This window comes from Streptomyces sp. NPDC051217 (genome assembly GCF_044455465.1).
In the GTDB taxonomy this organism is placed as follows: Bacteria; Actinomycetota; Actinomycetes; order Streptomycetales; family Streptomycetaceae; genus Streptomyces.
The window spans coordinates 1-57671 of sequence record NZ_JBITEV010000026.1 but is presented as its reverse complement, the minus strand read 5'-3'; the positions used below and the strand labels follow the sequence as shown (position 1 = coordinate 57671).

The following is a 57671-nucleotide window of genomic DNA, read 5'->3' as shown; positions in this document are numbered from 1 at the left end:
AAGTACTGCTGCCGGCGCTGCTTCCCAAGGAGCCCTACGAGGCGAGCGGACGCTGGGACGAGTACGGCGACCTCCTTTTCCGCCTCAAGGACCGCAAGGGCGGCGACTACCTGCTCGGCCCGACGCACGAGGAGATCTTCACCCTGGTCGTCAAGGACCAGTGCACGTCCTACAAGGACCTGCCGGTGATGCTCTACCAGATCCAGACGAAGTACCGGGACGAGGCGCGCCCCCGTTCCGGCGTGCTGCGCGGGCGCGAGTTCCAGATGAAGGACTCCTACTCCTTCGACACCACGGACGAGGGCCTCGCAGAGTCGTACGCGCTCCACCGCGCGGCGTACCAGAAGATCTTCGCGCGCCTCGGGCTCGACTACCGCATCGTCTCCGCGGTCTCCGGCGCGATGGGCGGCTCCGCGTCCGAGGAGTTCCTGGCCCCGGCCGCCGCGGGCGAGGACACCTTCGTCGACTGCCCCAACGGCGACTACGCCGCCAACACCGAGGCCGTCACCTTCACCACCGCCCCCGTCGACGGGTCGGTGCACGGGGCGCTGGAGGAGCTGGACACCCCCGAGACCCCGACCATCGAGACGCTGGCCACGTTTCTGGACGTGCCGGCCTCCGCGACGCTGAAGAACCTGCTGGTGAAGGTCGACGGCGAGATCACCGCCGTCGGCGTCCCCGGCAACCGCGAGGTGGACCTCGGCAAGCTCGGCGAGCACCTGGCGCCCGCCGTGGTGGAGCTGGTGACGGCGGAGGACTTCGAGGGCCGTCCCGAGCTCGTACGCGGCTACGTCGGCCCCCAGGGGCTGAAGATCCGCTACATCGCCGACCCCCGCGTGGCGCCCGGCACGGCCTGGATCACCGGCGCGAACAAGGCCGACACCCACGCGCGCAACGTCGTCTGCGGACGTGACTTCGAGGTCGACGACTACCTCGACGTCGTGGTCGTCGAGGAGGGCGACCCCTGCCCCGTGTGCGGCGCGGGGCTGAAACTGGGGCGCGCCATCGAGATCGGTCACATCTTCCAGCTGGGCCGCAAGTACGCCGACACTTTCCAGCTCGACGTGCTCGGGCAGCAGGGCAAGCCGGTGCGGGTGACCATGGGCTCGTACGGCATCGGCGTCTCCCGTGCCGTCGCCGCGCTGGCGGAGCAGACCGCCGACGAGCAGGGGCTGTGCTGGCCCCGTGAGATCGCCCCGGCGGACGTGCACGTCGTCGCGGCGGGCAAGGCGCTCCAGACGGAGCTCGCGGTCGACGTCGCCGACCAGCTGGCGGCGGCGGGGCTGCGGGTGCTGGTCGACGAGCGTGCCGGTGTCTCGCCGGGTGTGAAGTTCACGGACGCGGAGCTGATCGGCGTTCCGCAGATCCTGGTGGCGGGGCGCCGCGCGGGCGACGGCGTGGTGGAGCTGAAGGACCGCCGCAGCGGGGAGCGCGAGGAACTCACCGTCGCCGAGGCGGTCGCGCGTCTGACTGCCGCTGTCTGACATCGCCGCTGCCCTTCGCGGGCGAGCAGGACGACGGTGTACGGGGCGGGGGCCGGTCAAGGTGACGGGCTCGCCCGCCCCGTAGCCGCGCAGGCCGCCCCGTAACCGGCCCTCCTGAGGAGGAGCCGCCGACGCGGGGGCCGGGTGCGGTGGAGCTGTCGAGACGGGCCGCGCCCCGCTACAGCCAGTCGGCGAACTCCAGCAGCAGTTCCGCGTCTTGGCGGCGTCCGGCCTCCAGCGCGCGGACGCCCGACTCCACCGCGCGGAAGAGCGTCCAGCCACGCAGCCGCTCACGGTCGATGTCCAGTGAGTCGGCCAGCTTGTTCACACGGCGCCGCGTCGCGGACGCGCCCGACGCCGCCGCGACCAGGTCCTCCACCCGGTCGCGGACCAGCCGCGCCAGGTCGTACGCACGCTCGCCCACCACCGGCACGGGGCCGACCGCGAGCCATGGCGCCCGGTCGCCGGAGAGCACCTTGCCCTGGCGGAACGCACCGTGGAGCAGCATCAGCTCCGTCGGCCCGGCGGTGAGGAGTTCCTCACGCGCGTCGAGCGCCGCCGTGACGAGCGGGACGACCTGCGGGTCGCTCGCGGCCCGCATCGCCGCCGCTTGCGGCGACGTACGCTCGGCGACCGTTTCGAAGCCGTGGTCGGCGACGGGCTCGACCCACAACTTCCGCACCGTTCCCGCCGCTTCGAGCAGTGCCTTGGCCTCCGGCAGGGAGCGCAGCGAGGTCTCGGTGTGGAGCCGTTCCAGCAGCAGTTCACCGTCGGAGCCCGAGATCAGCTCCACGGAGCCCCAGCCCTTCCAGTGCGTCAGCGCGGCCCGCTCCGGCCCCGGGGCGGCGAACGGCGGGGCCACCTTGAGCGCCGCGGGCGCCCCGTCGGGGCGTCGTACGAGCACCACGAGGCTGCTCCCGCCACCGGGCGCCACCATGCGCTCGACCGTCAACTCCCGCCGCTCCACCGCCTCCTGGGTGATCCCCGGCAGCCGCCCGAGCCACTCGCCGGCGACGGACTCCCCGTATGTCTCGCTCAGGGCGCGCACCAGCCGCTGCGGCGGTTCGAAAGCCATACGTGCCTAGATCCCTTTCGGAGCGAGCGGCCTCACAGTCGCTCGGTGAGCCCAGGAAAGGCTACGCCGCTGCCCCGCCAGCGCACCGCCCGCACCGCCGCCTCGCGCAGTGCTCCCGCGGCGTCCTGGCGAAGCGGCCCCTCGGCGGCCCGCACGAGGTCGGAGTAGACGCCCGCGATCCGGTCCTCCAGATCGGCGGCGAGGCGTACGGCGGCGGCCGAGTCGGGCACCTCGAAGGGCATGGCGTACGCGGCGGCCGCCGCCGCGGGCTTCCCGCCGAGATCGCGCACCGTACGCACGAGACTGTCGCGCCGGGCACGGTGCGCGTCGTACGCGTGTGTCGCCTCCGTGCGGCGTTCGTCGCCGACGCGGCCGCCGACGACGCCGTACCCGTACACCGCGGCGTGCTCCGCGGCGAGGGCGGCCTGGGCGGCGTCCAGCGCACCGTCGCTGCTCACGAGGGGGACCCTTCCGTCAGCAGGTACGCGTGGGCGGCGCCGGCCGCCGCGAGGGATGCCAGCAGCCGGGCGAGTTCGGGCGGGGCGTGGACGAGCGCCTCGGCGTGCGCGTCGGCGGCACGGCGCTCGGCCGCGGCCAGCGCCTTGACAGCGGTGACGGGATCGGCGGACACGGACGGTGTGGGCCCGCCGTTTCCGGTGTCCCCGGCGGCCGCCCCCAGCGACGGGCCCGACGACGGGGCGGCCGTCGGGGACACCGGCGCGGACAGCGACGGAGACGCAGAAGCAGAGGGCTTCGCCGATGCGCCCTCCTCAGGAGGCGGAGGAGGCGGCGACAGAGCGGTCACGTGTTGCGCCACAGCGCCCCGTAGCGGCGCCAACAGCGCTGTCTGATCCGGATGCCGCTCAAGCACCGCGTCGTACCGCCGCAGGAGTTCGCGCCTCGTGTCGGCGGACTTCGCCTTCAGAGCCTTCGCGGCCCGGACCGCGGCCGCGCTCGTCGGGCCGTCAGATCCGTCGCGGTCGTCCCCCGAGCAGGCGGTCAGCAGACCCCCCGCCGCGGCCCCCGCCGCCAGGAGCGCACCTCGCCGTGTCGTCCCCGTGCGCCCCACGCGTGTCTCCCTCGGGCCTCGCAGTGATCACCGCAGGCGAGCGTACCTGCGGGTCAGCCGCAGGTGGACGGCAACACCCCCCGCGACCGGATACCCTTTGCCTGACACGCGACGATCCCACAACAGCACACACGCGGCCGAGGAGTCACCCGGATGAGCACCACCCACAGCGAGAGGCTGCGCGGACTGCTGGAACCGCTCGTCAGCGCGAAGGGCCTGGATCTCGAAGAGATCGAGGTGACCCGGGCGGGCAGGCGTCGTGTGCTGAGGATCGTGGTCGACTCCGACGACGGCGTGGATCTGGACGCGTGCGCCGAGCTGAGCCGCACCATCTCCACGACTCTCGACGAGACCGACGCGATGGGCGAGGACGAGTACCAGCTCGAAGTGACCTCCCCCGGAGCCGACCGCCCGCTGACCGAGCGCCGTCATTACGTACGCGCCGTCGGCCGTCTGGCGAAGATCCAGCTTCATGAGGGCGACGAATTCGTGGCCCGTGTCCTCGCGGTGGACGAGGAGGGGCTCGACCTCGAAGTACCGGGCGTGAAGGGGCGCAAGCCGACCGCCCGCCGGGTCGAGTTCGCGTCGATCGCCAAGGCGCGCGTGGAGCTCGAGTTCAACCGCAAGGACAAGAAGGAAGAGGAGGCGTAGCCATGGACATCGACGTGAAGCTCCTGAAGGGCTTGGCACAAGAGAAGGAGATCCCGTTCGACCTGCTGGTCGAGGCGATCGAATCCGCCCTCCTCATCGCCTACCACCGCACCGAGGGAAGCCGCCGTCTCGCCCGCGTCGTCCTCAGCCGCGACAACGGTCATGTAACGGTGTGGGCCAAGGAGGACCCGTCGGAGTTGGAGGAGGGCCAGGAGCCGAAGGAGTTCGACGACACTCCGTCCGACTTCGGCCGTATCGCCGCCACCACGGCGCGGCAGGTCATCCAGCAGCGGCTGCGGGACGCCGAGAACGACGTGACGTTCGGTGAGTACGCGCGCCGAGAGGGCGACGTCGTCGCCGGCCAGGTCCAGCAGGGCAAGGACCCCCGCAACGTCCTGGTGCGGCTGGACGACAAGCTGGAGGCCATCCTCCCGGTGCAGGAGCAGGTGCCGGGCGAGGAGTACACGCACGGTCTGCGGCTGCGTACGTTTGTGGTCCGCGTCGCCAAGGGCGTACGGGGCCCCTCGGTGACCCTGTCGCGTACCCACCCCAACCTCGTGAAGAAGCTCTTCGAGCTGGAGGTCCCGGAGATCGCGGACGGCTCCGTGGAGATCTGCGCGATCGCCCGTGAGGCGGGCCACCGCACGAAGATCGCCGTACGGTCCACCCGCTCCGGTCTCAACCCCAAGGGCGCCTGCATCGGCCCCATGGGGGCGCGGGTGCGCAACGTGATGGCGGAGCTGCACGGTGAGAAGATCGACATCGTGGACTGGTCGGACGATCCGGCCGAGATGGTCGCGAACGCCCTGTCGCCGGCCCGCGTCAGCAAGGTCGAGGTCGTCGACCTCGGCGCCCGCTCCGCGCGGGTGACGGTGCCGGACTACCAGCTGTCACTGGCGATCGGCAAGGAAGGGCAGAACGCCCGCCTCGCCGCCCGCCTCACTGGCTGGCGCATCGACATCCGGCCCGACACGGAGCAGACCGACGGGGCGGACGGGGCGGAGGACAACGGCGCCGCCGCAGGCGGCCGGCCGCCTCGCGGCGACCGGGACTGACCCGGCGGCGGGACGAGGCCACCCGGGGCCACGGGGCGGCGTACGGTGCCCCGTAGGGGCCGGGAGTGCGCGGCCTCGCGACGTACGGGCGGCGGAGCCCGGCGAGGTACGGCACGGGGCGCGAGGCGAGGGACACAGCGCACAGGGCACAGTGACGATCGCCACGAAGACGACCACCACGGTGTCCCGCCACCGCGCCGTCGCCGCACCGCAACCGCACCGTCACCGCGCGGCCGTTGCCCCGGCACCGGGCCCGTCACCGCCGGTGACCGCCCGCACCGTATCCGGCCATCGGCCGCCACCCGCCGCCCACCGGCGGTGACGGCCGACCGCAGTCGATCAACTCCGCCCGGCGCCCGCGACCTGCGGTGACGTACGCCGACGGACGGTGCGGAGATCAACCGAGTCTTTTTGGCCAGCAAGCGTTCGACCGTCGCCCCGAAGAGGGGAGGGTCGGCGCGGGGAGGTAGACTTGAGCATGTCTGGCCGGACGCACGCTCGCGCCTGCCCTGAGCGAACCTGCGTGGGATGCCGGGAGCGAGCGCCCAAGAAGGATCTGCTGCGCATCGTGGTGGTCGAGGGTGCTTGCCTCCCTGATCCACGCGGTACGCTGCCCGGCCGGGGCGCGTATGTACACCCCGTCTCGTTCTGTCTCGATCAGGCGGTCCGCCGCCGGGCGTTTCCCCGGGCCTTCAGGGTCAAGGGACCGCTCGACAGCGCGGAACTGCGCCGACATGTCGAGCAGGCGTAAATGCAAGAAGACGTACGGCACGGAACCCCGTGCGAATCAGGTACCTCGCGAGTTGGAAGTAGGTCGAGATTGCGATGAGCACTCGATGAGTACGCGATGAGTACGCCCATGAAGTAGCGACGGTCCGGCGGTAACCCGGACCTAAAAGGAGCGAAGTGGCTAAGGTCCGGGTATACGAACTCGCCAAGGAGTTCGGCGTCGAGAGCAAGGTCGTCATGGCCAAGCTCCAAGAACTCGGTGAATTCGTCCGTTCGGCGTCCTCGACGATCGAGGCGCCGGTTGTACGCAAATTGACTGATGCTTTGCAGGGCCCCGGCGGCAACGCCGCGAAGCCCGCCGCGAAGCCCGGGGCGCCTCGTAAGGCGAGCCCCGCCAAGCCCGCCGCGCCCTCCCCGGCGCAGGCGGCACGTCCGGCTGCTCCCAAGCCCGGCGCCCCGGCTCCCAAGCCGGCCGCCGCCGAGGCCCCGCAGAGCAGCGCCCCTACCCCTCCGGCTCCGGCCGCGACGCCCGCCTCCGGCCCGCGTCCCGGTCCGAAGCCCGCGGCGTCGAAGCCCGCACCGGCTCCGGTGCCCGCGGCCGAGTTCTCGGCCCCGGCCCCGGCGCCGCAGCAGGCGCCCCAGGCCCCGCAGCCTCCGGCGGTCCCGCGTTCCGGTTCGGCCACCCCGGGGCCCCGCCCCACCAGTGGTCCTGCCGCCCGTCCGGCTCCGTCCGGCGGTCAGCGCGACGGCGGCCGTGACGGTGGCCGCGGCGGCGAGCGCCCCGCGCGTCCCGCGGGTCAGGGCGCCCGTCCTGGTGCTCGTCCGGCGGGTCCCCGTCCGGGCAACAACCCCTTCACCTCGGGTGGTTCCACCGGAATGGCGCGCCCGCAGGCGCCCCGTCCGGGTGGCGCCCCGCGTCCCGGCGGTGCCGGTGCGCCCGGTGGTCCGCGTCCGCAGGGCGCCGGTCAGGGCGGTCCCCGCCCGCAGGCCGGTGCCGGTGGCCAGGGCGGTCGCCCCAGCCCCGGCGGTATGCCGCGTCCGCAGTCCCCGCGTCCCGGCGGCGGTCCCGCCGGTAACCGTCCGAACCCGGGCATGATGCCGCAGCGTCCCGCCGCGGGCCCGCGTCCCGGCGGTGGCCCCGGCGGTGGCCGTGGTCCCGGTGGTGCCAACAGGCCCGCCGGTGGCGGCGGTGGCGGCGGTCGTCCCGGTGGCGGCGGCGGTTTCGCCGGTCGTCCTGGTGGCGGCGGCGGTGGCGGCGGTGGCTTCGCCGGTCGTCCTGGTGGCGGCGGCGGTGCTCCGGGTCGTCCCGGTGGCGGCGGTTTCGGTGGCGGCGGTGGCCGTCCCGGTTTCGGCGGGCGTCCGGGTGGTCCCGGCGGCCGTGGTGGCACACAGGGCGCGTTCGGCCGCCCCGGCGGACCGGCCCGTCGTGGCCGTAAGTCGAAGCGGCAGAGGCGCCAGGAGTACGAGGCCATGCAGGCCCCGTCGGTAGGCGGCGTGATGCTGCCGCGTGGCCAGGGACAGGTTGTCCGGCTGTCGCGCGGTGCGTCTCTCACCGACTTCGCGGAGAAGATCAACGCCAACCCGGCGTCGCTCGTCGCCGTGATGATGAACCTCGGCGAGATGGTCACGGCCACGCAGTCCGTCTCCGACGACACCCTGCACGTGCTCGCCGGCGAGATGAACTACGTCGTCGAGATCGTCAGCCCGGAGGAGGAGGACCGCGAGCTTCTCGAGTCCTTCGACATCGAGTTCGGCGAGGACGAGGGTGGCGAGGAGTTCCTCGTCGCGCGTCCGCCGGTCGTGACCGTCATGGGTCACGTCGACCACGGTAAGACCCGGCTCCTCGACGCCATCCGTAAGACGAATGTCGTCGCGGGCGAGGCCGGCGGTATCACGCAGCACATCGGCGCGTACCAGGTCGCCACCGAGGTCAACAACGAAGAGCGCAGGATCACCTTCATCGACACCCCGGGTCACGAGGCGTTCACCGCCATGCGTGCCCGTGGTGCCAAGTCCACCGACATCGCGATCCTCGTGGTGGCGGCGAACGACGGTGTGATGCCCCAGACGATCGAGGCGCTGAACCACGCCAAGGCGGCCGACGTGCCGATCGTGGTCGCGGTCAACAAGATCGACGTCGAGGGCGCGGACCCGACCAAGGTGCGCGGTCAGCTGACCGAGTACGGCCTCGTGGCCGAGGAGTACGGCGGCGACACCATGTTCGTCGACATCTCCGCCAAGCAGGGTCTGCACATCGACAGCCTGCTGGAGGCCGTGGTCCTCACGGCGGACGCCTCGCTCGACCTCCGGGCCAACCCGGAACAGGACGCGCAGGGTATCGCCATCGAGGCGCACCTCGACCGCGGTCGCGGCGCCGTCGCCACCGTGCTCGTCCAGCGCGGCACGCTGCGCGTCGGCGACACGATGGTCGCCGGTGACGCGTACGGCCGTGTCCGGGCGATGCTCGACGACAACGGCAACAACGTCGAGGAAGCGGGTCCCGCGACCCCCGTCCTGGTCCTGGGACTCACCAACGTCCCCGGCGCCGGCGACAACTTCCTCGTCGTCGACGAGGACCGCACCGCGCGGCAGATCGCCGAGAAGCGTGCCGCTCGTGAGCGGAACGCGGCGTTCGCCCGCAAGGGCGTCCGGTTCTCCCTGGAGAACCTGGACGAGGCCCTCAAGGCCGGCCTGGTGCAGGAACTCAACCTCATCATCAAGGGCGACGCGTCCGGTTCGGTGGAGGCTCTCGAGTCCTCGCTGCTCCAGCTCGACGTCGGTGAAGAGGTCGACATCCGGGTCCTGCACCGCGGCGTCGGTGCGGTCACGGAGTCCGACATCGACCTGGCGATGGGCTCCGACGCCATCGTCATCGGCTTCAACGTGCGCGCCGCCGGGCGTGCTTCGCAGATGGCCGACCGCGAGGGTGTCGACGTCCGCTACTACTCGGTGATCTACCAGGCCATCGAGGAGATCGAGGCGGCCCTCAAGGGCATGCTCAAACCGGAGTACGAGGAGATCGAGCTCGGTACGGCGGAGATCCGCGAGGTCTTCCGCTCGTCCAAGCTCGGCAACATCGCGGGTGTTCTCATCCGGTCCGGCGAGGTCAAGCGCAACACCAAGGCCCGGCTCGTCCGCGACGGCAAGGTCATCGCGGAGGACCTCAACATCCAGGGTCTGCGCCGCTTCAAGGACGATGTCACCGAGATCCGCGAAGGCTTCGAGGGCGGTATCAACCTCGGAAACTTCAACGACATCAAGATCGACGACGTCATCGCGACGTACGAGATGCGCGAGAAGCCGCGCGGCTGACGTACACCGGTGGTGCTCACCACCGCGTGACCGACGCGTCGCACGGTGCCGATGCCGTCCGGGTTCTGCTCGGGCGGCATCGGCGGTCCGGGGCCGGTCGACGGTGCTTAATCCGTCGATCGGCCCCGGCCGTTCCGTGTACGGTTTATGTGCCCCTGCCAAGCGCTGGCGGGCCCGACCCCGTACCGGCGGGACATCCGGATACACATGTATGTGGGGACACTGTCCTTCGACCTGCTCCTCGGCGACGTACGGTCGTTGAAGGAGAAACGCTCGATCGTCCGGCCGATCGTCGCCGAGCTCCAGAGGAAGTTCGGGGTGAGTGTGGCGGAGACCGGCGATCAGGATCTCCATCGCAGGGCCGAGATCGGTCTGGCGGTGGTGTCCGGGGACACGGGGCATCTGAGGGACGTTCTGGACCGGTGCGAGCGCATGGTCGCCGGCCGTCCGGAGGTGGAGCTGCTGTCCGTACGACGGCGGCTGCACGGAGACGACGACTGAGACCTGCCGCCCGGCAGGCGACGGTCGTCGCGGCAAAGAGCAGCAGACAAGAAACCCAGAAGGAAGAGTGACGGACCGGTGACCGACAACGCGCGGGCCCGCAAGCTGGCCGACCGCATCCAGGTCGTGGTCGCGGAGACCCTGGACCGGCGTATCAAGGATCCGCGGCTGGGGTTCGTGACCATCACGGACGCCCGGGTCACCGGCGACCTGCGGGAGGCCACGGTCTTCTACACGGTCTACGGCGACGACGAGGAGCGCGCGGCGTCCGCCGCCGCCCTGGAGAGCGCCAAGGGCGTGCTGCGCTCCGAGGTGGGCCGTCAGACCGGCGTCCGATTCACGCCGACGCTGGCGTTCGTGCCGGACGCACTGCCCGACAACGCCCGCACCATCGAGGACCTTCTCGACAAGGCCCGCGCCAAGGACGCCGAGGTGCGTGAGGTGTCGACCGGTAAGACCTACGCGGGCGAGGCCGACCCTTACCGTAAGCCCGGAGACGAGGGCTACGAGGAGGACGACGCCGAGGGCGGGGCGGAGGCCGCGTCCGGCGCCGGTGAGGCCGACCTCGGCGACGGCGACGACACGGACGGCGCCGCCGCTAAATGACCCAGCAACTCCCCACGCCCGACGGCCTTGTCATCGTGGACAAGCCGTCGGGCTTCACTTCGCACGACGTCGTGGCCAAGATGCGCGGCATCGCCAAGACCCGTCGTGTCGGTCACGCCGGCACGCTCGACCCCATGGCGACGGGCGTCCTCGTCCTCGGCGTGGAACGGGCCACCAAGCTGCTGGGCCATCTCGCCCTGACCGAGAAGGAGTACCTCGGCACGATCAGGCTGGGGCAGGACACCGTCACCGACGACGCCGAGGGCGAGACCACCTCGTCGACGGACGCGTCGGGGGTCACCCGCGAGGGCATCGACGCCGGGGTGGCCGCGCTCACCGGCGCGATCATGCAGGTGCCGTCCAAGGTCAGCGCGATCAAGATCGACGGGAAACGGTCGTACGCCCGCGTACGGGGCGGCGAGGACTTCGAGATCCCGGCGCGGCCGGTGACCGTCTCGTCGTTCCAGGTGTACGACGTCCGCGCGGACGTCGCGGAGGACGGTACCCCCGTGGTCGACCTGGTTGTGTCGGTCGTCTGCTCCTCCGGCACGTACATCCGCGCCCTCGCACGTGACCTCGGTGCCGGACTCGGCGTCGGGGGGCATTTGACGGCGCTGCGCAGGACGCGGGTCGGTCCGTACGGCCTCGACGAGGCCAGGACGCTGGACCAGCACCAGGAGCGGCTGACGGTGATGCCGATGGCGGACGCCGCCGCTTCGGCGTTTCCGCGCTGGGACGTGGACGAGAAGCGGGCGAAGCTGCTGCTCAACGGGGTGCGGCTGGACATGCCCGTGCGCCGGGACGGGGGGAGGGCCGACACCGGCTCAGGCCCCGGCCCTGGCGGCCCCGTGGCGGCGTTCGGGCCGGACGGGCGATTCCTGGCCCTGGTGGAGGAACAGGGCGGCAAGGCGAAGAGCCTGGCGGTCTTCGGCTGAGGGGACAGGCTTCGATCGGGCGTCCCGTGCATCGGGCGTCCGTTGAAGTGGGCTCGTCGGCGAGATCTTCGGGGTTCACCCCATCGGGCGGGCGCTCGTAGTGAACAGAGGGTTCACTGGGGGCGCCTTCGCCTCGCGTCCTTCTTCGGCTGATCAACATCCGCCTACCGTCGGGGCCATGGGTAGCGGCGACCGGGCGATGCTGGTGCGGATCTGTGATCTGGCGGGCAGGCCCCGCGGGACCGGCTTCGTCGCTGATGACGTGGGGACGGTCATCACCAGTCACGAGGCTGTCGACGGCCTCGTACGGCTGGTTCTGCACGCGCCGGGGGAGCGGACCTGTCTGGCCGACGGCGACGCGATCGTTCCGCTGCCGGAGGTCGGGCTGGCGCTCGTGCGCACCGAGGGTCTCGACGTGCCACCGCTGCCGATCTCCCCCAGGAGCGGCGTCGAGGCAGGGACGTACGTACGGATCGCCGCCCACGGGTGGCGTCAGGCGCGCGTGCTGGGCGCCGTCCCGGCCACGTACACGGCCACCGATCGCTTCCATCTCCTGGACACGGTGCTGGAGTTGGCGATCGGCACGGGCGGCAGCGACGCGCTGAGGCTGGGTGGCGAGGCCTCGGGCGGGCCGGTGCTGGACGCCGCGACGGGCGCCGTACTGGGCGTCATCGGTACGGCGCTGCACACGGAGCACCGCGCGGCCGGACTCGTGCTCCCACTGAGGGCGGGCGCCGCCGTGGACCCGGGGGGAGCACTGGCGGCGTTGCTACGTCTCAACGACGCCACCGTCCGCTGCTACGGAAACGACCTGAACCTGGCGGGCGTTCTGCGGCTCACCGCGGCGGCCGGGGGCGGGACTGAGGACGGGGGCTGCGGGTCGGCCGATGCCTCGGTGCTCGTTGAACGGGCGGACACGTCGCGCGAGTTGAGCGCCTTCGCCGGCCCGTCAGCCGACGGCACCGCGTCTTCCGACGCGCTCGTCCTGGGCCTCGTCGGCGACTCCGGCACCGGACGTACGACCGAACTCGCCGCACTTGCCGACCGGCGTGCCCACGGGGCGGCTCCCGCCCCCACCGTGCGGCTACGCGGCGCCGATCTGCGCGCCGACGACACGTCGCTCCCCGATGCCTTGGGGCGTACGCTGCGCGCGGCGGGCCGCACCGTCGTCGCCTGCGATGCGCCGGGCGACGTGGCGGCGGTAACCCCCGAACAGGTGGCGAGGCTCGCACGGCGCGCGGGGCGACCGCTGCTCGTCCTGCTCGACGGGCCGGAGGAGATGCCGCCCCAGTTGATCCAGGCGCTGCCCGACTGGACGGCGCGCACCGTCGACTGGCTCCGTAACGAGGGCGCCAAACTGGTTGTCGCCTGCCGCCCCGAGTTCTGGGAGCGAGCGGGGGAGATCTGGCCGTCGGACGTACTGCACCGTCCGGCCCGCGCCGCCCGTCGACTGCCACCCGCCGTACGTATCGGCGACCTACGGCCAACAGAGGCCGAACGCGCCCGCGAGCTGTACGGGATCCCCGCCGGGGCCCTCGCCGAGACCGAGGCGGTTCATCCCCTGTCGCTCCGGTTGATGGGTGAGCTGCGAGAGGCGCTGTCCGGCGACGTGGCGGGGCAGCCCGACCGCGTGGACATCTTCACCGCGCATCTGGACCTGACGTGTCTGCGGATCGCGGAACGGCTCGCCGCCGCGACCGCGCCGGGACCCAGCCGCGCCGCCGTCGGCAGGCTGGCCGCGAGGGTGGCGGGGCAGGCGCACGAGGCGGCGCGGCACTGTCTCGGCCCCGGACGGGGCGAGTTGGATCGCGACTCGTTCGACGCGATCTTCCCGTCGAGCTCGGGCTGGGCGACTGCCGTCCTCGCCGAGGGCCTGTTGGTCCCGGCCGGCCAGGGATACCGCTTCGCCCACGAGGAACTGGGTGACTGGCTCCAGGGCACGCATCTCGATGTCGACGCCGCCCTGCAGATCCTGGTCCACCAATCCTGTCCGGCGGAGGCCCCGACCGTCCCCGCACAGCGCAGCCCGGTGGCTGTGGCGCCCCACAACGGCGCGCGGCTGTACGGACCGCGCGGTGCGGGGCCGCGCGCACCGTCGGTCCCGACGCACCGCATCGGCCCCGTGGTGCACGCTCTGCTGCTCCTCGGCCGTGATTCCGGCCCCGTCGCGCTGTCGCGCCGGCTGGACGGCCTGATCGACGCCTTGGACCGCCTCGGCGACGGACCCGGTGACGCAGCGCCGCACCTTGTCACCGGCGCCGTCGAGTCCGAGGCGGCACGGCTCGCCAACGCCCGTTGGTGGGGCGCGCATCTCCTCGGGGAAGTGCTGCTGCGGGTGCCCGACACGGAGCCGTACCTCCCGGTGCTGAGGCACCTCGCTTCACGCATCACCGGGCGCTCCGTGCGGGAGGGAGGGCCGCACCGTCTCGGTGGGCTCGCCGAGTTCGGGCGGTGGTTCTGGACGCGGTTGCGCGTCGAGGAGGCGGCGCGCATGGATCTCCTGAGACTCCTGCTGCCCGCCGACGGGGCGCCCGAGACGCCGGTTACCCGCCCGCGGTACCTGGACGCCGCGGCCGACCTGCTGGACGCCGGCCCCAGGGCCGTACAGCCACTGCTGTGCCGTTGGTTCACCGATGAGCGTCCGCTGCCCACCGGGCCCGGAGCAGCCGTGCACCCCACCGTCGCCATCGCGGCGCAAGCTCTGCTGCACTCCCGGCGGTCCCTCGGCGTCGACGACCTCACCGAGGCGCTCGTCGCCGCCGCCCACCCCCGCGCCGACGAACTGCTCACCGCCCTCGTCGAGGACGAGCCGTCGGCGCTCTGCCGCGCCGTCGACCGCTGGGCGCACGACACACGACCCGAGCGCCGCGCTGTCGCCGCAGTCCACGCACCGACGGCCGCCCGCCACGTGACCAGCACCACCGATCGCGAACTGCTGCGCCGTGCCGCCCTGGCCCTGCTCACCGACTCCCGCACGCACGGTGCGGCGCTCGGTCTCCTCGTACGCGACCCGGTGACCCGTCCGCGCCACCTCGCGCAGGCCGTCGCGGCCTTCGTACGGGGCGACGCCGGGATGTCGGCGGACGCGCTCGCCGACGCGCTGGACACGCACCCCGAGCCCGTTCTCGCCGCCTTCCGCGCGCGGCTGCACAACCCCGCGGCCGATCCCAGCGATCCGCTGACCGCTCTCGCGGAACTCCGGATGCCCCAACTCGCCCATCACGTCGCGGCAGTTGTGAGTGAGTACGTCGCCCTCAGGCCGGCGGCCGCCGAACACGCCGCGCGGTTCGTCGAGCGTCGACTGGAGCGCGGTCCGGCCGCCAGGGCGGCGCTCCTGCCCCTCGTGACGGGGTTGATCCTGCACCGCCCCGTCGAGGTGCGTGCGGCGCTGGCACGGGTGCTCGCGGCGCCCGGTAACCACGCCTCGTGGCCGCTGCGGGCCGAGCTCCTCGACGTACTCCTCGCCCATGAGCGCCGTCACGGGGCGAGGTCGGAGACGCCGGTACTGCACGCCCTGCTGAGGGCTGCCGCGCTCGGGTCCGACGAGCGCGCCGAGGACGCCACCCGCAGTCTCGTGCTCCGTACCGGCCTGCTGTCTGTCCGCACCCCCGACGGGGCCACACGTTTCGACCGGCGCCTGGTCGGTCTCGCCCGTGAGAGGCCCGGATTCGCCGCGCTCGTCGCGGCATGGCTGGCCGAGGACCCGCAGCAGTGGGCGGCGGTGATCGGGCCGAGTGCCCGCAAGTACGTCATGTCGCTCGGTACCACGATGCCGATGCGGGTCAAAAGCCACGGGCATGGCAGTCTTAGACCTGCGTAAGAGGCATTCGGGTACACGGGTTCGGGCGAGGAGAGCGGTCACAGTGCAGCGCTGGCGCGGCTTGGAGGACATCCCCCAGGACTGGGGACGCAGCGTCGTCACCATCGGCTCCTACGACGGCGTGCACCGCGGACACCAGCTGATCATCGGGCGCACCGTCGAGCGGGCGCGGGAGCTCGGTGTCCCCTCGGTGGTCGTGACGTTCGACCCGCACCCGAGCGAGGTCGTCAGGCCCGGCACCCATCCACCGCTGCTCGCGCCGCACCACCGGCGCGGCGAGCTGATGGCGGAGCTGGGTGTGGACGCGGTGCTCGTACTGCCGTTCACCGCCGAGTTCTCGAAGCTGACGCCTGCGGACTTCATCGTGAAGGTGCTGGTCGACAAGTTGCACGCGAGCGCCGTCATCGAAGGGCCGAACTTCCGCTTCGGCCACCGTGCCGCCGGCAACGTCGCCTTCCTGGCCGAGCTGGGCGCGACGTACGACTACGAGGTCGAGGTCATCGACCTGTACGTGAGCGGTGCGGCCGGCGGCGGCGAGCCCTTCTCCTCGACCCTGACCCGGCGGCTGGTCGCCGAGGGCGACGTCGCCGGAGCGGCCGAGATCCTGGGCAGGCCGCACCGGGTCGAGGGCGTGGTGGTGCGCGGCGCGCAACGTGGGCGCGACCTCGGCTACCCGACGGCCAACGTGGAGACGCTGCCGCACACCGCCATCCCGGCGGACGGCGTGTACGCGGGCTGGCTCATCGCCGACGGCGAGCGGATGCCGGCGGCGATCTCGGTCGGTACGAACCCGCAGTTCAACGGCACGGAGCGGACGGTGGAGGCCTACGCCATCGACCGTGTGGGGCTTGAGCTGTACGGGCTCCACGTCGCGGTCGACTTCCTGTCCTACGTGCGGCCCCAGCGGACGTTCGACTCCATCGAGGCACTCCTCGATGCCATCGCCGACGACGTGAAGCGTTCGCGTGACCTCGTCGCCGCGTACGACGCGCGCTGAAGAGACCTGCTGGGGGCCCCACCGCGCGGCCCCAACTCGGGCACCGTATTTCCGAGTTGGGGAGCCGCAGCGGGTACTCAGAGCACCTTTTCGCTCTCTGGGGCGGCTGTGGCGGCAGCGGCCCAGTGGCAGGCGACCTGGGTGGTGTCGCCGCCCGTCAGTATCGGCAGCGCCTCCGTGCGGCACTTGGTGGCGACACCGGAGCGTTCCGCTTCGCCGGAGGCGAGGATCTGGCACCGGGCGTGGAAACGGCACCCGCCAGGGATACGCGACGGGTCCGGCGGCTCACCTGCAAGGACGACCGGTTCGGCTCCCGACTCGGGCAGTACCGACAACAACGCCTGAGTGTATGGATGCTGAGGAGCCGTCAGCACTTGCTCGACCGGCCCCGTCTCGACAATCCGCCCCAGATACATCACGGCGACCCGGTCGGCGATGTTCCAGGCGAGTCCGAGGTCGTGCGTGACGACCAGGGCGGAGAGCCCGAGCTCGTCACGGAGCGACAGCAGCAGCGCCAGGATCTCGCCGCGTACGGAGGCGTCGAGCGACGCCACGGGTTCGTCGGCGACGATCAGTTCGGGCTTCAGTACGAGTGCACCGGCGATGACGACTCGTTGACGCTGGCCGCCCGACAGCTCGTGCGGGTAGCGCAGGAAGAACCGCTCCGGTGGCCGGAGCCCGGCACGGGACAGTGCCTCGGCGACGGCCTCGCGTTCGTTGCCCCGGTAGCGGTGGATGCGCAGGCCCTCGGCCACCGCGTCGTACACGGTGTGCCGCGGATTCAGCGACCCGCTGGGATCCTGGAGCACCAGTTGGACGCGCTTGCGGTACGCCTTGAGGGCGGCGGACTGGTAGCCGAGAGGTACGCCGCCGAAGGTAATGGAGCCCGTAGTGGGAGGCACCAGGCCGAGCAGCGTCCGGGCGAGGGTGGTCTTGCCGCAGCCCGATTCGCCGACCAGGGCGACGATCTCGCCGCCGCCGATGTCGAGATCGACACCGTCGACGGCCCGCGCCGCCGGGGCGCCGCGCCGCCCGGGGAACGTGACATGCAGCCCCGTGGCCGAGAGCAGAGGCGTGGTCGTGGTGGTCATGGCTGGCTCCTGAGGGGTGGCCGTCCCGCGGCCGTACGAGCGAGACGGTGCGGGCACGGTGCACCGACGCCCCGTACGGTGCGGCCGACCTGGTCGCGGACGCGTGTGGCTCCGGCGGGGCGACGGCCGACGGGCACGTCCCGGGCGGCGTCGTCGGCGCGGGCGGGCGCGTCGTGGCCGCTCGCGGAGTCGTACCGCCGCGCCGTACGGGGGAGCGGCCCGGCCGCCCCGTCGGGGCGTGCGGACGTCATGGGCGTGGCTCCGTGGGCGTCACCGACACCTGTGCCGGTACGGCGGCGCCCACATGCACGCACGCCGCGTGGCGACCCGGCCCCGCCTCCCGCAGCGCCTGGTCCTCCCGCGCGCACTCGTCCAGTGCGACGGGGCAGCGTGGGTGGAACGTGCAGCCCGACGGCAGCGCCGAAGGATCCGGCGGGTCACCCGGCAGACCGCGCGGCGCGCGCCGCGACGCGGGGTCCCCGATCCGGGGGAACGCCGCGGAGAGCGCGCGGCTGTACGGGTGCTCGGCGGCGTCGTAGACCGACTTCGCCGGCCCTTCCTCGACGATCCGCCCCGCGTACATCACGGCGAGCCGGTCGCAGGTGTCGGAGAGAACCGCCAGGTCGTGACTGATCATCAGCAGACTGATGTCCTGGTCGGCGACCAACTGCTCTATAAGTCGCAGGATTTGAGCCTGGATCATCACATCGAGCGCGGTCGTCGGCTCGTCCGCGACGATGAGCCGGGGGTCGCAGGCCAGCGCCATCGCGATCATCACGCGTTGCCGCTGCCCGCCGGACAGCTCGTGCGGATAGGCGTCGGCGCGGGAGGCCGGCAGGCCGACCTGCTCCAGCAGTTCCACGGTGCGCCTGCGGGCGGCGGCGGGCGTCGCGCCGCGGTGCAGCAGCACCGGTTCCGCGATCTGGTCGCCGATCCGCTGCACGGCGTTGAGCGAGTGCATGGCGCCCTGGAAGACGATCGAGGCCCCGGCCCAGCGCACCGCGCGCAGCCTGCCCCACTTCATGGTGAGCACGTCCTCGCCGTCGAGGAGCACCTGCCCCGTCAGCTTCGCGGTGGCGGGCAGCAGTCGGAGCAGAGCCAGCGCCAGGGTGGACTTGCCGCAGCCGGACTCGCCCGCGATGCCGAGCTTGCGGCCCGATTCGAGGACGAGGTCGACGCCCCGTACGGCGGGGACGGCGGAGGGCCCCGTACCGTACGTGACCCGCAGATCCTTGATCTCCAGCAGGCTCGACGCGGCCTTCGGGGTCTCCGGCTTCGGCGTCCCCGCCTTCGGAAGATCTGCGTTCGGCGTCTCTGCGTTCGAGGTCCCCGCGTTCGGTGTTTCGGTCAACGTGACACCCCAAGCTTCGGGTTGAGCACGGCCTCGATCGCACGGCCGCAGAGCGTGAAGGCGAGCGCGACGACCGCGATCGCGATACCGGGCGGCGCCAGATACCACCAGTGTCCCGACGAGACGGCGCCCGCCTCCCGGGCGTCCTGGAGCATGCCGCCCCAGGAGACGACCGACGGATCACCGAGCCCGAGGAACGCGAGCGTGGCCTCCGTCAGGATCGCCGTGGAGATTCCGAGCGTGGTCTGGGCGAGGACCAGCGGCATCACGTTGGGCAGCACGTGGCGCGTCATGACGTGGCCGTGTCCGCCGCCCAGCGCCCGCGCCCGTTCGATGTACGGGCGCGACTCGATCGCGATGGTCTGCGCCCGCACCAGGCGCGCGGTCGTCGGCCACGAGGTCACCCCGATCGCCAGGATGACCGTCCAGATGCTGCGCGACATCACCGTCGCCAGCACGATCGCCAGGACGAGCGCGGGCATCACCAGGAACCAGTCGGTGATCCGCATGACGACCGTGGCGAACCAGCCGCCGAAGTGCCCGGCGACGATGCCGACGAGAGTGCCGATCGCCACCGACAGCGCGGCGGCGAGCAGCCCCACGACCAGGGAGATACGGGCGCCCCAGATCAGCAGGCCGAGGAGCGACCGGCCGAACTGGTCGGTACCGAGCGGGAATTCACCGCCCGGGCTCTCCAGCGCCGTCCCCGGCGCGTCGGTGACGCTCTGCACGTCGCCGCCGATGAACAGCGGCGACGTGAGCGCGATCAGGGCGATGACCGCGAGGCCGGTCAGACCCATGAGGCCGGCCCGGTGCGTACGGTACTGGCGCCAGAAGCGCGACACGGAAGCGCGGCGGCGCGCCCACACGAGTGACGAGGCGGACGGGGCCGCGGCCGTCCCTGTGGCTGCGGGCGCCCCCGCGGGTGTCCCCGTCGTCGGCGGCTGCGCCGTGTCGTCCGTCGGCGTCTCCGGCGTCTCCGGCGTCTCCGTCAAGGACTCCGAAGGCTCCGAGGGGTCCTCGGATTCCGACGGATTCGGCGGCGTCTTGTCGATGGTCATCGGCCCACCCGGGGATCGAGCAGCGGATAGAGCAGGTCGGCCAGGAGGTTCATCAGGATCATGGCTCCCGCGAAGACCACGAACAGCCCCTGCACGACCGGCAGATCAGGCACGCTCAGGGCCTGGTAGAAGAGCCCGCCGAGGCCCGGCCACGAGAAAACCGTCTCGACGAGGATCGAACCGGCGGCTACGTGGCCCAAGTTGATGAAAACCATCGTGACCGTCGGCAGCATCGCGTTCGGCACGGCATGCCTGCGCCGTACGAGATCGTCCCGCAGCCCCTTCGCCCGCGCCGTCGTCAGATAGTCGCTGCCCATCTCGTCCAGCAGCGACGACCGCATCACCAGCAGCGTCTGCGCGTAACCGACCGCCACCAGCGTCACCACCGGCAGCACCATGTGGTGCGCCACGTCGAGCACATGTGCGAAGCCGGTCTCGTTGCCCGACTCCATCCCGCCGCTGGGGAACATCCCGGGAATCGGCCCGATGCCCACCGAGAAAACGATGATGAGCAGCAGCCCCAGCCAGAACGACGGAACGGACCACAGCGTCAGCGCGACACCGGTGTTGATCCGGTCCCCGACGCCGCCGTGGTGCCACGCGGAGCGCGTACCGAGCCACAGCCCGAGCGTCGAGTAGATCAGCACCGCCACACCCGTCAGCAGCAGCGTCGCGGGCAGCTTCTCGGCGATCAGCTCGCCGACGGGGGCGTGGAACTGGTACGACGTCCCCAGATCCCCCGTCAGCGCCTTCGCGCAGTACTCCGTGAACTGCTGCCACATCGGCAGATCGAGTCCGAACTGCTTGCGCAGCGTGGCCATCTGCTCCACCGACGTCGGCTTGCCATGGGTCATGGCCTTGACCGGGTCGCCGGGGATGATCCGGAACAGGAAGAAGCTGGTGACCAGAATGGCGAACAGCGAGACGGCCGCGCCGCCCAGCTTGCCCGCCACGTACAGCAGATAGCCGGTCCTGTAGCCCGTGGTGCGGGTGCGGGAGCCGTCGGACGGCCCGGCCTTCACCGGGTCGTCGACGGCGTCCCGCACCACACCGGGGGTGCTTGCGGTGCTCATACGGTGTCTTTCCGGGGAAGCCTCCCGGACCCCCTGCTCGCGATCGTGTACGTGGTCGTGTCCGCGGTCGTGCGCGCGTTCCTGGTCACGTACCTGGTCCCGTTCCTGTTCCCGTGCCCGGCCGAGGACCGGGCCTCGGCCGGGGCCCCGGCCCGGACGGGCGCCGATACGCGGGCCAGGACCGAGGCCCGGATATCCACAGTCCTACTCACGAGTCCTACTCACGGTCCTCGGCGGTGGAGCGGCGCCGGATCGCGAAGAAGAGCCCGAGTGCCACCACGACCACCGCGGCCGCGCCGATCCCGATCAGCGTGCCCGTCGAAGAGCCGCTTTCCGAGCTCGCCTCGCCGGTCCCGTCGGCCGGTACGGCGGACCACCAGCTCCAGTAACCGTCCTGGCCCCAGAGATTGCCCGCGGCCTCAGGCATGGTCGTGATGGACTTGATCTGGTCCGTACGGTACGCCTCGACGGCGTTCGGATAGGCCATGACATTCATGTATCCGGTGTCGTACAGCCGGGACTGCATCTGCTTCACGAGGTCGGTGCGCTTGGCTGTGTCGTACTCGACCGCCTGCTTCGCGTACAGGTCGTCGAACTTCTTGTCGCAGATGAAGTTGTCCGTCGCGCCGGTGTCCTCGGCCGTGGCGGGCAGCGCGGCGCAGGTGTGGATCGACAGGACGAAGTCCGGGTCCGGGTTCACCGACCAGCCGTCGAAGGCCAGGTCGTAGTTGCCCGCGAGCCACGGGTCGGACACGTTGTCCAGGCACTCGACCTTGAGGCCGATCCCGAGCTCGCCCCACCACTCCTGGAGGTACTTGCCGACCGCCTTGTCGTTGGGGTCGGTGGCGTGGCAGAGGATGCGGAAGTTCAGCGGCTTGCCGTCCTTGCCGACACGCTTGCCGCCGCTGTTCTTCTTGTAGCCGGCCTTGTCGAGGAGTGCCGCGGCCTTCGCCGGGTCGTAGTCGATCGTCTGGCTGCCCGAGGGCTGCCAGAAGTACGAGTCGAAGCGCGGCGGGATGTAGCCCTGTCCCTCCACGGCGTTGCCCTGGAAGACCTTGTCGACGATCGTCTTGCGGTCGACGGCGTGGAACAGCGCCTTGCGGACGTTCTGGTCGAGCAGCGCCTTGTGGCCGTTGCCGAAGCTCTTGCCGTCCTTGGCCTTCGCGCCCGGGTTGGTGGCGAGCGCGAAGAAGCGCCGTCCGGGAGCGTTGTTGACCTTGATGTTGTCGGCGTTGCCCAGCGCGGCGGCTTGGGCCGGCGTGAGGCCGGAGACGAATGAGACCTCGCCCTTCTGGAGGGCGGCGACCGCGGCGTCCTTGTCCTTGTAGTACCTGAAGACCAGCTCGTCGAACTTCGGGGCGCCGCGCCAGAAGTCCTTGTTGGGCTTCAGCCGGATGTACTGGTCGACCTTGAAGTCCTCAATGACGTAGGGGCCGTTGCCCACGATCGGGAACTTCTTGTCGTTGTTGAACTTGGCGAAGTCGTCGACCTTCTCCCAGATGTGCTTGGGCACGATCGGCACGTCGAGCGCCGTCATGGTGGCCTGAGGCTTCTTCAGCTCGATGACGAGCTTCGTGGCGTCGGGTGCGGTGACCTTCTTGAAGTTCGACGTGAAGTTGCCGTTCGCCGTGGCGGCGTTCGGGTCCGTCATCATCTTGTTGAAGGTCCATGCCGCGTCCTCGGCGGTGGCCGGCTTGCCGTCGGACCACTTGGAGTCGGAGCGGATGGTGAAGGTCCACGTCAACTTGTCCGCCGACGATGCCCACTTGGTGGCGAAGCCCGGGATGGTGTGGGCGTCCTTGGGGTCGTAGTTGGTCAGGAACTCGTTCGTCAGCCGGAAGATGCTCGTCGCCACGAGCGTCTGCGCCAGGAACGGACTCAGCGAGTCGATGCTCTGGTCCACGGCGACCGTGAGGACCTTCTTGCCGTCCGCCGCCGCCGGGGCGGCCTGGGGCGCGGTCCGGGGCGCGGTCATCGGCGCCGCCTGGGCCTGCGGCGCCGCGGGCAGCAGCGGACTGAGAGGGATCACAGAACCGGCCACCATCGCAGTGGCAGCGGCACCGGAGGCCAGGAAGTGACGGAATCGGGAGCGTTGCCGGGTGGGCTGCCGCGTCGTACGCGGTGGAATCCTTGTGACCATGGGTCGTGACCTCGCGTCATCACTCGCACGGAGAAACGGAGAAACGGAGAAGCAGAGAAGCGGACCAACAGAGAAGCAGACAAACAGAGCACAGAGCGAAGCAGGAAACGGGGCGGAAGAGTGGAAGAAGGCGGAAGAGGGCCGGTTGAGCGGATGGTTGGGAACGCCTCCGGGCCGAGTAGTCACTCGAAGCGGTGGCGTGAATCGCTTGCTCGCGTCGTCTGGCAGCGGCAGCTGGGTTGACCCCAGCTCACCAACTGGTGAAGCGAAGGTTTATCAGCGCTGGTCGGGCCACGTCAACGGCCGTCGAAACCCCGTGTGGGCTGCGGGAATGCGATGAGGGTCCGTACCGTGAAGACGGTGCGGACCCTCATTGGTCTAAACCTCTGTCGCCCTACTGCTGAGGCGCTGACGGAGCCTGCGGAGGCTCCTGCTGCGGCCAGCCGGCGGGCGGAACCGGACCCTGCAATTCCGGCTGCCCGGGCTGCGCCAATTGCCCCGGGTGCGCCGGTTGGTGCGGCTGACCGGGCTGTCCCGGCTGTCCCGACTGCTGGCCGGGGTACTGGCCCGGCGGCAGCCCGGCCGGGCTGCCGGACGACTGCGCCTGGGAGGGCAGTGACTGCTGCCAGCCCTGTTGCTGCGGATAGGGCTGCTGCGGGTAGTACTGCTGGCCGGGGCCGGGGGGCTGCTGGCCCTGAGTCGGCGGCTGCTCCGGGGCGGCGCCCGGCGCCTGTCCGGGACCTTGTCCGGGAGCCTGGCCGTGCCCGTACTGGCCCGGCATCTGCGGCTGTCCGTACGGCGGTTGCCCGTATGGAGGCTGCCCCGGCGCCTGCTGGCCGGGCTGTCCGTGCGGCGGCTGTCCGTGCTGCTGAGGGTGCCCGTGTTGTGGCTGCCCCTGGTGCCCCGGCATCGGCGGCGCGAGATGCGGCGGCGGGTTGCCGTCCGCCGTCCACAGCCCCTGCTGCTGCTGGGCGCGTACGAAGTCCTCGGCGATCAGCGCGGACAGATTGAAGTACGCGTCGCGGGTCTTCGGCCGCATCATGTCGAGGTCGACCTCGGCGCCCGCCGACAGGTGCTCGTCGAACGGCACCACGACCACGCCGCGGCAGCGCGTCTGGAAATGCTGCACGATGTCGTCGACCTTGATCATCTTGCCCGTCTCGCGCACGCCGGAGATGACGGTGATCGAGCGCTGCACCAGATCCGCGTACCCGTGGGCCGACAGCCAGTCCAGCGTCGTCGACGCACTGCTCGCACCGTCGACCGACGGGGTCGAGATGATGATCAACTGGTCCGCCAGGTCCAGCACTCCACGCATCGCGCTGTAGAGGAGGCCGGTGCCCGAGTCGGTGAGGATGATCGGGTACTGCTTGCCGAGCACCTCGATCGCGCGCCGGTAGTCCTCGTCGTTGAACGTCGTGGAGACCGCCGGATCCACGTCATTGGCGATGATCTCCAGCCCGGACGGGGCCTGCGAGGTGAACCGGCGGATGTCCATGTACGAGTTGAGATACGGGATCGCCTGCACCAGGTCCCGAATGGTCGCACCGGTCTCACGGCGCACGCGGCGGCCGAGCGTGCCGGCGTCGGGGTTGGCGTCGATCGCCAGGATCTTGTCCTGCCGCTCCGTGGCCAGTGTCGCGCCGAGGGCGGTGGTGGTGGTCGTCTTGCCGACGCCGCCCTTGAGGCTGATGACCGCGATGCGGTAGCAGGAGAGCACCGGCGTACGGATCAGTTCGAGCTTGCGCTGCCGCTCCGCCTCCTCCTTCTTCGCGCCGATCCTGAAGCGTGACGCGGCGGAGGGGGTGCGGCTGCTCTTGGCCTTCTGCTTGTTGTTGCGCAGGAGGCGGTCCGAGGACAGCTCGACGGCGGCGGTGTAGCCGATCGGCGCACCCGGCATGGAACGCTCACGCTGGTCGTGCGCCATCGCCGTCGGCCATCCGGCGCCGGAGCGCGGGTCCATGGGCGGGGCACCCGGCGCGGCGCCGGGTACGGCGCCCTGTGCGCCGTCGGGCGCGGGGCCCTGCGCGTGTTGCTGTTGCTGGTACGGCTGTTGCTGCTGGGCGGGCAGATTCGGCGTCTGCGATGCCGGGGCCGGCAGGTTCGGCGTCTGGGGCTGTGGCGTCTGCGGAGCGTGGGGCGCCTGCGGCGTCTGCTGTACGGGCACGTACGGGGCGGGCTGGGCGGCCTGCGCAGGGTGTTGTCCGGGCTGCTGTCCCGGCTGTCCGGGCTGGGGGAATCCGTAGCCCTGCTGCGGGCCTTGGTGCCCCGGCAGCTGTGGCTGACCCTGTTGGCCGGCCTGCGGGAAGCCGTAACCGCTCTGCGCGTACGGGGCGTTGGGGCCCGAGTTGGCAGGCGCACCGCCCGGGTGGCCCTGCTGTCCCGGCTGCGGGAAGCCGTAGCCACTCTGCTGCGCCGTCGCGGCGGGGGTGGCCGGGGTGGCGGGCGTGGACGGTGCGGCGGGCCTCGCCCAGGGGGACTCGGCCGGAGGGCCGGACTGCGCCGGGGCGGCCGGGGGCAACTGGTGCTGCGGCTGGGACTGCGACACCGACTGCGACTGTGACTGTGAGGCCGAAGAGCGCTCGGCGGGCCACTGCGGCGCGGGCGCCGGGGCGGCAGGCTGGAAGGCGGGCGGCAGCGGGGGCAGCCCGGAGTCCGCAGCCGCGGGGGACGGGGGCCACGGCAGCGCGGGCGCGGGCGGGGCCGCCGGAGTGTCCAGCGGGGGAACCGCGTCGGAGGGCTCGTCCGTGGGAACGGAGTCGGCCGGCTCATCGACCGCGTCGGTCGGCTCGACGGGGCGGTCCTGGACGTCGTCGGAGATGTCCGCGCCGACCACGGCGTCGGTGACGTCCGCAGGTTCCTCGGAGTCGGAGTGGGTGTCGGACCCGGCGCGGGGGTCGGAGCCGCCGTCCGCTGCGGCGTGAGAGTCCGCGTCCGCGTCGGTCAACGAGTCCGAGATCCCGAAGGGCTCGTCGACACCGGACTCGGCAGAGGGCGAGAGGTAGATCCCGCTCTTGTCCTCATCGTCCGCGTCGTCGGCGGCGCGTTCGCCACGGCGGGTCCCGTTCTCACCGGCCGCACGGGGTTCGAGATCCAGGTCGGGACCGTGAATCACACCCGGGCCAGTGCCGGCACCCGCCCCGACCTGCTCCTCGTCGGCCCCGTCAGAGAACTTGTCGGCGTCCGCACCGGCGTCCGCACCGGCGGCGGCCTCGCTGTCGGCGGCCTTCGCCGCCTCCTTGGCGGCGTCGATCTCCGCCATCTCGCGCTTCAGCGCGGCGGGGGAGAAGCGCATGGTCGCCCCGCTCTCCAGATCACCCGCGCCGAAAGGCTGCGCGAACGGCTCCGGTGCTGCGGCGTCGGCAGCAGGAGAGGCAGGGAGGGACGGCGCCACGGGAGGCGCGGCGGGTAGTACCGGATCGGTGGACGGTGACAGGGGCGCGCTCTGCTCGGCGATCGGCGGCGGAGGCTGCCGGTGCGGCCAGTTCGGCTCGTACCCACTGCCCGCGGGCAGCCCCGGTACGGCCACCGGAGCCCCATTCGGAGGCGGTGGCCCAGGGGTTGAACTCGGCTGGCCCGCCCCGTCGCCAGACGTGTCCCCGGAAGCGTTCTGCGTGTACCAGGCCGGCGGCGTGTAGTCGATGGTGAACTCACCCGTCATCTCGGCGGGCTCCGCGTCGGACTGATCATCGACGGGATTGTTCCAGTCCCCACGGATCTCGTCCCGATCGCCGTTCACTTTGCCTCCTGGTGTGGTCGAGCACCCTTGTGCCTTTTCGGGTGGGGGCGACCGCTGTCACTCGATCAGCCCGGCTCTACCCCTTGGGACGCTCACGACATGCCTGCGGGTTCTCGTGCGCCCCGACCCACCCTAATCGCCCACAAGCCCACTCCGGCAGGCCCGCCCGCCCGTCATCGGCCGCCCCGTACGCCACCCCTCGCCGCCGGGTGATTCGGCTGCGGCAGACGATCAGGAAGAGGGTGGGCTGAACCGTGACAACAGCGCATGAATGGGTGCCCGTTCGCACGCTCCCGGGCCGCGACCCAACAATCCGGTATCGACGCCCGGAACGTGGTCCGGTCCGGGGGCCGTGTCCTGGAGCCCCCCGGACCGGAGAGGTCTGCGCGCGAAGACCTCTTTAGAAGGACGTCTCTGCGACGAGCCCTCTATCGGATGTCGAATTCCCCGTCACGCGCGCCCAGTACGAACGCCCGCCATTCCCCTTCGGTGTACCGCAGGACCGTGTCGGGATCCACGGACGACCGCATCGCCACCGCCCCGCCGGGCAGATGGGCGATCTCGACCCGCTCCTCGTCCTCGCTCGTGCCCGGGGCGCTGAGCCACTCGACACCAGAGATGTCGAGGGCGTACAGCTCGTCCTTCTCCTCTTTGGTCCCCATCGGTCAGACCTTCCCTTCGACAACGGCTGAGTTGAACGCTCTCCACGCACGAGCGGAGACAAACAGGCCCACCGACGCGTGCTCCTAAGGATCCTAGATCCGCCCGGCACACCCGGTCCGCCGATTCCGGTCCGCTCACCCTCGCGGGCCCCAAGTCCCGTACAGCGGCCCGGACTCAGGCCATCCACAGGTGAACTCAGTCCCTCTTCGGTGGCCTCAGTCCATCCTGCGAGCCGTGCCCAGCAGCCCCGTCTCGGCATCCGTGGGCGTCGTCATCACCCAGTGACGCTCGCGCCCGGCACACCACAGGGTGACGCCGTCAGCCAGCGTCGGCAGTGCGTCACTCTCCGCGGACGACAGACCGAGAATCCGTCCGGTCTGTTCGGCCTCGCGCGGCGACACCCGCTGTATGCCCACCAGCGTCGAGTTCCGCATCAAGCGGGGCGCCACGGGGCTCAGATACGGCAGCAACGTCAGCACCGACTGCCACGGCGCCGACACCACCCGGCCACGGGGCGGCCGCATGCCCGCGTCCCGTACGACCACCACGGGGCTGCCCACCGTCGCCCCCTGCGGCGGTACCCGCCCCACGTCGTGCAGGGTGATGCACTCCAGGCCCGCGCCGGCCGCCTGCGCGAGCACCGTCCACGCCTGGGCGCGGCCCGTCTCGACCACCACACGCGCTCCGGTGCCCGCCGCGCGCAGGGCTATCACCTGCGCCGTCCAGAGGCCACCGATCAGCAGGACGTCGTACGGCGCGGAGCGATGGAACCCCACCATCTGGGGGTGCCCCTCCGCGTCGTCACCGATCACCACACCGTCGTCCCCGACCGGCAGGGAGAGCGCGCCGAGTTCATCGACGGGCATCGTGTGCCCCGCGTGCCGAGGGCCGAGCATCGTACGCAGCCGGCTCATCGGGCGCCTCCCAGCGGGAGCGTGGCCAGGGCCCCGGGCAGCTGCTCCCGGTCGAGGCGTACGAGTCCCACCTTCGCCGACCGCGCGGCCTGCTCCAACAGCCTTCGCACGCCGACCAGTTCGGTGTCGCTGCCGCCGGTGATCCGTACATGGCCCCGCACCGTCATGGCTCCCAAACGGGTACCACGCCGGAGGGTGAGGCTGAAGGTCGTCGCGTACGCCGGGGTGGCGGTGAGCAGCGACACCAGCTTGGGGAGCGGAGCGGCCCCGCGGCCCAACTCGGGCCAGCGGCCCACCGCGTACGTCGTGTGCCACCGGTCGTCGCACCGCCAGACGCGCGCCGTCTCCGCCGTACGCCGCGACGGAGCGGCGTCGGGGCGGCCGGCGAGGGCGGCCTGGACGGGGCTGGCGCAGGCCGACGTCGCGACAGTGGAGTTCAGCTCCTCCTGGTCCAGCACGACGGCCCGGAACCCCGCTCCGGTGATCCGGCTCGCCACGTGGTCCGCCACTCGTACGAGGCAACGCTGGGCGCCCTCGACGCCGCCCCCGCGCGCGTCCACCGCCTCCCGGCACAACTCGGGGTCGAGCTTCACCGCCACCCATGTCAGCCGCAGCGCGGGGGCGCCGGTCTTCTCCTGAAGAGGGACGTACGAGAGCCGCGCCACCGACTGCTGCGGCAGATGCGGCGCGGGTGCCGAACGCACCTGCTGCACCAACTGCACCGACTCCAGCCTGATGTCGTCGACCTCCAGGGCACCGCCCAGGAGTGACAGCGGCAGCGCCCGCGCCCCGAAGGCGGGCCGCAGCGCGGAGCCGCTCGCCTCGACCCGTACGACCGCCGTGAGGAAGCTCCCGTCGCCGACCATGCCGACGGTGCGGCGGTCCCGGTCGACGTACGTGTACGGGCGCAACGCCGGGACGCTCTCCGCGACCGGGGCGAGCGATGGATCGACGTACACCGCGGCGGGCCCCGCGGCACGCTCGCGCGCACGGAGGGAGAGGACGGTCCCGAGCCAGTCCTGGACGGCGTGGCCGCGGCGCCGTACGACGGCGAAGAGGACCAGCACACAGCCGACCGTGACGGTGGGGACAAGCCAGAGCCCGCCGAGCGCGACGCCCGCGGCGGCCAGCGCGAGCGCGACCTCGACGAGCACCAACTGCCGTAGCTGGAAGGGGCCGACGTGGCTGGTGCGCGAGAGCGGCCGCAGCGTGGTCGTCGCCGGGACGGGACGTGGCGCCGTGGTAGAGGCGGGTGAGGGAGGCAACGGGGCGTCGTCGCCGGGGCCGTTGCGGCGTTGCCGCCGGGAAGACGGCGAGGCGCCCGGGGCCTGTCCGGAAGTCCGCCCGTTGCGCTCGCGCGTCGCCGTACGCATCCCCGCGTTGCTCCCTCTGTCGGTAATGGCCGTTTCCCTGTGGGCGGTTGACCGGGCGATCACCCTACCTGAGCAGTGAAAGGGTGATCGTCAGCGTGCATAGTGGGGGGCCGTAACGACGGCATGCTCCTTCCTGGACAGGGGGAGTCGGCCGCGCAGTGGGGGAGAGGGACAGCGGACAGATGGCATCACGACGGGACGAACTCAACGCCTACACCTTCGCGAAGCGGAGGCTCGTCGCGCAGTTCGTGCAGCCGAACTCGACCGGCTCCGAGGAGGGTGCGCCCCGCCCGCTGCGCGGAGTGGTCCCCGGGATGATCGTCGCCGTGGTCATCCTCGCGATCTTCGGTGCCTGGGGGATGTTCAAGCCGGTGGCGCCCAAGCAGTGGGACACCCCGGGTGAGAACGTCATCATCGCGAGCAAGTCCACCACCCGTTATGTGGTGTTGAGGACCGACGACAAGATCCAGCTCCACCCGGTCCTCAACATGTCGTCGGCCAAGCTCCTCCTGAACCCGGACAAGGGCAAGGTCATCAACGTCGACGAGTCCGTGCTGGACAACGGCAAGATCCCGCACGGCGCCACTCTCGGCATTCCCTACGCCCCCGACCGGCTCCCCGACGCCAAGGAGGCGGGCGCCGCGAAGCGCTGGGCGGTCTGCGAGCGCCCCGGGGAGGGCGGCCGGGCGATAGAGAAGGCGGCGTTCGTCTTCGCGGAGCGCGAGCAGAAGAAGACCGAGGGCGCGAACCGCCTGACCGGCGGCGAGCTGATGTTCGTGGAGGGCCCCGACGAGACCCGCTACATCGTGGACCGGACCGGCAAGGCGTACGAGACCGCCGAGGACGAACTGCTGCTCCGTCAGCTGGTCGGCGACGACCTGGAGCCCCAGCGCGTCTCCGCCGCGTGGCTGGACACGCTGCACCAGGGGGACCGCGTCGACTTCCCCGAGATCGACGGAGTTCCCGGCGTCGACGCGGGCGTCGGGGGCGACCTGGATCCGGCGCTCGACAAGATCGGCACCATCCTCACCGCGACGGACGGGACCGAGGACCAGAAGTATGTCGTCCTGGAGGAGCGGGTCGCCCCGGTCTCCGACTTCACCGCGAAGCTGCTGCTCAGCAGCCGCGACCTGATCGAGGTGGGCCAGGACGGCGAGGCCACGTCGGTCAGCGCCGCGACGTTCCGGCCCGGCGCCCCGTTCGGGCAGGACAAGGACTGGCCGGAGAGCAGCCCCGACGCCGTCAACTCCGCGAGTACGTCGGAGGGAAGCCGTAACACCGTGTGCAGCGTGCTGCGCGAGGTGGACGCGGACAGCGGCGAGACCACGCTCAGTACCTGGGCGGGCACCGGCTTTCCAGCGACGCTGGCGACCGGGTCCACGAGCGCGTACGTCACGCCCGGATCGGGTCAGCTCTTCCGTCAGTTCACGGGGGACACGACGAAGTCCGGCTTCCTCTTCCTCGTGACGGACACCGGCCTGCGGTACGCCATGCAGTCCAACGGCGACAGCGCGACGGACGACTCGGGGATCGGCGAATCGGGCTCGGAGAAGGACAAGCAGGCCAGTCAGGCCGAGGTGCGGAAGGCCCAGAACAGGCTCGGTTACCAGAACGTGGACGCGGCGCCGGTGCCCGCCGCGTGGTCCTCGTTCCTGCCGACGGGGCCGAGGTTGTCGACTGGCGCCGCGGGCCAGCCGCAGGGTTCGTGAGGGCGGGGCAGCCATGACGTACACGCGCACCAACGCCCGAACCCAACGCCCTAGCCGTACGCCCAACTCCCCACCCATGTGGCGTCGGTTGGCCGCGGCGACGACGGTCCTGGCCACGGCCGCGCTGACGCTCATGACGCTGTCGGCGCCCGTCGCGACCGCGGACACGGGGCAGTGCTCCTTCCCCGGCGAGAGGTACGAGGGTCGGCCGTGGGCGTTGCAGCGTGTCCTGCTGGACGAGCTGTGGAAGCAGTCCACCGGCAAGGACGTGAAGGTCGCGGTCATCGACACCGGCGTCGACACCAAGAACCCACAACTCGCCAAAGTGGTGGACGCCGGGAGCGGCCGTAACCTGCTCCCCGCCGACGCCGAGGACGACAACGGGCACAAGCTCGAACGGGGCGCCTCGAACGGCACCACCGACGAGGTGGGCCACGGCACGAAGGTCGCCGGCATCATCGCCGCGCGTCCGGGCAAGGGGACCGGCTTCGTCGGCCTCGCGCCCGACGCCACGATCATTCCGATCCAGCAGAACGACGCGTTCGGCAACGGCACCGCCGAGACGCTCGCCGACGCCATCGACTACGCGGTCCGGCAAGAGGCCGACGTCATCAACATCTCCCAGGACACGGCGGACGCCGTCGAACCGACACCGGTGCTGAAGCAGGCGGTGGAGGACGCCCTCGCGGCAGAGGTCGTGGTCGTCGCGTCGGCGGGCAACGACGGCCTGGACGGCAAGGTCAAGGAGACGTACCCCGCCTCGTACGACGGCGTGCTGGCCGTGGCCGCATCGGACCGCAACAACGAACGCGCGTCGTTCTCCCAGTCGGGTGAGTTCGTCGGCATCGCGGCGCCGGGGGTCGACATGGTCACGACCGTCCCCGGCGGCGGCCACTGCGCCGACAACGGCACCAGCTTCTCCGCCCCGTACGTCGCCGGAATCGCCGCTCTGATCAAGAGCAAGCACGACACATGGACCCAGGAACAGATCGTCGCCCAGATCCAGCAGACGGCGGAGCGCTCGATCCCGGGCCACGACCGCCTCGTCGGCTGGGGAGTGGTGGACCCGGTCCGCGCGCTCACCGAGGACGACAAGCCGGTCGAGAAGCCGGTGGCACACGAAGGAGTGACCCGGGCCGAAGCGCCGACACCCGCAGAGGTGCACCTAGGGGAGACGGCCGACGAACGCAACTCGCGGCTCGCGACGTACGTCGTGGTCGGGGGCGCCGTCCTGGTGGCGGCGATCACGGGCGGTTCGGTGGCTTTGCGCGATGCGCGCCGCCGGGCGTGGCGGGTCAGGGAGAGCGGATGAATGGACCGAGACCCGAGACCGAGACGGATGGGGACATGCGTCACGGCGGCCAAGTCGGGCGACGTATAACGCACTTAGAGGCCTACGGCTGAATAGTTAGGGTGTGACGAGCGATCATCAAGTGAACGTAGAAGAACTGGTCCGCGCGATGATCGCGCGTTGGACAGCTGAAGCAAACGGGGAGGAACGGGCATCGTGCCTGAGTCGGTGGGTGGCGTGAGTGGGGACTCCGATGACGAGTGATCTCGAGCGCGGCGTCGGGGCGTTGAAGAAGTTCCAGGGCCAGATCAACACCCTGCTCTCGGAGTTCGAGACCGGCGCGGGTGGCACGGGGGAGATCGCGGCGCAGGGGGTGGCCCGTTCGTCGTTCAGCGGCCCCGGCAAGTTCGACGAGGCCGAAGGCTTCTCGGCCCAGTACACACGGGTGCACACGTCGCTCATCTCCCTGTCCAAGTCCCTCGGCGACCAGATCGAGCTGCTCAGCATCGGAGTTCACGCCGCCGATGTCGGCTACGACAACGTCGAGGACGACCTGCGGTACCGCTTCCACACGATCCAGACGCGACTGGACGAGCAGCGCGAGGCGCACGAGAAGCAGCAGAGGCGCGACAAGGGCGAGGCACCCGCGGCGCCGCACCAGGACGCCACCGGCGGTACGAAGGACTTGGGGTGACGAGGCATGAGTGACGACAAGAAGCCGCCGCTTGCTCCCCAGGAGCAGCAACAGAACGAAGACGCCGCGAAGATCGAGACACAGTTCGGCGCGACCGACGCCATGGAACGTTTCGCGACGGCCATGGACCGGATCGGCTTCGGCAACCCCGGAGGGATCTTCTCCAGGACGAGCTTCGAGGAGCACGGGCTCAACGACATGCTCGACCTGCTGGACGGTGCGAACCCCTCGGACCTGGTGAAGGCCGGCGAGAACCTCGAAAAGGCAAAGGCAAGCCTCAACAAGGCCGCGCAGGAGCTGAGCGACTTCGTCAAGGCCACGGACTGGCACGGCGCGGCGGCCACCGAGTTCCGGCGCTACGGCAGCGAACTGGCTCGATACGCCTGGGACCTGGGCTCCTTCGTGAACGTCGTCGGCACCCAGATGACGGTGGCGGGCGGCGGCCTGACCTCGGTCCGCAGCGCCAAACCGCCCCGCGACAACCGGGCGGACCCCAGGCGTCCCAAGGACTTCCCGGTCTCGGAACAACGCGACGACAACCCGGAGTACAAGCGGGCCGTGCAGGTGGAGGAGAACCGCCAGGAGGCCATCAACCAGATGAACCGCCTGGCGTCGTTCTACGCGGTGTCGGAGCAGTCGCTGGCGGGGGCGAAGGAGCCGGAGCTGCCGCAGATGCTGGCGGCGGACGTGCCGCGGCCCGGGGGCGGTGAACAGTTCGCAACGCGGGAGACCACGGCGTCAGGGGGTGATCGTCTCGGTGAGGCTGGTGGGCAGTCAGCTCTACGTCAGGGGTCGGTCAGCTACCCAGAGAGCGCCCGGCGCGCCGGAGCCGATGACTTGGTCACGGAAACTCCCACGTCGAGCACATCGATGGAGCTCGACAACGTTACGACGCTGCCACCAACCCCACCGACTCCTGGTCCTACGCAGCCGTCGCCGGTGAATGCCGGGCCACCTGCCGGAGACGGGTATGTCCCGCCGCTGGGGCCCAATTCGGGCCCTGCGAAGTCCGGTGGATCCCCTCGGCAGGGCCCCTCGGCCGTGCCGAGGGGAGGAGGCCCCGGGCCGGGCACCAATGCGAGAACGGGTACGGGAGGCGGTGGCCGTCCGGGCCCCGTAGGACGCCCACCCGTTATGGGCGGAGGCGGCAACAGCTCAGGGTCGGGGGCGAACAGGTCCCCGGTCGGTAGACCCACAGGCATGGGTCCCGGCGTGGGGCGCACCGGTGGCGCGGGTGGCACACGGAGTCCCAAGGTCGGTCGACCGAGCTCAGGAGGGCCCATGACCGGGCGTTCCGGTTCGGGCACGTCCGGCGGACCTCGTCCGGGCCGTGGCAACGGCATCGTCGGAGGGACGCCGCAGCAGCGAGCCTCCGGCGGCGGCACCGGCACCTCTGGGCCGCGCATTCCGCGCGGGAACGTCATCGGCGGGCAGGATGGAGCGCCGGGCCGATCGTCGTCAGCCGCGCGGCCGGTGGGACGGGGGATTCCCAGCTCCAACGGCGTCGTGGGTACGCCACGGAGTGGTGGTACGCAGCCCAGGCCGGGCACCGGCGGGTTCACGACTGGCGGCTCAGGGCTGTCGGGCGAGCGACGCGGTCGGCAGTCCGATGACGAGGAGCAGGAGCGCCCCGGGCAGCCACGTCTGGAGAACCGGACGGACGACCCAGAGACGCGGACGGGGCGGCGTCGAGGTCCCGTACCGCCGGTCATCGAATAGGCACAGCGGAAGGTTCGGAAGTCGGGATGACGGCAGCAAAGAGCCAGGTCCGGAGGCGATTCGGGGCGTACAGCTTTCGACGTGGCCCGCTATGCGCGGTAGCCGTGGTCGGAGTGTCCGTGATCGGCATGGTGGGCGCCGCTCCGGCGGCGGTCGCTGCGGACACGCAGTCGAAGCAGTGGTACCTGGATGCCATGCGTGTCGAGGAGATCTGGAAGACCTCCACGGGGGAGGGCATCAAGATTGCCGTCATCGACACGGGGGTCAACTCGTCAACTCCCTCACTGAAGGGTCAAATCCTGAAGGGACTCGACGCAACGGAGTCGGATGGAGACGAGACAGACGACTACACCGGTCATGGAACAACGATGGCCGAGTTGATCGCGGGGACGGGGCAAGGCGACGGATTGCGCGGTCTGGCGCCGGGGGCAAAGATCATTCCTATGCGTATCGCGACTGAGAACTTCAAGGGGCAGGGGGTGAACGAGTCGGACGAGTCAGTCGCTATCTGGGCGGCGGCCGACAGCGACGCGCAGATCATCAGCATGTCGATCAGCAATCAATTTGTGAGCGCCAAGGAAAAGGAAGCGGTTCAGTACGCGCATGCGAAGGGAAAGTTGTTCTTCTCCGCAGTCGGCAACAGTGCGCAGAAGAGCAACAAGCCTGAGTACCCGGCCAACTATCCTGAGGTCGTCGGAGTCGCGGCATCCGACCCCGAGGGCCAGGTTGCCCACTATTCCCAGCACGGCGACTTCGTCGACATCGCCGCTCCCGGTAGTGACATGCCGACCTGGTGTGACGAGACCTTCACCAAATACTGCGACGGCGACGGCGGAACCAGCGCCGCTACCGCCCTCGCGTCCGCTTCCGCCGCCCTTATCTGGTCCGCCAACCCCGACTGGACCGCGAACCAGGTCCTGCGGGTCATGTTCGAGTCCGCGGGCCGTGGCGACGACTGGAAGCCCGGCACCGTCAGCAACTACCTCGGCCACGGGATCGTGCGGCCCAACGCCGCCATCAACCGGGGGATCGGCAAGCCCGGCGACGCGGACGTCAGCCCGCTGACCAACGAGAGGACGACGGCCGGCGCTCCCTCCGGCGAATCCTCGTCGGACAATTCGTCCTCCTCCTCGCCCCACCCCGGCGCGGACGGCGCGAAGGACACCGACTCGGACACCGAGACCGGCACCGACAAGGCCAACGCAGCGGAAGACGTCGGCGGCGACAGCCAGTTGGGGCCGGTCCTCGGGGGAGCAGCGCTGGTCGCCGTACTCGCCGGGGGCGCGTTCGCCCTCGTACGCAGACGCCGCAGGGCCTGACCGCCCGCCCGGCTACTCAGACCATTCGCCGAAGCACCCACGCGGTAACGAGCACAGACGAAAGGAAGACTGACATATGGCAGTCCAGAAGGTCGGCGATCAGAGTCTCAAGGACTTCCAGGACGAGATCACGATCAAGTTCGAGGACGTCAAGGGGCAGTTGAAGAACCTCCAGGGCGTCATCGACAGTCTGGAAGGCGCCTGGAAGGGCATCGGCGCCAGTGCGTTCGACGCGAAGCAGGCCGAGATCAACGCCGGCATGGTCCGCATCGCGAAGATGCTGCTCAACTTCCAGGAAGCGATCCAGGTCACCCGTACCACCGCGGGCAACACCGAGGACGAGGTCTACGCGGCCCTCAACGGTGTCGACGTGACCGCCGGCTTCTCCGGTGACAGCGCCGCGACGGCGAAGGCGACGTCGAACATCAGCGGCTACTGACAGCCCACCAGCCGGACGACTCCGCGCATAAATACCGCACCGCACTGACAGGAAACAGGAGGACCCGTGGCTCAGCAGAACGACGGCACCATGGTCGTGACCTACGGCTCGCTGGAGCAGGCCGCCTCGGTCATCGAGAAGCAGGCCGCCCGGCTCGACGAGAGCCTTGAGGCGATTCAGACGAAGATCCGCGGCGTCTCCGCGACCTTCGAGGGCGAGGCCAAGACGGCGGCGGACGCGGCCCACAAGAAGTGGGACAACGAGACGCGTCAGATCCACAACGCGCTCAAGGACATCGCCCGCAAGGTCCGCGAGGCAGGGCCCACGTACCAGGCGGGCGACAAGAAGTCCGCCGGCTACTTCTAAGAAGCCCTTAGAAGCGACCGGCGGTTACGGCAACCGGGGGGGCACGCGCGGGAGGTGCCCCCCTTCGTCGCGCGAGGCAACCCGACATGGATTTCAGGCATTTCTGAGACTTTCAGAGGTCGACTTCACATTCGCCCGCCGCAGGCGCGGCATCCGTGTACGCCTCGATCGCCTTCAGTACGGCAGCGGGTTCCGCCGAGTCGTCGCCACCGACCCGTACCGTCGTGTAAAGGTCGCCGTCGACATCCTTGTCGATGGTGGACGAGTCCTCACAGCGGATCAGCCCGGCTCCGCCCTTGCCCGAGTAGCTGTATCGCTTGTCGCCGGTGACTCTGTCACCCGGATCCGCCCCGATTGTCTTCTCGGCGATTTCCGCGACCGGGGTATCGGCCTCGTACCACTCTATGGATGTCGACAACGCAACCTTGTCGTCCACCGACACGTAGCAACGCTTGACGCCGCTGGCCGTCTTTGATCGCTCGGAGACTTTTCCTCCCCCCGGCAGCAAGGGATCCAGTACGTCCCCGGGCACCTCGACGCCACACAGGGCCTGCGGGACCTCGTACTCCTCCGCCGGTTCCGAGCAGGCGGAGGCCAGCAGGACCAACGAGAGAGCCCCGAGGCCCACGGTGAGGCGCCGTCGGCCCGTGGCGTCGTAAGAGCGCTTCTCAAGGCTTTTCATGCGTTCCCTAGGTTCCCTTGTGAATTGATTCCTTGGTCGGACTTCTTTACAGCTGCTCGGAGTCGGCTGGAATGACCGTCAACCGTCCCATCCCCATCCTCACGCCCATCCCCGTCCCGATCCCCCTCACGTGGGAATCTCGGTTTCGAGGTCGTCTGCCATCCTGCGGGCGGCCGTCGAAGCGTCGTCGAAGCCGTCCGTCGTACCGATACGGGTCCATTCCTGAATCCGTTCGGCATCCGGTGAGTTGTGGGCCTTGGCGGCCTCCTCGCCCGCGACCCTGGCCATGTCGGTCTGGGCGTCCTTGCTGGCCTCCCAGCGCAGCCCGACGTCGTGGCCGAGGCCGGCCAGATTCTGCGGATCGGTGTCCTTGAAGAACTGCTCCAGAACGACCCCCGTCACAGTCCCTGCGGCCCCGCCCACCGCCGCACCCACCACAGGGCTGGCGATGAACGACGTACCGACGCCGACGCCCAGGCCGACCAGGCCCGAGATGGTGTTCTTCTTCTGGTTCGTCGCGTGCTCGAAGTCGTCGTCCTTCGCTTTCGCCTCGCCCAGAACCGCCTCCTGGCGGCCGATGGCGAGAGTTCCCTCGACCTCTCCCGACCTGCGGGCGATTTCCTTGATCGTCTCTTCCGCGGAGTGCGGATAGCGGCTGTCGGAGGGAAGATCAGGATTGAGGTGGTAATCCATCAGACCCGCCATGTACGCCTTCTGGCCGACCTCGATCGCGGCGTAGCCCTCCGGGTTCTGGCCCACCGTCGCCAGGAAACGCGTCACGTCTGTGTGATGCATGTCCGCCGTCGCACCCGCGATCGGGAAGAGCTTCGGCACGCTCTCGTTCTCCTCGCCACCGTCGGCCGTGGCGCGGTTGATGTCCGGCAGATACTCGGAAGCGATCTGGCCGACACTGTCCGACATGAAGGAATTATCCTTGAGCCGGTTTGGATCTTCCGAGATCGAGGCAACCACGCTCTCCATGAGCCTCGCCTGCTCGGGGTTGTGCGGCGAGGTGTCGACCGTCGGCAGTTCGCCTGCCGGGTGCCCCGTCGTCGCCGCCTCCAGCGCCATCGCCAGATTGTTCCGGCCCGAGATGCTGTTCTCGCCGTCCTTGTCGCGCTCCGGTGGCCAGTCGCGCTCCTCGAAGAGATAGTCGAAGTTGGAGAGTGAGGCCTTGACCTCCTTCCCTTCCTTGTTCTCCTCCTTGAAGTCGTGGTCCTCGTCCGTCGAAAGGAACGGGTCGTTGAAGAAATCCGTGGCCGCGTCCGGGCTGTTCGACAGGGCTTTCAGATAGCCGATCATGGGGTCCGAGCCGGAATCCTCGCCGGTGCGGTTGAGATTGGGGTCCATCCCCATACGGGTCCAGAGCGTCGCCCCGTGGCGGCCGTTGCTGGTGGCCGCCTTCTCGGTCTCCATGAGTTCGGAGCCGTAACTCTTGAGGAACTGGTCGTCGAAGTTTCCCCAGCGCATCAGGTTGCTCATCACCTGGAAGCCCTGGGTGGTGCTGTTCTTGTGCACCGGCTGGCTGCCGAGTTCCGTCATCTCGTACGTCCAACGGCGCATTTCAGGCGTGTCCGCCTGAGTCGCCGTCGCGAGCGTGAGACTGAGATTCTTCTGCAGATCGCCGAGCTGTTCGTGCCGGTCGACGTACACGTCCCTGTTGGTGCTCGGGCTGGTGATGCCCGCCCAGAATTCGAGCGTCCCTTTGGGGCCCAACTGCTCGGCGAAGCGCTCGGAGAAGAGTTCGTCACCCGAGTACTTCTTCAGGCCGGCGTTGAGTGCGTCGAACTCTTTGACCGTGAGGTCTTCCGGGTTCTTCTTGGCGATACGGGCGAGATTCTCCGCTTCCTTGATCGCGTTCGCGGCGGAGTCGCGGTCCGCGTACTTCTGCCCCGAGAATCCGTAGTCGGTGAGATCGACGAGCGCCTTGAGAGAGGTGGACGCGGTGCTGTCCACCTCGGTCGCCGTGTTGAGGATTCCCTGGAGTTCGTCCCTCAGCGCGTCGACGTCCTTCTGGTCGTTCGCGGGCTTCGGGTCGGGATTGGGGGTGACGGTGAAACCCCTGCCCGCGGATTTGACGGACATGTGATTGGTCCGCCCGCGTTCGATGGCCTCTTTGAGCAGGCGCTGCTGCGTCTTCAGCTCACCCTGCGTGTCACGGACGATATTGCGGATCGATTCGGCCTGCGTGTACGCGTCGTTGAACTCCTCGGCCGTCTTTCCGATGAACTCGCGCGACACCGTGGCGTTGACACCGGCCCAGTTGGCCTTGTTGGCCTTGCCCCGAAGTCCGTCCTGGGCGTCCTTTTCCAGATCGGCGAGCTTGACGAGCATCTTGGTCCAGCCGTCGACGGCGTCGTCAAGGGTCTTGAAATTGGCGGAGTGAAGGGCTTCGAAATCCATGAGTCTGTTCCTCTAGTCCTTCTCAGTCCTTCTCGTCTTTCTTGTCCTCCCCGTAGACCTCGTTCTTCTTGCCCGGCGGGGCCCACGACTCGTCGAAGCCGGCGTCGAGAGTGGAGATGCTGCTCACATGACGCTCGATGAAGATCTCGTCGCCCTCATGCGCCTTCTTCGTGAAGTCCATGTGGTTCGAGATCAGCGCGCAGGCGTCCATGACCGATCCGAGCTGCCGGTCCCAGCGCAGCGAGACATGGCTCAGCGCCCCGCCCAGCGCGAATCCCTGGTTCTTCAGATCGATCGCCGCCGTGTCGGTGCTCGTGACCCGCGCTTCCTCCCACAGCCGGTTGTACAGCTTGAACGCCTCGTCGCCGATCGCCGCCAGGTCCTTCTGATCGACCTTGAGATCACCGGTCGGGCTGCCCGCGTTGGGACGGTCCTCCTCCGGGATCCCGTTGAGCCGCATCCCGGTCGGTTCGTTGCCCGCCGCCGACGCCTTCAACTGGTCCCACTCGTCCCATGCCATCTGGGACTCCTTCCCCCGTGATCGCTGATGGATTGCGCCATTCCGGATCAACCTACAAATGGGCCCTGACCACACACAAGTACGGTCCGCGGCAGCGGAGTTCCGCCTCCGTCCGCGACTCCGACTCCGCCTCCGCCCGCGCCCCCGCCCCCGTCAGCGCTCGTCCAGCGAGGGCATCAGGCCGGTCTGCACCAGCGGATTGCCGCGCTGGCGGGAGACGAAGACACCCCGGCCCGCCGGCATCGGACGCGCCCGTACGCCGCCGAGGATGTCGCCCTCCTGCGGGTCGCCGGAGAGCAGTACACCCTGCGCGCCGAGTTCCATCATCCGCTGCATGAACGGCTCGTACGAGGCCCTGCTCGCCCCCGCCGCGCTGCGGGCGATGATGAAGCGCACACCCACGTCACGCGCGAACGGCAGCTGCTCCGTGAGCTTGTTGAGCGGGTTGCCGCTGGAGGTGGACACCAGGTCGTAGTCGTCGACGACCACGAACACCGTCGGCCCGCGCCACCAGCTGCGCTCGCGCAGCTGCCGCGCCGTGACGTCGGCCGCCGGTGTACGGCGCCGCATCAGGTCCGACAGCGCGTCCACGTGGTGGTCCATGTTGTTGGACATCGGCACGTACTCCGCCAGGTGCGACGCCGGCGTCACGTCCAGCAGCGCGCGCCGGTTGTCGATGACGAAGAACTTCGCAGAGTTCCCGTCGTACCGCTCCGAAAGCCGCTTGATCAGCAGCCGCAGCAGGTTCGACTTGCCGGACTCGCTCTCGCCGAACACCAGGAAGAACGGGTCGCGGTCGAAGTTGACGAAGACGGGCTCCAGCAGGTTCTCGTCGATCCCGAAGGCCACGCCGCGCTTCTGCTGCTCCGCGCCCGCCGGCAGCGTCGCCGCGTCCAGCTCGCGCGGCAGCAGCCGTACGGCCGGGGCGCCGGGCCCCGTCCAGTGCCGGCCGACCTCCTGCGTCATCGCGGCCGTCGCCTCCGACAGGTCGCTGTCGGAGTTGATGGAGTCGATCCGCGGGACCGCCGCCATGAAGTGCAGCTTCTCCGGCGTCAGACCCCGGCCGGGCACTCCCGTGGGCACGTTGACCGCGGCCTTGCGGTCCAGGTCGGAGTCCATCGTGTCGCCGAGGCGCAGCTCCAGCCGGTTCATCAGGTGGTCCTTGAGGTTGGCGCGCACCTCCATCGAGCGTGACGCGGTCAGCACCACATGGATGCCGTAACCGAGCCCGCGCGCCGCGATGTCGAGCACGGCGGGCTCCAACCCCTCATAGTCGGTGCGGAAGTTGCCCCACCCGTCGATGATCAGGAAGACATCGCCCCACGGCTGGTCCGCCGTCGAGATCTCGCCCCGTTCCCGCATCCTGCGGAAAGTGTTGATGGAGTCGATCCCCGCCGTACGGAAGTACTCCTCGCGCCGCGCCAGGATGCCGTACACCTCGGCCGTCGTCCGTCGCACCTTCTCCGGGTCGAGCCGCGACGCGATCCCGCCGACGTGCGGCAGCCCGGCGATCGACGACAGTCCGCCACCGCCGAAGTCCAGCCCGTAGAACTGCACTTCCCGCGGGGTGTGCGTCAGCGCGAACCCCGCGATCAGCGTGCGCAGCAGCGTCGACTTGCCGGACTGCGGGCCGCCCACGATCTGCATATGGCCCGCCGCCCCGGAGAAGTCCCGGTACAGGGTGTCGCGTCGCTGCTCGTACGGCTTGTCGACCACGCCCAGCGGTACGACGAGGCGCCCGGCGCCCTCGAAACCGGGCTGGGTGAGCCCGCGCCCCTCCACGTTCGACAGCCCCGGCAGCAGCTCGTCCAGCGACGGAGGATTGTCCAGCGGCGGCAGCCACACCTGGTGCGCCTCGGCGCCGCGCCCTTCGAGCCGGCGCACGATCACGTCGAGCACCGAGTCGGCCAGCGCGTCGTCCTCGGACGTGGTGCGCGCGTCCGGTACGGCGGGCCGTGCGGCAGGCTGCACGTAGTGCACCGGCACCGGCACCGCGGTGAACGGCACCGGCCTGCGGTCCACCGGCAGCGGCCCCCCAGTCCCCGCGACGGCCTGCGCGTTCGCCCGGTACACCCCGGAGACGTACGCGGCCTTGAACCGCACCATCTCGTCGGTGCCGTACTTCAGATACCCGGAACCGGGCACGTTCGGCAGCTGGTACGCGTCCGGCACACCCAGCGCCGCCCGCGACTCCGCGGCCGAGAAGGTACGCAGACCCACGCGGTACGAGAGATACGTCTCCAGCCCGCGCAGCCGCCCCTCCTCCAACCGCTGCGACGCCAGCAGGAGATGGACGCCCAGCGAACGCCCGATGCGCCCGATCTGGACGAACATCTCGATGAAGTCCGGCATCGCTGTCAGGAGTTCACTGAACTCGTCGATGACAAGGACCAGCGACGGGATGGGCTGCAACGGGGAGCCCGCCGCACGCGCCTTCTCGTAGTCGTGGATGTTGGCGTAGTTGCCCGCGTCGCGCAGCATCTCCTGGCGGCGGTTGAGCTCACCGCGGATCGAGTCACCCATGCGGTCGACGAGCGTGAGATCGTCTGCGAGGTTGGTGATCACCGCCGCGACATGCGGCATCTGGGACATGCCGGCGAACGTCGCGCCGCCCTTGAAGTCCGCGAGGACGAAGTTCAACGTCTCCGACGAATGCGTCACGGCAAGGCCCAGGACCAGCGTGCGCAGCAGTTCGGACTTGCCGGAGCCCGTCGCGCCCACGCACAGGCCGTGCGGCCCCATGCCCTCCTGCGCCGCTTCCTTCAGGTCCAGCATGACGGGCGCCCCGTCCTCGCCGACACCGATGGGCACACGCAGCCGCTCCGCCTGCGAACGGGGCCGCCACGTACGGGTGACGTCGACGGACGCCGCGTCCCCGAGGTTCAGCAGATCGGTGAAGTCGAGGTTGGCGAGCAGCGGTTCGTCGTCGTCGCCGCCCGTCGCGACCCGCAGCGGCGCGAGCTGACGGGCCAGCGCCTCGGCGGCCTCCAGACTCAGCCGGTCGGGCTCCCCGTCGTACACCATCCCGTGCCCCGACTCCAGCCGCAGCGAGTCGGCCCCCACCACCACGGCGAGGCCGCCCCGCGCGGCCGTGACCTCGCCCGGTACGACCTCGATGACCGTCACGCCCTGCAGCCCCTCGGCCGACGCGAGCGCCGACACGGGGGGCAGCGACATACCGTCCAGGACGACGACGATGTGCGGCTGGTCCAGCAGCGGCTGGCCGCCGGGCTGGAAGCGCGGACGCCCCTCCAGGCGCCCCGCCAGCATCTCCTCCAGCTCCCGCACGTCGGGGGTGATGAGCCGGCGGCTGCCCGCCCCGTCGCCGGGGCCCTGTGCCTGGACGTGCGGCAACCACTTCGCCCACTCCCACCGCGACGCCGCGCCCCGTCCGGCCACGACGGCGACGACCAGGTCCTCGGGGGAGTGCAGCGAGGCGAGCGAGCCGACCATCGCCCGCGCCGTCGAGCGCACCGCCTCCGCCTCACCCGTGATCGTCAGGTGGTAGAAGGCGCGCAGCGAGACGGCCATCGGCAGACCGTCCAGAACGCTGTGCGCGTTGAGGAACTGCCGCATCGCCCCGGCGGTGAGCGGCTCCAGCTCGTCCACGGGCGCCGTCTCGGGCTCGACGAGCGCCGTCGCGAGCTGCTGGCTGCCCAGGCCGATACGTACCTGCCCGAAGTCCTCGTCGGCGACCCGGCGTTCCCACACCCGGCTGCCCTCGGCGACCAGCGCCCACAGCTGCTCCGGGGACGGGTGGAGGTAGTACTGCGCGTCCCGTTGCAGATGCGCAGTCCTCAGCACCGTGCGCCGCGTCTGCGTCAGGTATTTGAGATAGTCGCGCCGCATGTCGGCGAGTTCGCCCTGCGTTCCCCGCCGGTGGCGCACCAGCATCGCGATGGCCATGGCGATCGTCGAGGCGATCATCACCATGCCCATGATGCGCATGATCGGGTTCGGCGTCATGAAGAAGAAGACGACCGAACCGCCCATGCCGAGCATGGGCAACAACTGCATGAGCGCACCCTCCTGCTGCCCTCTGGGCAGCGGCGGAGGGGGTTGAACCTGCACCTGTTCGCCTGGCACGTCGGCGGGCAGTGCCCGCGGCGGGCGCTTGACGACGATCTGACTCACTGCTCACCAATTCCCTTGCCGGACGGAAGAGTTCCCCCTGGCGCCCCCGTGGCGACGGGCCTCCATCCGCGGGCAAGGATCCTACGTGCGTGGGTGCCCACAGCCCGGCGGTAGGGTGACCGGACGCGTTTGCGCATGGATGAACTTCCGCAAAAACAGAGGCATTCGGAGCGCAACGCGGGCATCGGGCGCATGGGAACCACGAGGGGATGCAGTACGTGAGTATGACGGCCCAAGCGGCGGCCACCGGAGCCCGTCAGCCGGGTGCTCCGGCCCCGTCCGGCGGCGGAACCGGCTTCTGCCGGATCACCGTCGTCGCCCCGGACGGCCGGATCGACGTGGCGCTGCCTGAGGACATCCCCGTCGCCGACCTCCACCCGGAGATCCTGCGGCTGTCCGGCCAGAGCCCCGAGGCGGGCGCCCCGGTCGGATATCACCTGGTACGCCGCGACGGCACCGTCCTCGACAGTGCCCGCTCCCTGGCCTCCCAACGCATCCTCGACGGCGAACTGCTGTCGCTGCGGCCCTTCGCCGAGTCCCTGCCGCCCGCGGTCTTCGACGACGTCTCCGACGCCGTCGCCTCCGCGGTCGCCCGCGACCGCACCCTGTGGACCGACAGCGCCATGCGCGGCGCCGGGCTCTTCGGCGGCTCCGTCCTGCTGACGCTGCTCGCCTTCGTGCTGTGGACGGCCGACCCCCGGCACGACACACACGGCCTGCCGGGCATCCTGGCCGGCGTCACCGCCGTCATGCTGCTCGCCCTCGCCGGCGTACGGGCCCGGGTCTACGACGACCGGGGCTCGTCCGTCGCGCTCGGTCTCGGCTCCATGGCCAACGCGGCCGTCGCCGGCTCCGGACTGCTGCCCTTCGCGGACGGACAGGGCATCGGCCGGCTCCAGTTCCTGCTCGCCTGCGCCGCCGTGCTGATCGCCTCGGTGATCCTGGTGATCGTCGCCCCCGGCGGCGACGGCCCCTTCGTCGCGTTCGTCTTCGCCTCCACCGTCGGCCTCCTGGTGACGTTCATCGCCATCACCACCGACATGGCGCCCGCCGAGACCGCCGCCGTCTGCGCCGCGCTCTCCGTAGGAACACTCGCCTTCCTGCCCGGCCTCTCCACCCGCTTCGCCCGCCTCCCCATCGGCTTCGAGCCGCCCCGTACCGCCGCCGGCTCCTACGGAAGCGACCCGGCGCCCCCCGCCCCCGTCGACCCCGAGCGCATCGCCGCCCAGGCCCGGCGTGGCCACGAACTGCTCGTCGGCCTGGTCGGCGGCTGCGCACTGGTGGCCGTCGGCGCGGCAGGCGTGCTCGGCTTCTCCGACGGTGTGTGGGGCCAGCTCCTCGCCCTCGCCACCGGCGTCGCCATGCTCATGCGCGCCCACCTCTTCAGCTACACGGCGCAGGTCGGCTGCGCCCTCGCCGCCGGCCTCGGCGCCCTCGTCCTGCTGGGACTCGGACTCTGCCTCAACCCCCCGGAGGGGATGATCCGCGAGGCGCTGCGCGGTGACAGCACGGGCCTCGACATCCGTACGGTCTGGCTGACCGCGGCTGTCGCCGGGATCGCCGCACTGATCGTCGCCATTGGGCTGATCGTGCCGCGCAAGGGCGTCACCCCCTTCTGGGGCCGCTTCCTGGAGATCGCCGAATCCTTCGTACTACTGACGGTCGTCCCGCTCTGTCTGGCGGTGTTCGACGTCTACCACTCCATCCGTGCGATGACGTCTTGACTGGCTGGTACGCTGTGTGACGGCCGTTTGTGTACGCGTTCCGGTCTGTCCGGACCCAGCGACCGAACAACACCGGCCGATTACCCCGCCACCCGAGTAACCGAAGATCCCCAGCGAATTCGACCTGGGGCACTCGATGGCAAAGAAGACCTACGAGGAGTACGCGTGCCGCTTGCCGCCGCTACGAAGAAGCAGATCATGTCGGAGTTCGCCACCAAGGAAGGCGACACCGGCTCCCCCGAGGTCCAGGTCGCGATGCTCTCGCGCCGTATCTCGGACCTGACCGAGCACCTGAAGACGCACAAGCACGACCACCACTCGCGTCGCGGTCTGCTCATCCTGGTCGGCCAGCGCCGCCGCCTGCTGCAGTACCTGGCGAAGAAGGACATCCAGCGCTTCCGTGCGCTGGTCGACCGCCTGGGTATCCGCCGTGGTGCGGCCGGCGGCGCCAAGTAGTACGCCGTGAAAGGGAGCGGTTCCCACACACCGGGAACCGCTCCCTTCGCCGTATGTGCACGAACCTCAGTAACCTGTTCGCAGGAGCACAGCTCCCGGACACGAGCAAGACCAGCACCACCCCGTACGACAGAAGGCACCACCCACTGACGAGGGGGAGCGCCCCTCCGCCGCCGCCGGTCCTCGGTAGTGGCCCCCGGAACGGCGCGGCCAACGCCGCCCGCGGCCCACGCCGCCGCCCCGGGAGCTTCGATCGAAGACCGGCCAGCACCAAGGAGCGCTTCTCCGACTGTCCCCCGCCACACGGGCGAGGGACGAAAGACGACAACGACGAGTATGGAGAACCACTGGTGGAGAACGAGACCCACTACGCCGAGGCCGTTATCGACAACGGTACGTTCGGCACCCGCACCATCCGCTTCGAGACGGGCCGCCTGGCCAAGCAGGCCGCCGGCTCCGCCGTCGCGTATCTGGACGACGACACCATGGTGCTGTCGGCCACCACCGCTTCCAAGAAGCCCAAGGACAACCTCGACTTCTTCCCCCTCACGGTGGACGTCGAGGAGCGGCAGTACGCGGCCGGCAAGATCCCCGGCTCCTTCTTCCGCCGCGAGGGCCGGCCCTCCGAGGACGCGATCCTCACCTGCCGCCTCATCGACCGCCCGCTGCGCCCCTCCTTCAAGAAGGGCCTGCGCAACGAGATCCAGATCGTCGAGACGATCATGGCTCTCAACCCCGACCACCTGTACGACGTGGTCGCGATCAACGCCGCCTCCTGCTCCACGCAGCTGGCCGGCCTGCCCTTCTCCGGCCCGATCGGCGGCACCCGTGTCGCCCTGATCAAGGGCCAGTGGGTCGCGTTCCCGACGCACACCGAGCTTGAGGACGCCGTCTTCGACATGGTGGTCGCCGGCCGCGTCCTGGAGGACGGCGACGTCGCGATCATGATGGTCGAGGCCGAGGCCACCACGAAGACCATCCAGCTCGTCGCCGACGGCGCGGAGGCTCCCACCGAGGAGATCGTCGCCGCCGGTCTGGAAGCCGCGAGGCCCTTCATCAAGGCGCTCTGTAAGGCACAGGCCGACCTCGCCGCCAAGGCCGCCAAGCCCACCGGCGAGTTCCCGGTCTTCCTCGACTACCAGGACGACGTCCTGGAGGCCCTCACGGCCGCCGTGAAGAGCGAGCTGTCGCAGGCGCTCACCATCGCCGGCAAGCAGGACCGCGAGGCCGAGCTGGACCGCGTCAAGGAGCTCGCCGCCGAGAAGCTGCTCCCGCAGTTCGAGGGCCGCGAGAAGGAGATCTCCGGTGCGTACCGCGCGCTGACGAAGTCCCTGGTCCGCGAGCGCGTCATCAAGGACAAGGTCCGCATCGACGGACGCGGCGTCACGGACATCCGTACGCTCGCCGCCGAGGTCGAGGCCATCCCGCGCGTGCACGGTTCCGCTCTGTTCGAGCGTGGCGAGACCCAGATCCTGGGCGTCACCACCCTCAACATGCTCCGCATGGAGCAGCAGTTGGACACCCTGTCGCCGGTGACCCGCAAGCGCTACATGCACAACTACAACTTCCCGCCGTACTCCGTCGGCGAGACCGGCCGCGTCGGTTCGCCGAAGCGCCGCGAGATCGGCCACGGAGCGCTCGCCGAGCGCGCCATCATGCCGGTGCTGCCGACGCGCGAGGAGTTCCCCTACGCGATCCGCCAGGTCTCCGAGGCGCTGGGCTCCAACGGCTCGACGTCCATGGGCTCGGTCTGCGCCTCCACCATGTCGCTGCTGAACGCCGGTGTGCCCCTCAGGGCCCCCGTCGCCGGTATCGCCATGGGCCTGATCTCCCAGGAGATCGACGGCAAGACGCACTACGTCGCCCTCACCGACATCCTCGGTGCGGAGGACGCCTTCGGCGACATGGACTTCAAGGTCGCCGGTACGAAGACGTTCGTCACCGCGCTCCAGCTCGACACCAAGCTCGACGGCATCCCCGCCTCGGTCCTGGCCGCCGCGCTGAAGCAGGCCCGCGACGCCCGCCTCCACATCCTCGATGTGATGAACGAGGCCATCGACGTCCCGGACGAGATGTCCCCGAACGCCCCGCGGATCATCACCGTCAAGATCCCGGTGGACAAGATCGGTGAGGTCATCGGCCCCAAGGGCAAGATGATCAACCAGATCCAGGAGGACACCGGCGCCGACATCACGATCGAGGACGACGGCACCATCTACATCGGTGCCGCCGACGGACCGGCCGCCGAGGCCGCCCGCGCCACGATCAACGGCATCGCCAACCCGACCATGCCGGAGGTCGGCGAGCGCTACCTGGGTACGGTCGTCAAGACCACCACCTTCGGCGCGTTCGTGTCGCTGCTCCCGGGCAAGGACGGTCTGCTGCACATCTCGCAGATCCGTAAGCTCGCCGGCGGCAAGCGCGTGGAGAACGTCGAGGACGTCCTCGGCGTCGGCCAGAAGGTCCAGGTCGAGATCGCCGAGATCGACCAGCGCGGCAAGCTCTCCCTGATCCCCGTGATCGAGGGCGAAGAAGACGTGAAGAACGACGACAAGCAGGACGACCAGAAGGACGAAGCCTCCCAGTGACGTTTCGTAGTTCTACGACGACGGCCCGCACCTCCTCGGAGGTACGGGCCGTCGCCCGTACCCAAACCCTCCTGGAGGGGCAGAACGGCATCGGCACCGTCCGGCGCACGATCCTCCCCGGCGGCCTGCGCGTCGTCACCGAGACCCTGCCGTCCGTACGGTCCGCGACCTTCGGCATCTGGGTACAGGTCGGCTCGCGCGACGAGACGCCCACGCTCAACGGCGCCACGCACTACCTGGAACACCTCCTCTTCAAGGGCACCCAGAAGCGCAGCGCCCTCGACATCTCCTCCGCCATAGACGCGGTCGGCGGCGAGATGAACGCCTTCACGGCGAAGGAGTACACCTGCTACTACGCGCGCGTGCTCGACACCGACCTCCCCCTCGCCATCGACGTCGTGTGCGACATGCTCACGGGCTCGCTCATCGAGGCGGAGGACATCGACGCGGAGCGGGGCGTCATCCTCGAAGAGATCGCCATGACCGAGGACGACCCGGGCGACTGCGTGCACGATCTCTTCTCGCACACGATGCTCGGCGACACCCCCCTCGGCCGCCCCGTCCTCGGCACCGTCGAGACCGTCAACGCCCTCGACCGCGACCGGATCGCCCGCTTCTACAAGAAGCACTACGACCCGACCCACCTGGTCGTCGCCGCGGCGGGCAACGTCGACCACGCCACCGTCGTACGGCAGGTACGCCGCGCCTTCGAGAAGGCCGGCGCCCTCTCCCGTACGGACGCCGTCCCCGTTACCCCGCGCGAGGGCCGGCGCGACCTGCGCACCGCCGGCCGCGTCGAACTGCTCAACCGCAAGACGGAGCAGGCGCACATCGTCCTCGGTATGCCGGGCCTCTCCCGCACCGACGAGCGCCGCTGGGCCCTCGGGGTCCTCAGCACGGCTCTCGGCGGAGGCATGAGCTCCCGGCTCTTCCAGGAGGTACGGGAGAAGCGTGGCCTCGCCTACAGCGTGTACTCGTACACCTCGGGCTTCGCCGACTGCGGCCTCTTCGGCGTCTACGCGGGCTGCCGCCCGGGCCAGATCCACGACGTCCTGAAAATCTGCCGCGACGGACTGGACCAGGTCGCGGCCGAAGGACTCAGCGACGAGGAGATCGGCCGCGCCGTCGGCCAGCTCTCCGGCTCCACCGTCCTCGGTCTGGAGGACACCGGCGCGCTGATGAACCGCATCGGCAAGAGCGAGCTGTGCTGGGGCACCCAGATGTCCGTGGACGACATGCTGGCGCGGATAGCGGCCGTCACCCCGGACGACGTGCGCGCGGTGGCCCGCGACGTACTGGGGCAGCGCCCCTCCCTCTCGGTCATCGGCCCTCTCAAGGACAAGCAGGCCGACCGACTGGACGAAGCGGTCGCCTGATCAGGGCCCTCACCGGCCTCCTAAGGAAGCAGAAGGAAGCAGAGCGATGAGCACCAAACTGCGGGTGGCCGTTCTCGGCGCCAAGGGCCGGATCGGCTCCGAGGCCGCGCGGGCCGTCGAGGCCGCCGACGACATGGAACTGGTCGCCTCCCTGGACAGGGACGACGAACTGGACGCCCTCGTAGACGCGGGGGCCCAGGTCGTCGTCGAACTGACCGCCCCCTCGGCCGTGATGGGCAATCTGGACTTCTGCGTACGCCACGGCATCCACGCGGTCGTCGGCACCACCGGCTGGACCGACGACCGCCTGGCGCAGCTGAGGACGCTGCTGGCGGGCTCCACGGAGACGGGCGTGCTCGTCGCGCCCAACTTCTCCATCGGGGCCGTCCTCACCATGAAGTTCTCCCAGGCTGCGGCCCGCTACTTCGAGTCCGCCGAGGTCGTCGAGCTCCACCATCCGAACAAGGCCGACGCGCCGTCGGGCACCGCGACCCGCACCGCGCAGCTGATCGCCGCCGCCCGCGCCGAGGCCGGCTGCGCGCCGCAGCCCGACGCCACGGTCACGGCGCTGGACGGGGCGCGCGGCGCGGACGTCGAAGGGGTGCGTGTGCATTCCGTACGGCTCCGAGGACTGCTGGCGCACCAGGAGGTCCTGTTGGGCGCCGAGGGGGAGACCCTCACCATCCGCCACGACTCCCTGCACCACAGCAGCTTCATGCCGGGGATCCTTCTCGGCGTCCGCCGCGTGGTCGGCGCGCCGGGCCTCACCTACGGCCTGGAGCACTTCCTCGATCTGAACCTGCCGGACTGACCGCCGTGGGCGCCAAGATCATGTATTTCGTGATGGCCGCCATGCTCGTCGGCTACTTCGTCCTGGTGGGCGGTCGCGGCTTCGCGCTCATCGGGATCGGTACGCCGCTCACGGTCACCTTCGGGATCGCGGTGCTGGTGCTTCCCTGCATCGGCGCCTGGTTCCTCTGGCAGAGCACCCGGTTCGTCCGGCGGGCCAACCGACTCGCCGCCGAACTGGACGCCGAGGGCGGACTGCCGGTCGACGAGCTGGTGCGCACCGCGGGCGGCCGTGTCGACCGCGCGTCGGCGGACGCCGTCTTCGCCGCCCGCCGCGCGGAGACCGAGGACACTCCGGGGGACTGGCGCTGCTGGTTCCGCCTGGCGGTGGCCTACCGCGACGCCGGCGACACTCCCCGGGCCCGCAAGGCGATGCAGCACGCGATCACGCTCCACGAGGCGAACCCGGCACCGGCGGTTCGCTGATGCCCCGCCCGCCTCGCCCAACCGCTCACCGCTTCGCCATCGCCGGAATCGCCCAACTCGGAACTACGGTGCCCCGGTTCAGCCGTGACGGTACTCGTCGCCCCACGCCTCGACGGAGTCCGCCGCCCGGTCGAAAGCCTCCGAGCGCGACAGGAAATCCGCGTTGTGATCGGTGAGCAACTGCCGCTTCTCGCCGTCACTCAGGACGAGAAGAAGCGCCTGCCCCTGCACCGTCCGCGGCAGCCCCAGCCAGCGCACCGGCTGCTGCACCGTACGGACCTCCACGGCCTCCGTCCACGGCACGGTGCGGGTCAAGAGCAGACCCACGCGCCGTACGCCGTGGCGGCTCACCCACGCGCCCACCCGCAGCAGACGCAGCGCGACGGCGATCATTACCAGCGAGATACCGAGGCACACGACGGCGCCTGACGCCGCCCCGGCGAACGCGATGATCATCGTCGCGAGCAGCACGAAAGAGGCGAGCAGCAGAAGCAGCGCCGACGCACCCACCCGCCACGGTCCCGGGCGGTAGGGGCGACGCCAGCGGTCGTGGTCGTCGAACGGCAGCGCGACATCGTCGCTGGTCGCGTCAAACGCACGATCGGCCGTCAGGAAGGGCAGGGGCACGACTGATCCTCACTCACAAGCACGCTCGAACGGGCGGTGCTGGCTGAGGTTATCGAGGAGTACCCCGGCAGGACCACTCAGGGGGGCCGGACGGGTCAGCGGCCTTGGGACGCCTCGGACTGCTGGGCCTGTCCGGGATGCTGACCCGATTCGAGGGACGGCAGCCCGAACAACAGCGATCCCGCGAGCCCGGCCGCGACCACGAGCCCGACGAGCGTGCGACTCATGAGCTCGGAGCGGCCGATCGGTTGTCTCGGGGGCGGAACGATGTTACTGCGGAAGCGGTCGGCCTCGGCGACGAAAGAGAACGGAACGGCCTCGCGCCGGCGGAACATGGGGCGAACTCCTTGCGGTCTTGTGACTGAAGGCCAGAGTGGTAGGTAGCAGGTAGCGAGAGAAGTGATCCGATACCGCTACTGGGTCAGACGCGCGAGACGACCGTTCGGTGCCCGATTTCGCCAGATCGGCGAACATCCGCACGAGACGGGCACGCCCGTCGCCGATGACCACTCGTACGGTGCCGGGCCCCGCAGGAGTCCCGCCGACTGGCGAGAAATGCCTGGTCGTAGAGTGGGCGCCGCCCCTGAGACGCGACAGGAAGGACCCCGCCGGTGACTGGCATCAACGCCGAGACCAAGCCCAGCTTCCGCAGTGACATGACCGTCGACCTGGTGAAGCACACCGCGGGCGACTCCGACGTCCTGTGGGCCGCTCGCGTCTCCACCGCGGGCGAGCAGTCCCTGGCGGAGATGTCAAAGGATCCCGAGCGTTCCAAGGGCCTCATCAACTTCCTGATGCGCGACCGCCACGGCAGCCCCTTCGAGCACAACTCGATGACCTTCCTCATCAGCGCCCCGATCTTCGTGTTCCGCGAATTCATGAGGCACCGCGTCGGCTGGTCCTACAACGAGGAATCCGGGCGCTACCGGGAGCTCCAGCCCGTCTTCTACGTCCCCGACTCCTCACGCAAGCTGGTCCAGGAGGGCCGCCCCGGGAAGTACGTCTTCGTCGACGGCACCCAGGAGCAGCAGGACCTCACCGAGCGCGCCATGACGGAGTCCTACCGCCGCTCGTACGAGGCGTACCAGGAGATGCTGGCGGCCGGCGTCGCCCGTGAGGTGGCCCGCGCGGTGCTCCCCGTGGGCCTCTACTCGTCGATGTACGCGACGTGCAACGCTCGCTCGCTGATGCACTTCCTCGGGCTGCGCACCCAGCACGAGGCGGCCACGGTCCCGAGCTTCCCGCAGCGGGAGATCGAGATGGTCGGCGAGAAGATGGAGGAGCAGTGGGCGCGGCTCATGCCGCTCACTCACGCCGCCTTCAACAACAACGGCAGGGTGGCACCGTAGGGCGTCAGGGGCTGCCCGCAGGGCTGTCATGGCGTACAGATGTACGGACAATGGTGGAAAGTGTCCGGATTGCGGCGTTTCGAGAAGTTCATCTAGGCTGATCAAACGGACCCGGCACTGCCTGAACCCCCGAGCAGTCAGTGCCGGGCTCCGTACACTGGAGCGCGGGGGAACGTTTCCCCCCAACCAGGGGCAGCTCGCCGGCCCCACCAGCCCGGGAGCCCGCAACACAACGCGGGCCCACGACCTGCCCGTGTGCCCCCGAGGGGACACGCCGAGCCGAGCAACGAGTAGCGTGTTACCCATGGCTCCGATCTCCACTCCGCAGACCCCCTTCGGGCGGGTCCTCACCGCCATGGTCACGCCCTTCACCGGGGACGGCGCACTCGATCTCGAGGGCGCCCAGCGACTCGCCTCCCATCTGGTGGACGCAGGCAACGACGGCCTGATCATCAACGGCACCACCGGCGAGTCCCCAACCACCAGCGACGCGGAGAAAGACCAGCTGGTACGTGCCGTCCTGGAGGCGGTCGGAGACCGGGCCCATGTCGTCGCCGGCATCGGCACGAACGACACCCGGCACAGCATCGAACTCGCCCGCACCGCCGAACGCACCGGCGCACACGGCCTGCTCGCTGTGACCCCGTACTACAACAAGCCGCCGCAGGAAGGCCTCTTCCAGCACTTCACCGCCATCGCGGACGCCACAGAGCTGCCGGTGATGCTCTACGACATCCCGGGCCGAAGCGGCGTTCCCATCGACACCGAGACACTCATCCGTCTCGCCAGGCACCCGCGTATCGTCGCCAACAAGGACGCCAAGGGCGACCTCGGCCGCGCCAGCTGGGTCATCGCCCAGAGCGGCCTCCCCTGGTACTCGGGCGACGACATGCTGAACCTTCCGCTTCTCGCGGTCGGCGCCATCGGCTTCGTCTCCGTCGTCGGCCACGTGGTCACCCCGGAGCTGCGCGCCATGCTCGACGCCCACGTCAGCGGCGACGTCCAGAAGGCCACGGAGATCCACCAGAAGCTGCTCCCCGTTTTCACCGGCATGTTCCGTACGCAGGGAGTCATCACCACCAAGGCGGCACTCACCCTGCAGAAGCTGCCCGCCGGCCCGCTGCGCCTCCCGCTCGTCGAACTGACGGAGCACGAGACTGCGCAGCTCAAGATCGATCTCGCGGCCGGCGGGGTAGAGCTGTGACTGAGGCGCCCTGCCTCCACGAACACGATTCATGAACCGCGTGTCATGAATATCCAAGATTTCGAACTTCACAACTGAATACCGAACACATGAAAGTGCTGGGCATTCCGCCCACTCCGACAACAAGCAAGTGCAACAGCAAGTGCACGAATGTCATGCGCGCCACGTGCCTCAGCGGTACGTGGCGTGTGTGGTGAGGAGAGTCTTTTGAGTCATCCGCATCCCGAACTCGGCGCCCCGCCGAAGCTGCCCAAGGGCGGCCTGCGCGTCACCCCGCTCGGCGGCCTCGGCGAAATCGGCCGCAACATGACGGTCTTCGAATACAACGGCCGTCTGCTCATCGTCGACTGCGGCGTCCTCTTCCCCGAAGAGGAACAGCCGGGCATCGACCTCATCCTGCCGGACTTCACCACCATCAGCGACCGCCTCGACGACGTCGAGGGAATCGTCCTCACGCACGGCCACGAGGACCACATCGGTGGAGTCCCCTTCCTGCTCCGGCTGAAGCCGGACATCCCGCTGATCGGCTCCAAGCTGACCCTCGCGCTGATCGAGGCCAAGCTCCAGGAACACCGCATCCGCCCGTACACCCTCGAAGTGACCGAGGGCCACCGCGAGCGCATCGGCCCGTTCGACTGCGAATTCGTCGCGGTGAACCACTCCATCCCGGACGCGCTGGCCGTCGCCATCCGCACCCCCGCGGGAATGGTGGTCCACACCGGCGACTTCAAGATGGACCAGCTCCCCCTCGACCGTCGGCTGACCGACCTGCCGACCTTCGCCAAACTCGGCGAAGAGGGCATCGACCTGCTGCTCTCCGACTCGACCAACGCCGAGGTGCCGGGCTTCGTCCCGCCCGAGCGGGACATCTCGAACGTCCTGCGGCAGGTCTTCGCCAGTGCGCAGAAGCGGATCATCGTGGCGAGCTTCGCCAGCCACGTCCACCGCATCCAGCAGATCCTCGACGCCGCCCACGAGCACGGCCGTCGCGTCGCCTTCGTCGGCCGCTCGATGGTCAGGAACATGGGCATCGCCCGAGACCTGGGTTACCTCAAGGTCCCGGCCGGTCTCGTCGTCGACGTCAAGACGCTCGACGACCTCCCGGACAGTGAGATCGTCCTCGTCTGCACCGGCTCCCAGGGCGAACCCATGGCCGCGCTCTCGCGCATGGCCAACCGCGACCACCAGATCCGGATCGTCCCCGGCGACACCGTGATCCTGGCGTCGTCCCTCATCCCCGGCAACGAGAACGCGGTCTACCGCGTGATCAACGGCCTGACCCGCTGGGGCGCGAACGTCATCCACAAGGGCAACGCCAAGGTCCACGTCTCTGGCCACGCCTCCGCCGGCGAGCTCCTGTACTTCTACAACATCTGCAAGCCGAAGAACCTGATGCCGGTCCACGGCGAATGGCGCCACCTGCGCGCCAACGCCGAGCTTGGCGCACTGACGGGGGTCCCCAAGGACCACATCGTCATCGCCGAGGACGGAGTGGTCGTCGACCTGGTCGACGGCAAGGCGAGAATCGTCGGCAAGGTCCAGGCGGGTTACGTGTACGTCGACGGGCTCTCCGTCGGCGACGTGACCGAGACGTCCCTGAAGGACCGCCGCATCCTCGGCGACGAGGGCATCATCTCCGTGTTCCTGGTGGTGGATTCGACGACCGGGAAGGTTGTGGGCGGCCCGCACATCCAGGCGCGAGGCTCCGGCATCGAGGACGCCGCGTTCTCCGCCGTCATCCCGAAGATCGAGGAGATCATCGGGAAGGCGGCATCGGACGGCGTGGCCGAGCCCCACCAACTCCAGCAGCTGGTGCGGCGATCGGTGGGCAAGTGGGTCTCCGACACCTACCGCCGGCGCCCGATGATCCTGCCTGTGGTCGTCGAGGTCTGACCTCGGACCCACCTCAACACCGGAGCGGGGCCCCCGATTTGCTTCGGGAGCCCCGCTCCAGTAGGTTTACGGCTCCACCTGGACGGGAACGCCGAGGCACTCACGTGCCTGGAGCGGCGTACCGGACCGGGTGGGAATTCCGACTCAGAATCTCTGATAAAGTCGGATTCGCCGAAAGGGAAACGCGAAAGCGGATAACTGATTAGGCGGTCCCGCCGACTGGGAATCAGGCGCCGAAAGGTTCTGATAGAGTCGGAAACGCAG

Annotated in this window: 45 protein-coding genes (1 of these 45 running past the window's edge); 26 read left to right on the top strand and 19 right to left on the bottom strand. The window is 70.0% G+C overall.

The window, feature by feature from the left end:
• Nucleotides 1–1484, top strand: the 3' portion of a protein-coding gene (locus ACIBBB_RS35245; RefSeq protein WP_398989389.1) for a proline--tRNA ligase. Its footprint begins 214 nt before the window's first position; the window shows 1484 of its 1698 coding nt (coding positions 215–1698); the start codon falls outside the window, past its left edge; the stop codon is at nt 1482–1484.
• A 178-nt stretch (nt 1485–1662) separates the two neighbouring features.
• On the opposite strand, the gene ACIBBB_RS35240 is transcribed toward ACIBBB_RS35245, so the two are convergent.
• The 3 genes from ACIBBB_RS35240 to ACIBBB_RS35230 are packed head-to-tail and all read right to left on the bottom strand — an operon-like array spanning nt 1663 to nt 3628.
• The gene (locus tag ACIBBB_RS35240) at nt 1663–2559 is read right to left on the bottom strand and encodes an aminoglycoside phosphotransferase family protein (protein ID WP_398989387.1); all 897 of its coding nucleotides are present in this window, start codon (nt 2557–2559) and stop codon (nt 1663–1665) included.
• Between the two features lie 32 nt (nt 2560–2591).
• Entirely contained in the window at nt 2592–3017 is a 426-nt protein-coding gene (locus ACIBBB_RS35235) for a ferritin-like domain-containing protein (RefSeq protein WP_398989385.1), read from the bottom strand.
• A complete protein-coding gene (locus ACIBBB_RS35230; protein WP_398989383.1) occupies nt 3014–3628 on the bottom strand; it encodes a hypothetical protein in 615 nt (204 codons plus the stop codon). Before ACIBBB_RS35230 ends, ACIBBB_RS35235 begins: the two co-directional genes overlap by 4 nt.
• Before the next feature lie 153 nt (nt 3629–3781).
• Here ACIBBB_RS35230 and rimP point away from each other — a divergent pair, with 153 nt between their 5' ends.
• The 9 genes from rimP to ACIBBB_RS35185 all read left to right on the top strand — a co-directional run bounded on the left by rimP (nt 3782) and on the right by ACIBBB_RS35185 (nt 16234).
• On the top strand, nt 3782–4279 hold the full coding sequence (gene rimP / locus ACIBBB_RS35225; RefSeq protein ID WP_398989381.1) for a ribosome maturation factor RimP: 498 nt from the start codon (nt 3782–3784) through the stop codon (nt 4277–4279).
• Between the two features lie 2 nt (nt 4280–4281).
• On the top strand, nt 4282–5334 hold the full coding sequence (gene nusA / locus ACIBBB_RS35220) for a transcription termination factor NusA (protein WP_398989379.1): 1053 nt from the start codon (nt 4282–4284) through the stop codon (nt 5332–5334).
• A gap of 478 nt (nt 5335–5812) precedes the next feature.
• Entirely contained in the window at nt 5813–6085 is a 273-nt protein-coding gene (locus tag ACIBBB_RS35215; RefSeq protein ID WP_398989377.1) for a YlxR family protein, read from the top strand.
• Between the two features lie 155 nt (nt 6086–6240).
• The gene (gene infB, locus ACIBBB_RS35210) at nt 6241–9375 is read left to right on the top strand and encodes a translation initiation factor IF-2 (protein ID WP_398989375.1); all 3135 of its coding nucleotides are present in this window, start codon (nt 6241–6243) and stop codon (nt 9373–9375) included.
• 207 nt (nt 9376–9582) lie between these two features.
• On the top strand, nt 9583–9876 hold the full coding sequence (locus tag ACIBBB_RS35205) for a DUF503 domain-containing protein (RefSeq protein WP_189105162.1): 294 nt from the start codon (nt 9583–9585) through the stop codon (nt 9874–9876).
• Between the two features lie 78 nt (nt 9877–9954).
• Nucleotides 9955–10482 carry a 30S ribosome-binding factor RbfA gene (rbfA, locus tag ACIBBB_RS35200; RefSeq protein WP_398989372.1) on the top strand — a complete coding sequence of 176 codons (528 nt, stop codon included), beginning with the start codon at nt 9955–9957 and terminating at the stop codon, nt 10480–10482.
• Entirely contained in the window at nt 10479–11417 is a 939-nt protein-coding gene (gene truB, locus ACIBBB_RS35195) for a tRNA pseudouridine(55) synthase TruB (protein ID WP_398989370.1), read from the top strand. Before rbfA ends, truB begins: the two co-directional genes overlap by 4 nt.
• 178 nt (nt 11418–11595) lie before the next feature.
• A complete protein-coding gene (locus ACIBBB_RS35190; protein WP_398989368.1) occupies nt 11596–15237 on the top strand; it encodes a trypsin-like peptidase domain-containing protein in 3642 nt (1213 codons plus the stop codon).
• 43 nt (nt 15238–15280) lie between these two features.
• Nucleotides 15281–16234 carry a bifunctional riboflavin kinase/FAD synthetase gene (locus tag ACIBBB_RS35185; protein WP_398989366.1) on the top strand — a complete coding sequence of 318 codons (954 nt, stop codon included), beginning with the start codon at nt 15281–15283 and terminating at the stop codon, nt 16232–16234.
• Nucleotides 16235–16311: 77 nt separating this feature from the next.
• Here ACIBBB_RS35185 and ACIBBB_RS35180 read toward each other — a convergent pair whose 3' ends face one another.
• The 10 genes from ACIBBB_RS35180 to eccE all read right to left on the bottom strand — a co-directional run bounded on the left by ACIBBB_RS35180 (nt 16312) and on the right by eccE (nt 29639).
• On the bottom strand, nt 16312–17325 hold the full coding sequence (locus tag ACIBBB_RS35180; RefSeq protein WP_398989364.1) for an ABC transporter ATP-binding protein: 1014 nt from the start codon (nt 17323–17325) through the stop codon (nt 16312–16314).
• Complete coding sequence (locus ACIBBB_RS35175) at nt 17322–17576, bottom strand: hypothetical protein (protein ID WP_398989362.1); 255 nt, start codon at nt 17574–17576, stop codon at nt 17322–17324. Before ACIBBB_RS35175 ends, ACIBBB_RS35180 begins: the two co-directional genes overlap by 4 nt.
• Nucleotides 17573–18571 (bottom strand): ABC transporter ATP-binding protein, encoded by a 999-nt coding sequence (locus ACIBBB_RS35170; protein WP_398989396.1) that lies wholly within the window; start codon nt 18569–18571, stop codon nt 17573–17575. Before ACIBBB_RS35170 ends, ACIBBB_RS35175 begins: the two co-directional genes overlap by 4 nt.
• 101 nt (nt 18572–18672) lie before the next feature.
• On the bottom strand, nt 18673–19737 hold the full coding sequence (locus ACIBBB_RS35165; RefSeq protein ID WP_398989360.1) for an ABC transporter permease: 1065 nt from the start codon (nt 19735–19737) through the stop codon (nt 18673–18675).
• The gene (locus tag ACIBBB_RS35160; RefSeq protein ID WP_398989358.1) at nt 19734–20810 is read right to left on the bottom strand and encodes an ABC transporter permease; all 1077 of its coding nucleotides are present in this window, start codon (nt 20808–20810) and stop codon (nt 19734–19736) included. Before ACIBBB_RS35160 ends, ACIBBB_RS35165 begins: the two co-directional genes overlap by 4 nt.
• A 217-nt stretch (nt 20811–21027) precedes the next feature.
• Complete coding sequence (locus tag ACIBBB_RS35155; protein ID WP_398989356.1) at nt 21028–22950, bottom strand: ABC transporter substrate-binding protein; 1923 nt, start codon at nt 22948–22950, stop codon at nt 21028–21030.
• 394 nt (nt 22951–23344) lie between these two features.
• Complete coding sequence (locus tag ACIBBB_RS35150; RefSeq protein ID WP_398989354.1) at nt 23345–26689, bottom strand: SCO5717 family growth-regulating ATPase; 3345 nt, start codon at nt 26687–26689, stop codon at nt 23345–23347.
• 428 nt (nt 26690–27117) lie between these two features.
• Nucleotides 27118–27351 carry a DUF397 domain-containing protein gene (locus tag ACIBBB_RS35145; protein WP_398989352.1) on the bottom strand — a complete coding sequence of 78 codons (234 nt, stop codon included), beginning with the start codon at nt 27349–27351 and terminating at the stop codon, nt 27118–27120.
• Between the two features lie 216 nt (nt 27352–27567).
• Complete coding sequence (locus ACIBBB_RS35140; protein ID WP_398989350.1) at nt 27568–28266, bottom strand: hypothetical protein; 699 nt, start codon at nt 28264–28266, stop codon at nt 27568–27570.
• The gene (gene eccE, locus ACIBBB_RS35135; RefSeq protein WP_398989348.1) at nt 28263–29639 is read right to left on the bottom strand and encodes a type VII secretion protein EccE; all 1377 of its coding nucleotides are present in this window, start codon (nt 29637–29639) and stop codon (nt 28263–28265) included. Before eccE ends, ACIBBB_RS35140 begins: the two co-directional genes overlap by 4 nt.
• Nucleotides 29640–29821: 182 nt before the next feature.
• Here eccE and eccB point away from each other — a divergent pair, with 182 nt between their 5' ends.
• From eccB to ACIBBB_RS35100, 7 genes are all read left to right on the top strand, one after another.
• A complete protein-coding gene (eccB, locus tag ACIBBB_RS35130) occupies nt 29822–31348 on the top strand; it encodes a type VII secretion protein EccB (RefSeq protein ID WP_398989346.1) in 1527 nt (508 codons plus the stop codon).
• Between the two features lie 76 nt (nt 31349–31424).
• Nucleotides 31425–32660 (top strand): type VII secretion-associated serine protease mycosin, encoded by a 1236-nt coding sequence (gene mycP, locus ACIBBB_RS35125; protein WP_398989344.1) that lies wholly within the window; start codon nt 31425–31427, stop codon nt 32658–32660.
• A 232-nt stretch (nt 32661–32892) separates the two neighbouring features.
• Nucleotides 32893–33333, top strand: coding sequence for a hypothetical protein (locus ACIBBB_RS35120; protein ID WP_398989342.1), 441 nt, complete (start codon nt 32893–32895; stop codon nt 33331–33333).
• A gap of 6 nt (nt 33334–33339) precedes the next feature.
• On the top strand, nt 33340–35052 hold the full coding sequence (locus ACIBBB_RS35115) for a hypothetical protein (RefSeq protein WP_398989340.1): 1713 nt from the start codon (nt 33340–33342) through the stop codon (nt 35050–35052).
• Between the two features lie 26 nt (nt 35053–35078).
• Complete coding sequence (locus tag ACIBBB_RS35110) at nt 35079–36371, top strand: S8 family serine peptidase (RefSeq protein ID WP_398989338.1); 1293 nt, start codon at nt 35079–35081, stop codon at nt 36369–36371.
• A gap of 76 nt (nt 36372–36447) precedes the next feature.
• Nucleotides 36448–36810 carry a WXG100 family type VII secretion target gene (locus ACIBBB_RS35105; RefSeq protein ID WP_384198962.1) on the top strand — a complete coding sequence of 121 codons (363 nt, stop codon included), beginning with the start codon at nt 36448–36450 and terminating at the stop codon, nt 36808–36810.
• Nucleotides 36811–36876: 66 nt separating this feature from the next.
• Complete coding sequence (locus ACIBBB_RS35100) at nt 36877–37176, top strand: WXG100 family type VII secretion target (protein ID WP_398989335.1); 300 nt, start codon at nt 36877–36879, stop codon at nt 37174–37176.
• Nucleotides 37177–37288: 112 nt separating this feature from the next.
• Here the strand turns inward: ACIBBB_RS35100 and ACIBBB_RS35095 are convergent, their stop codons facing one another.
• The 4 genes from ACIBBB_RS35095 to eccCa all read right to left on the bottom strand — a co-directional run bounded on the left by ACIBBB_RS35095 (nt 37289) and on the right by eccCa (nt 44915).
• Nucleotides 37289–37804 (bottom strand): hypothetical protein, encoded by a 516-nt coding sequence (locus ACIBBB_RS35095; protein ID WP_398989333.1) that lies wholly within the window; start codon nt 37802–37804, stop codon nt 37289–37291.
• Nucleotides 37805–37984: 180 nt separating this feature from the next.
• Nucleotides 37985–40261: a hypothetical protein gene (locus ACIBBB_RS35090; RefSeq protein ID WP_398989331.1), complete on the bottom strand. Its 2277-nt coding sequence runs from the start codon at nt 40259–40261 to the stop codon at nt 37985–37987.
• Nucleotides 40262–40283: 22 nt separating this feature from the next.
• The gene (locus ACIBBB_RS35085; RefSeq protein ID WP_398989329.1) at nt 40284–40781 is read right to left on the bottom strand and encodes a hypothetical protein; all 498 of its coding nucleotides are present in this window, start codon (nt 40779–40781) and stop codon (nt 40284–40286) included.
• Nucleotides 40782–40934: 153 nt separating this feature from the next.
• Nucleotides 40935–44915 (bottom strand): type VII secretion protein EccCa, encoded by a 3981-nt coding sequence (gene eccCa, locus ACIBBB_RS35080; RefSeq protein ID WP_398989327.1) that lies wholly within the window; start codon nt 44913–44915, stop codon nt 40935–40937.
• Between the two features lie 224 nt (nt 44916–45139).
• Here eccCa and eccD point away from each other — a divergent pair, with 224 nt between their 5' ends.
• From eccD to ACIBBB_RS35050, 6 genes are all read left to right on the top strand, one after another.
• On the top strand, nt 45140–46639 hold the full coding sequence (eccD, locus tag ACIBBB_RS35075; RefSeq protein ID WP_398989325.1) for a type VII secretion integral membrane protein EccD: 1500 nt from the start codon (nt 45140–45142) through the stop codon (nt 46637–46639).
• A gap of 165 nt (nt 46640–46804) precedes the next feature.
• Nucleotides 46805–47095 (top strand): 30S ribosomal protein S15, encoded by a 291-nt coding sequence (gene rpsO, locus ACIBBB_RS35070; RefSeq protein WP_023538273.1) that lies wholly within the window; start codon nt 46805–46807, stop codon nt 47093–47095.
• A gap of 350 nt (nt 47096–47445) precedes the next feature.
• On the top strand, nt 47446–49683 hold the full coding sequence (locus ACIBBB_RS35065) for a polyribonucleotide nucleotidyltransferase (protein WP_398989323.1): 2238 nt from the start codon (nt 47446–47448) through the stop codon (nt 49681–49683).
• Nucleotides 49680–51059 (top strand): M16 family metallopeptidase, encoded by a 1380-nt coding sequence (locus tag ACIBBB_RS35060; protein WP_398989321.1) that lies wholly within the window; start codon nt 49680–49682, stop codon nt 51057–51059. Before ACIBBB_RS35065 ends, ACIBBB_RS35060 begins: the two co-directional genes overlap by 4 nt.
• Before the next feature lie 46 nt (nt 51060–51105).
• Nucleotides 51106–51870, top strand: a complete 765-nt coding sequence (dapB, locus tag ACIBBB_RS35055) for a 4-hydroxy-tetrahydrodipicolinate reductase (RefSeq protein WP_398989319.1) — start codon at nt 51106–51108, stop codon at nt 51868–51870.
• A 5-nt stretch (nt 51871–51875) separates the two neighbouring features.
• Nucleotides 51876–52334 carry a hypothetical protein gene (locus tag ACIBBB_RS35050; RefSeq protein ID WP_398989317.1) on the top strand — a complete coding sequence of 153 codons (459 nt, stop codon included), beginning with the start codon at nt 51876–51878 and terminating at the stop codon, nt 52332–52334.
• A 78-nt stretch (nt 52335–52412) separates the two neighbouring features.
• Here the strand turns inward: ACIBBB_RS35050 and ACIBBB_RS35045 are convergent, their stop codons facing one another.
• A complete protein-coding gene (locus ACIBBB_RS35045; RefSeq protein WP_398989315.1) occupies nt 52413–52961 on the bottom strand; it encodes a hypothetical protein in 549 nt (182 codons plus the stop codon).
• A 95-nt stretch (nt 52962–53056) separates the two neighbouring features.
• Nucleotides 53057–53296, bottom strand: a complete 240-nt coding sequence (locus tag ACIBBB_RS35040) for a hypothetical protein (RefSeq protein WP_398989313.1) — start codon at nt 53294–53296, stop codon at nt 53057–53059.
• Between the two features lie 321 nt (nt 53297–53617).
• Between ACIBBB_RS35040 and thyX the strand changes: the two genes are divergently transcribed.
• From thyX to ACIBBB_RS35025, 3 genes are all read left to right on the top strand, one after another.
• Nucleotides 53618–54310, top strand: coding sequence for an FAD-dependent thymidylate synthase (gene thyX, locus ACIBBB_RS35035; RefSeq protein WP_398989393.1), 693 nt, complete (start codon nt 53618–53620; stop codon nt 54308–54310).
• 304 nt (nt 54311–54614) lie between these two features.
• Nucleotides 54615–55514, top strand: coding sequence for a 4-hydroxy-tetrahydrodipicolinate synthase (gene dapA, locus ACIBBB_RS35030; RefSeq protein WP_384324443.1), 900 nt, complete (start codon nt 54615–54617; stop codon nt 55512–55514).
• A 207-nt stretch (nt 55515–55721) separates the two neighbouring features.
• Nucleotides 55722–57407 carry a ribonuclease J gene (locus tag ACIBBB_RS35025; RefSeq protein WP_398989310.1) on the top strand — a complete coding sequence of 562 codons (1686 nt, stop codon included), beginning with the start codon at nt 55722–55724 and terminating at the stop codon, nt 57405–57407.
• Nucleotides 57408–57671 lie beyond the last annotated feature (264 nt).

Bases quoted from the DNA above. Each gene is read 5' to 3' on its own strand.
- dapB (WP_398989319.1), top strand. From the start codon at position 51,106: ATGAGCACCAAACTGCGGGTGGCCGTTCTCGGCGCCAAGGGCCGGATC.
- ACIBBB_RS35105 (WP_384198962.1), top strand. From the start codon at position 36,448: ATGGCAGTCCAGAAGGTCGGCGATCAGAGTCTCAAGGACTTCCAGGAC.
- thyX (WP_398989393.1), top strand. From the start codon at position 53,618: ATGACCGTCGACCTGGTGAAGCACACCGCGGGCGACTCCGACGTCCTG.
- ACIBBB_RS35165 (WP_398989360.1), bottom strand. From the start codon at position 19,737: ATGACCATCGACAAGACGCCGCCGAATCCGTCGGAATCCGAGGACCCC.
- ACIBBB_RS35180 (WP_398989364.1), bottom strand. From the start codon at position 17,325: ATGACCACCACGACCACGCCTCTGCTCTCGGCCACGGGGCTGCATGTC.
- ACIBBB_RS35040 (WP_398989313.1), bottom strand. From the start codon at position 53,296: ATGTTCCGCCGGCGCGAGGCCGTTCCGTTCTCTTTCGTCGCCGAGGCC.
- ACIBBB_RS35205 (WP_189105162.1), top strand. From the start codon at position 9,583: ATGTATGTGGGGACACTGTCCTTCGACCTGCTCCTCGGCGACGTACGG.
- ACIBBB_RS35145 (WP_398989352.1), bottom strand. From the start codon at position 27,351: ATGGGGACCAAAGAGGAGAAGGACGAGCTGTACGCCCTCGACATCTCT.
- dapA (WP_384324443.1), top strand. From the start codon at position 54,615: ATGGCTCCGATCTCCACTCCGCAGACCCCCTTCGGGCGGGTCCTCACC.
- ACIBBB_RS35190 (WP_398989368.1), top strand. From the start codon at position 11,596: ATGGGTAGCGGCGACCGGGCGATGCTGGTGCGGATCTGTGATCTGGCG.
- nusA (WP_398989379.1), top strand. From the start codon at position 4,282: ATGGACATCGACGTGAAGCTCCTGAAGGGCTTGGCACAAGAGAAGGAG.
- ACIBBB_RS35090 (WP_398989331.1), bottom strand. From the start codon at position 40,261: ATGGATTTCGAAGCCCTTCACTCCGCCAATTTCAAGACCCTTGACGAC.
- ACIBBB_RS35120 (WP_398989342.1), top strand. From the start codon at position 32,893: ATGACGAGTGATCTCGAGCGCGGCGTCGGGGCGTTGAAGAAGTTCCAG.
- eccB (WP_398989346.1), top strand. From the start codon at position 29,822: ATGGCATCACGACGGGACGAACTCAACGCCTACACCTTCGCGAAGCGG.
- eccE (WP_398989348.1), bottom strand. From the start codon at position 29,639: ATGCGTACGGCGACGCGCGAGCGCAACGGGCGGACTTCCGGACAGGCC.
- ACIBBB_RS35115 (WP_398989340.1), top strand. From the start codon at position 33,340: ATGAGTGACGACAAGAAGCCGCCGCTTGCTCCCCAGGAGCAGCAACAG.
- ACIBBB_RS35085 (WP_398989329.1), bottom strand. From the start codon at position 40,781: ATGGCATGGGACGAGTGGGACCAGTTGAAGGCGTCGGCGGCGGGCAAC.
- ACIBBB_RS35140 (WP_398989350.1), bottom strand. From the start codon at position 28,266: ATGAGCCGGCTGCGTACGATGCTCGGCCCTCGGCACGCGGGGCACACG.
- ACIBBB_RS35160 (WP_398989358.1), bottom strand. From the start codon at position 20,810: ATGAGCACCGCAAGCACCCCCGGTGTGGTGCGGGACGCCGTCGACGAC.
- ACIBBB_RS35175 (WP_398989362.1), bottom strand. From the start codon at position 17,576: ATGACGTCCGCACGCCCCGACGGGGCGGCCGGGCCGCTCCCCCGTACG.
- mycP (WP_398989344.1), top strand. From the start codon at position 31,425: ATGTGGCGTCGGTTGGCCGCGGCGACGACGGTCCTGGCCACGGCCGCG.
- rimP (WP_398989381.1), top strand. From the start codon at position 3,782: ATGAGCACCACCCACAGCGAGAGGCTGCGCGGACTGCTGGAACCGCTC.
- eccD (WP_398989325.1), top strand. From the start codon at position 45,140: ATGACGGCCCAAGCGGCGGCCACCGGAGCCCGTCAGCCGGGTGCTCCG.
- truB (WP_398989370.1), top strand. From the start codon at position 10,479: ATGACCCAGCAACTCCCCACGCCCGACGGCCTTGTCATCGTGGACAAG.
- ACIBBB_RS35110 (WP_398989338.1), top strand. From the start codon at position 35,079: ATGACGGCAGCAAAGAGCCAGGTCCGGAGGCGATTCGGGGCGTACAGC.
- ACIBBB_RS35215 (WP_398989377.1), top strand. From the start codon at position 5,813: ATGTCTGGCCGGACGCACGCTCGCGCCTGCCCTGAGCGAACCTGCGTG.
- ACIBBB_RS35155 (WP_398989356.1), bottom strand. From the start codon at position 22,950: ATGGTCACAAGGATTCCACCGCGTACGACGCGGCAGCCCACCCGGCAA.
- ACIBBB_RS35240 (WP_398989387.1), bottom strand. From the start codon at position 2,559: ATGGCTTTCGAACCGCCGCAGCGGCTGGTGCGCGCCCTGAGCGAGACA.